Source organism: Flavobacterium agricola (assembly GCF_025919725.1).
Lineage (GTDB): Bacteria > Bacteroidota > Bacteroidia > Flavobacteriales > Flavobacteriaceae > Flavobacterium > Flavobacterium agricola.
Map to the genome: position 1 here is coordinate 1784027 of NZ_CP081495.1, position 57671 is coordinate 1841697.

Annotated in this window: 52 protein-coding genes, 4 tRNA genes and 6 pseudogenes (2 of these 62 running past the window's edge); 23 read left to right on the plus strand and 39 right to left on the minus strand. The window is 33.6% G+C overall.

Features of this window, described 5'->3' with window-relative positions; all coding sequences use genetic code 11:
- The 12 genes and pseudogenes from ftsA to mraZ all read right to left on the minus strand — a co-directional run.
- Positions 1-1374: pseudogene (ftsA, locus tag K5I29_RS08915) on the minus strand (cell division protein FtsA) (it extends 34 nt beyond the left edge of the window).
- A 9-nt stretch (positions 1375-1383) separates the two neighbouring features.
- Positions 1384-2109 (minus strand): cell division protein FtsQ/DivIB, encoded by a 726-nt coding sequence (locus tag K5I29_RS08920; RefSeq protein WP_264432624.1) that lies wholly within the window; start codon positions 2107-2109, stop codon positions 1384-1386.
- Positions 2093-3445: a UDP-N-acetylmuramate--L-alanine ligase gene (gene murC / locus K5I29_RS08925; protein ID WP_264432625.1), complete on the minus strand. Its 1353-nt coding sequence runs from the start codon at positions 3443-3445 to the stop codon at positions 2093-2095. The genes K5I29_RS08920 and murC overlap by 17 nt, the downstream gene beginning before the upstream one ends.
- A gap of 17 nt (positions 3446-3462) precedes the next feature.
- Complete coding sequence (murG, locus tag K5I29_RS08930) at positions 3463-4557, minus strand: undecaprenyldiphospho-muramoylpentapeptide beta-N-acetylglucosaminyltransferase (protein ID WP_264432627.1); 1095 nt, start codon at positions 4555-4557, stop codon at positions 3463-3465.
- 4 nt (positions 4558-4561) lie between these two features.
- A complete protein-coding gene (locus K5I29_RS08935; RefSeq protein ID WP_264432628.1) occupies positions 4562-5656 on the minus strand; it encodes an FtsW/RodA/SpoVE family cell cycle protein in 1095 nt (364 codons plus the stop codon).
- A 178-nt stretch (positions 5657-5834) separates the two neighbouring features.
- Entirely contained in the window at positions 5835-7169 is a 1335-nt protein-coding gene (murD, locus tag K5I29_RS08940; protein ID WP_264432630.1) for a UDP-N-acetylmuramoyl-L-alanine--D-glutamate ligase, read from the minus strand.
- 6 nt (positions 7170-7175) lie between these two features.
- Positions 7176-8426, minus strand: coding sequence for a phospho-N-acetylmuramoyl-pentapeptide-transferase (gene mraY / locus K5I29_RS08945; protein WP_264432632.1), 1251 nt, complete (start codon positions 8424-8426; stop codon positions 7176-7178).
- A gap of 4 nt (positions 8427-8430) precedes the next feature.
- On the minus strand, positions 8431-9891 hold the full coding sequence (locus K5I29_RS08950; RefSeq protein WP_264432634.1) for a UDP-N-acetylmuramoyl-L-alanyl-D-glutamate--2,6-diaminopimelate ligase: 1461 nt from the start codon (positions 9889-9891) through the stop codon (positions 8431-8433).
- Positions 9888-11894, minus strand: coding sequence for a penicillin-binding protein (locus K5I29_RS08955; RefSeq protein WP_264432635.1), 2007 nt, complete (start codon positions 11892-11894; stop codon positions 9888-9890). The genes K5I29_RS08950 and K5I29_RS08955 overlap by 4 nt, the downstream gene beginning before the upstream one ends.
- Positions 11885-12232, minus strand: coding sequence for an FtsL-like putative cell division protein (locus tag K5I29_RS08960; protein ID WP_264432637.1), 348 nt, complete (start codon positions 12230-12232; stop codon positions 11885-11887). The genes K5I29_RS08955 and K5I29_RS08960 overlap by 10 nt, the downstream gene beginning before the upstream one ends.
- 3 nt (positions 12233-12235) lie before the next feature.
- A pseudogene (gene rsmH / locus K5I29_RS08965) lies at positions 12236-13142 on the minus strand (16S rRNA (cytosine(1402)-N(4))-methyltransferase RsmH).
- Positions 13117-13587, minus strand: coding sequence for a division/cell wall cluster transcriptional repressor MraZ (mraZ, locus tag K5I29_RS08970; RefSeq protein WP_264432639.1), 471 nt, complete (start codon positions 13585-13587; stop codon positions 13117-13119). Before mraZ ends, rsmH begins: the two are co-directional and overlap by 26 nt.
- Before the next feature lie 361 nt (positions 13588-13948).
- Between mraZ and K5I29_RS08975 the strand changes: the two genes are divergently transcribed.
- Entirely contained in the window at positions 13949-14716 is a 768-nt protein-coding gene (locus K5I29_RS08975; protein ID WP_264432640.1) for an alpha/beta fold hydrolase, read from the plus strand.
- 41 nt (positions 14717-14757) lie between these two features.
- Positions 14758-15381 (plus strand): ribosome biogenesis GTP-binding protein YihA/YsxC, encoded by a 624-nt coding sequence (yihA, locus tag K5I29_RS08980; protein ID WP_264432642.1) that lies wholly within the window; start codon positions 14758-14760, stop codon positions 15379-15381.
- A 30-nt stretch (positions 15382-15411) separates the two neighbouring features.
- Here the strand turns inward: yihA and gldC are convergent, their stop codons facing one another.
- Both gldC and gldB read right to left on the minus strand, forming a co-directional pair.
- Entirely contained in the window at positions 15412-15750 is a 339-nt protein-coding gene (gene gldC / locus K5I29_RS08985; protein ID WP_264432644.1) for a gliding motility protein GldC, read from the minus strand.
- Positions 15750-16724, minus strand: a complete 975-nt coding sequence (gene gldB / locus K5I29_RS08990) for a gliding motility lipoprotein GldB (protein WP_264432647.1) — start codon at positions 16722-16724, stop codon at positions 15750-15752. Before gldB ends, gldC begins: the two co-directional genes overlap by 1 nt.
- Before the next feature lie 92 nt (positions 16725-16816).
- On the opposite strand from gldB, the gene nadE reads away from it, so the two are divergent.
- Both nadE and K5I29_RS09000 read left to right on the plus strand, forming a co-directional pair.
- Positions 16817-17617, plus strand: a complete 801-nt coding sequence (gene nadE / locus K5I29_RS08995) for an NAD(+) synthase (protein ID WP_264432649.1) — start codon at positions 16817-16819, stop codon at positions 17615-17617.
- A gap of 80 nt (positions 17618-17697) precedes the next feature.
- Positions 17698-18330, plus strand: a complete 633-nt coding sequence (locus tag K5I29_RS09000) for a response regulator transcription factor (protein WP_264432651.1) — start codon at positions 17698-17700, stop codon at positions 18328-18330.
- Here K5I29_RS09000 and dnaG read toward each other — a convergent pair.
- The 6 genes from dnaG to rlmN form a co-directional block, all read right to left on the minus strand.
- Complete coding sequence (dnaG, locus tag K5I29_RS09005; protein ID WP_264432653.1) at positions 18327-20336, minus strand: DNA primase; 2010 nt, start codon at positions 20334-20336, stop codon at positions 18327-18329. The two genes, K5I29_RS09000 and dnaG, sit on opposite strands and share 4 nt — an antisense overlap.
- Before the next feature lie 88 nt (positions 20337-20424).
- On the minus strand, positions 20425-21516 hold the full coding sequence (locus tag K5I29_RS09010; protein ID WP_264432654.1) for a hypothetical protein: 1092 nt from the start codon (positions 21514-21516) through the stop codon (positions 20425-20427).
- A gap of 27 nt (positions 21517-21543) precedes the next feature.
- Positions 21544-22179, minus strand: a complete 636-nt coding sequence (locus K5I29_RS09015) for a hypothetical protein (RefSeq protein WP_264432656.1) — start codon at positions 22177-22179, stop codon at positions 21544-21546.
- Positions 22163-22726 (minus strand): RNA polymerase sigma factor, encoded by a 564-nt coding sequence (locus K5I29_RS09020; protein WP_264432658.1) that lies wholly within the window; start codon positions 22724-22726, stop codon positions 22163-22165. The genes K5I29_RS09015 and K5I29_RS09020 overlap by 17 nt, the downstream gene beginning before the upstream one ends.
- Before the next feature lie 113 nt (positions 22727-22839).
- Complete coding sequence (locus tag K5I29_RS09025) at positions 22840-23820, minus strand: polyprenyl synthetase family protein (protein WP_264432659.1); 981 nt, start codon at positions 23818-23820, stop codon at positions 22840-22842.
- A 34-nt stretch (positions 23821-23854) separates the two neighbouring features.
- Positions 23855-24904 (minus strand): 23S rRNA (adenine(2503)-C(2))-methyltransferase RlmN, encoded by a 1050-nt coding sequence (gene rlmN, locus K5I29_RS09030; protein WP_264432662.1) that lies wholly within the window; start codon positions 24902-24904, stop codon positions 23855-23857.
- Positions 24905-25140: 236 nt separating this feature from the next.
- Here rlmN and K5I29_RS09035 point away from each other — a divergent pair, with 236 nt between their 5' ends.
- Positions 25141-25782: an O-methyltransferase gene (locus K5I29_RS09035; RefSeq protein WP_264435185.1), complete on the plus strand. Its 642-nt coding sequence runs from the start codon at positions 25141-25143 to the stop codon at positions 25780-25782.
- A 64-nt stretch (positions 25783-25846) separates the two neighbouring features.
- On the opposite strand, the gene K5I29_RS09040 is transcribed toward K5I29_RS09035, so the two are convergent.
- The 4 genes from K5I29_RS09040 to K5I29_RS09055 form a co-directional block, all read right to left on the minus strand.
- Complete coding sequence (locus K5I29_RS09040) at positions 25847-26425, minus strand: phosphatase PAP2 family protein (protein ID WP_264432665.1); 579 nt, start codon at positions 26423-26425, stop codon at positions 25847-25849.
- Entirely contained in the window at positions 26425-26781 is a 357-nt protein-coding gene (locus K5I29_RS09045; RefSeq protein ID WP_264432668.1) for a Sec-independent protein translocase subunit TatA/TatB, read from the minus strand. The genes K5I29_RS09040 and K5I29_RS09045 overlap by 1 nt, the downstream gene beginning before the upstream one ends.
- 161 nt (positions 26782-26942) lie before the next feature.
- Complete coding sequence (locus K5I29_RS09050) at positions 26943-27752, minus strand: hypothetical protein (protein ID WP_264432669.1); 810 nt, start codon at positions 27750-27752, stop codon at positions 26943-26945.
- A 95-nt stretch (positions 27753-27847) separates the two neighbouring features.
- Positions 27848-28555, minus strand: coding sequence for a hypothetical protein (locus K5I29_RS09055; RefSeq protein WP_264432671.1), 708 nt, complete (start codon positions 28553-28555; stop codon positions 27848-27850).
- Between the two features lie 102 nt (positions 28556-28657).
- On the opposite strand from K5I29_RS09055, the gene pepE reads away from it, so the two are divergent.
- Positions 28658-29365, plus strand: a complete 708-nt coding sequence (pepE, locus tag K5I29_RS09060; protein WP_264432672.1) for a dipeptidase PepE — start codon at positions 28658-28660, stop codon at positions 29363-29365.
- A gap of 39 nt (positions 29366-29404) precedes the next feature.
- Positions 29405-29836, plus strand: a complete 432-nt coding sequence (locus K5I29_RS09065; RefSeq protein ID WP_264432673.1) for a hypothetical protein — start codon at positions 29405-29407, stop codon at positions 29834-29836.
- A gap of 35 nt (positions 29837-29871) precedes the next feature.
- Here K5I29_RS09065 and K5I29_RS09070 read toward each other — a convergent pair.
- The 4 genes from K5I29_RS09070 to K5I29_RS09085 form a co-directional block, all read right to left on the minus strand.
- Positions 29872-29944, minus strand: a tRNA-Gly gene (locus K5I29_RS09070).
- Between the two features lie 34 nt (positions 29945-29978).
- Positions 29979-30054, minus strand: a tRNA-Gly gene (locus K5I29_RS09075).
- A 34-nt stretch (positions 30055-30088) separates the two neighbouring features.
- A tRNA-Gly gene (locus K5I29_RS09080) sits at positions 30089-30164 on the minus strand.
- Between the two features lie 34 nt (positions 30165-30198).
- A tRNA-Gly gene (locus K5I29_RS09085) sits at positions 30199-30274 on the minus strand.
- Positions 30275-30466: 192 nt separating this feature from the next.
- Between K5I29_RS09085 and K5I29_RS09090 the strand changes: the two genes are divergently transcribed.
- The gene (locus K5I29_RS09090) at positions 30467-32053 is read left to right on the plus strand and encodes a L,D-transpeptidase family protein (protein WP_264432675.1); all 1587 of its coding nucleotides are present in this window, start codon (positions 30467-30469) and stop codon (positions 32051-32053) included.
- On the opposite strand, the gene K5I29_RS09095 is transcribed toward K5I29_RS09090, so the two are convergent.
- Positions 32018-32824: a murein L,D-transpeptidase catalytic domain family protein gene (locus K5I29_RS09095; RefSeq protein ID WP_264432676.1), complete on the minus strand. Its 807-nt coding sequence runs from the start codon at positions 32822-32824 to the stop codon at positions 32018-32020. The two genes, K5I29_RS09090 and K5I29_RS09095, sit on opposite strands and share 36 nt — an antisense overlap.
- 176 nt (positions 32825-33000) lie before the next feature.
- Between K5I29_RS09095 and gpmI the strand changes: the two genes are divergently transcribed.
- Both gpmI and K5I29_RS09105 read left to right on the plus strand, forming a co-directional pair.
- A complete protein-coding gene (gene gpmI, locus K5I29_RS09100) occupies positions 33001-34524 on the plus strand; it encodes a 2,3-bisphosphoglycerate-independent phosphoglycerate mutase (protein ID WP_264432677.1) in 1524 nt (507 codons plus the stop codon).
- 3 nt (positions 34525-34527) lie between these two features.
- A complete protein-coding gene (locus K5I29_RS09105) occupies positions 34528-34866 on the plus strand; it encodes a hypothetical protein (RefSeq protein ID WP_264432679.1) in 339 nt (112 codons plus the stop codon).
- A gap of 13 nt (positions 34867-34879) precedes the next feature.
- Here the strand turns inward: K5I29_RS09105 and galE are convergent, their stop codons facing one another.
- Together galE and K5I29_RS09115 are read right to left on the minus strand one after the other, a co-directional pair.
- Positions 34880-35896: a UDP-glucose 4-epimerase GalE gene (gene galE / locus K5I29_RS09110; RefSeq protein WP_264432682.1), complete on the minus strand. Its 1017-nt coding sequence runs from the start codon at positions 35894-35896 to the stop codon at positions 34880-34882.
- An 83-nt stretch (positions 35897-35979) separates the two neighbouring features.
- Entirely contained in the window at positions 35980-37110 is a 1131-nt protein-coding gene (locus tag K5I29_RS09115; RefSeq protein ID WP_264432685.1) for a DegT/DnrJ/EryC1/StrS family aminotransferase, read from the minus strand.
- A gap of 101 nt (positions 37111-37211) precedes the next feature.
- On the opposite strand from K5I29_RS09115, the pseudogene K5I29_RS09120 reads away from it, so the two are divergent.
- Positions 37212-38443 (plus strand): annotated as a pseudogene (locus tag K5I29_RS09120) (3-deoxy-D-manno-octulosonic acid transferase).
- Positions 38444-38446: 3 nt separating this feature from the next.
- Positions 38447-38902 (plus strand): GNAT family N-acetyltransferase, encoded by a 456-nt coding sequence (locus K5I29_RS09125; RefSeq protein WP_264432687.1) that lies wholly within the window; start codon positions 38447-38449, stop codon positions 38900-38902.
- A 1-nt stretch (position 38903) separates the two neighbouring features.
- Here K5I29_RS09125 and K5I29_RS09130 read toward each other — a convergent pair whose 3' ends face one another.
- Positions 38904-39203, minus strand: coding sequence for a ribosomal maturation YjgA family protein (locus K5I29_RS09130; protein WP_264432689.1), 300 nt, complete (start codon positions 39201-39203; stop codon positions 38904-38906).
- Between the two features lie 165 nt (positions 39204-39368).
- Here K5I29_RS09130 and K5I29_RS09135 point away from each other — a divergent pair, with 165 nt between their 5' ends.
- The 3 genes from K5I29_RS09135 (at position 39369) to K5I29_RS09145 (ending at position 42399) form a co-directional block, all read left to right on the plus strand.
- Positions 39369-39791, plus strand: a complete 423-nt coding sequence (locus tag K5I29_RS09135; protein WP_264432691.1) for an SRPBCC family protein — start codon at positions 39369-39371, stop codon at positions 39789-39791.
- A gap of 78 nt (positions 39792-39869) precedes the next feature.
- Positions 39870-42011: a S46 family peptidase gene (locus K5I29_RS09140; protein ID WP_264432693.1), complete on the plus strand. Its 2142-nt coding sequence runs from the start codon at positions 39870-39872 to the stop codon at positions 42009-42011.
- A 193-nt stretch (positions 42012-42204) separates the two neighbouring features.
- Entirely contained in the window at positions 42205-42399 is a 195-nt protein-coding gene (locus K5I29_RS09145; protein WP_264432694.1) for a hypothetical protein, read from the plus strand.
- A gap of 85 nt (positions 42400-42484) precedes the next feature.
- Here K5I29_RS09145 and K5I29_RS09150 read toward each other — a convergent pair whose 3' ends face one another.
- Entirely contained in the window at positions 42485-43996 is a 1512-nt protein-coding gene (locus K5I29_RS09150) for a GH3 auxin-responsive promoter family protein (RefSeq protein WP_264432696.1), read from the minus strand.
- Between the two features lie 117 nt (positions 43997-44113).
- On the opposite strand from K5I29_RS09150, the gene K5I29_RS09155 reads away from it, so the two are divergent.
- The gene (locus K5I29_RS09155) at positions 44114-44908 is read left to right on the plus strand and encodes a DUF2797 domain-containing protein (protein WP_264432698.1); all 795 of its coding nucleotides are present in this window, start codon (positions 44114-44116) and stop codon (positions 44906-44908) included.
- Between the two features lie 33 nt (positions 44909-44941).
- Here K5I29_RS09155 and K5I29_RS09160 read toward each other — a convergent pair whose 3' ends face one another.
- Both K5I29_RS09160 and sppA read right to left on the minus strand, forming a co-directional pair.
- Positions 44942-47599, minus strand: coding sequence for an AsmA family protein (locus tag K5I29_RS09160; RefSeq protein ID WP_264432699.1), 2658 nt, complete (start codon positions 47597-47599; stop codon positions 44942-44944).
- Positions 47600-47701: 102 nt separating this feature from the next.
- The gene (gene sppA / locus K5I29_RS09165; RefSeq protein WP_264432701.1) at positions 47702-49471 is read right to left on the minus strand and encodes a signal peptide peptidase SppA; all 1770 of its coding nucleotides are present in this window, start codon (positions 49469-49471) and stop codon (positions 47702-47704) included.
- A 129-nt stretch (positions 49472-49600) separates the two neighbouring features.
- Here sppA and folK point away from each other — a divergent pair, with 129 nt between their 5' ends.
- A complete protein-coding gene (gene folK, locus K5I29_RS09170; protein WP_264432704.1) occupies positions 49601-50746 on the plus strand; it encodes a 2-amino-4-hydroxy-6-hydroxymethyldihydropteridine diphosphokinase in 1146 nt (381 codons plus the stop codon).
- Positions 50747-50757: 11 nt separating this feature from the next.
- Here folK and K5I29_RS09175 read toward each other — a convergent pair whose 3' ends face one another.
- From K5I29_RS09175 to K5I29_RS09185, 3 genes are all read right to left on the minus strand, one after another.
- A complete protein-coding gene (locus K5I29_RS09175) occupies positions 50758-51303 on the minus strand; it encodes an RNA methyltransferase (protein ID WP_264432707.1) in 546 nt (181 codons plus the stop codon).
- A 64-nt stretch (positions 51304-51367) separates the two neighbouring features.
- The gene (locus tag K5I29_RS09180; RefSeq protein ID WP_264432709.1) at positions 51368-51703 is read right to left on the minus strand and encodes an Lrp/AsnC family transcriptional regulator; all 336 of its coding nucleotides are present in this window, start codon (positions 51701-51703) and stop codon (positions 51368-51370) included.
- A complete protein-coding gene (locus tag K5I29_RS09185) occupies positions 51669-51824 on the minus strand; it encodes an AsnC family transcriptional regulator (protein WP_264432710.1) in 156 nt (51 codons plus the stop codon). The genes K5I29_RS09180 and K5I29_RS09185 overlap by 35 nt, the downstream gene beginning before the upstream one ends.
- A 104-nt stretch (positions 51825-51928) precedes the next feature.
- On the opposite strand from K5I29_RS09185, the gene K5I29_RS09190 reads away from it, so the two are divergent.
- The 3 genes and pseudogenes from K5I29_RS09190 to K5I29_RS09200 all read left to right on the plus strand — a co-directional run bounded on the left by K5I29_RS09190 (position 51929) and on the right by K5I29_RS09200 (position 54054).
- The gene (locus K5I29_RS09190) at positions 51929-52378 is read left to right on the plus strand and encodes a carboxymuconolactone decarboxylase family protein (RefSeq protein ID WP_264432712.1); all 450 of its coding nucleotides are present in this window, start codon (positions 51929-51931) and stop codon (positions 52376-52378) included.
- A 91-nt stretch (positions 52379-52469) separates the two neighbouring features.
- Positions 52470-53289, plus strand: a pseudogene (gene map, locus K5I29_RS09195) (type I methionyl aminopeptidase).
- Positions 53289-54054 (plus strand): annotated as a pseudogene (locus K5I29_RS09200) (class I SAM-dependent methyltransferase). The pseudogenes map and K5I29_RS09200 overlap by 1 nt, the downstream one beginning before the upstream one ends.
- A gap of 23 nt (positions 54055-54077) precedes the next feature.
- On the opposite strand, the gene K5I29_RS09205 reads toward K5I29_RS09200, so the two are convergent.
- Entirely contained in the window at positions 54078-55313 is a 1236-nt protein-coding gene (locus K5I29_RS09205; RefSeq protein WP_264432714.1) for a DUF4331 domain-containing protein, read from the minus strand.
- Positions 55314-55534: 221 nt separating this feature from the next.
- Between K5I29_RS09205 and K5I29_RS09210 the strand changes: the two are divergent.
- The 3 genes and pseudogenes from K5I29_RS09210 to pruA all read left to right on the plus strand — a co-directional run.
- Positions 55535-56786, plus strand: a pseudogene (locus tag K5I29_RS09210) (type IX secretion system plug protein).
- A 78-nt stretch (positions 56787-56864) separates the two neighbouring features.
- Entirely contained in the window at positions 56865-57251 is a 387-nt protein-coding gene (gene apaG / locus K5I29_RS09215) for a Co2+/Mg2+ efflux protein ApaG (protein ID WP_264432716.1), read from the plus strand.
- Positions 57252-57335: 84 nt separating this feature from the next.
- Positions 57336-57671, plus strand: partial view of an L-glutamate gamma-semialdehyde dehydrogenase gene (gene pruA, locus K5I29_RS09220; protein ID WP_264432718.1) — the beginning only. Its footprint extends 1290 nt past the window's final position; 336 of the gene's 1626 nt are visible here — the first part of the coding sequence; its start codon is at positions 57336-57338; the stop codon falls past the right edge of the window.

The following is a 57671-nucleotide window of genomic DNA, read 5'->3' on the forward strand; positions in this document are numbered from 1 at the left end:
TCTACCAAGTTTTTATAAAACGGACGTTTTGTTTTTTCAACTTTAATTTCTTCTTTTTGGTCTGGTTTGCTTGTTTCTACAATTTCGATTTCTTCGGTTTCTTCTAACGAATCTTCGGTAGATAAAACTGTTTTTTCGAGTTGATTTTGTAGAGTAGCTTTATTTTTTTTATTTTCTAGCTCTTGTTCTTTACGTAAGGTAATATCGTTGTTTTCGATTCCACGCATTAATAAACCTATTGCTGTTGCGTAAGTTGGCCCAGATGAACCTTTTATTAAATCTGGTGCTTCGTCGGTTAAATGTTCTTGCGGATGACCGATACGGGTATCTAATCCGGTAATATATTCAACCAATTCTTTTATGTGCTTTAGCTCGGCACCGCCTCCTGTTAAAACAATACCAGCAATTAATTTTTTGCGTTGTTCGTCGTAACCGTATGCTTTAATTTCATCAAAAACATACTCTAAAATTTCAGCAGCACGTGCGTGAATTATACGAGAAAGGTTTTTTAATGATATTTCTTTAGGATCTTGTCCTCTGAAACTTGGTATTGCAACAATTTCGTTATCGCGATTGTAATCAGGCCAAGCAGATCCGAATTTTATTTTTAAGGCTTCAGCTTGTTTTTCTATAATAGAACATCCTTCTTTAATATCGTCTGTTATGGCGTTACCTCCAAAAGGAATTACTGCGGTGTGACGGATAATACCATCTTTAAAAATGGCTAAATCTGTAGTTCCACCTCCTATATCAATTAAAGCTACACCCGCTTCTTTTTCATCATTACTTAATACAGCATCTGCAGATGCAAGCGGTTCTAAGGTTAAAACCTCAAGGTTTAATCCCGCTTCTTTAATACAACGGCCCACGTTACGAATTGATGAAGCCTGTCCAACAACTACGTGAAACTTAGCTTCTAAACGTAAACCTGCCATACCGATTGGTTCTTTAGATTCTGAAGTTCCGTCTATTAAAAATTCTTGTGGAAGAATATGTAAAATTTCTTCACCAGCTAATAAGGTTAACTTACGAACTTGATTTATTAAGCTGTTTATATCGCTTTCTTCAATTACATCTTCAAGATTATTTCTAACAATATAATCGGTGTGTTGAATACTACGTATGTGCTGCCGCAATACCAGCAACAACGTTGCTAATTTGCATTCCAGCTGCCTCCTCGGCCATTGTAATAGCTTGTTGTATGGATGAGATGGTTTGCGTAATGTTGTTTACAACACCACGTGATACACCTAAACTTTTTGTTTTGCCAAAACCAAGTACTTCTATTTTATCGTACTCGTTTTTACGGCCAATAATGGCAACAATTTTTGTTGTTCCAATATCTAATCCTACAGCTATATTTTCCTTACTCATATTCATTTTTTATTTACTGCAAACTACTTGTTGGGTAAATTTTAAATTCACTTCTTTGTAGTTGTTTACAATTGAATCTTGCAATGTATGTTGTATAAAAGCTTTGTAATTATTAAATTTTTTATCTACTTCGGTTACATTTCCGAAAATAATTTGAAAATCGAAGTTTCTGTCTGTTAAGATAACACTTCGTGAAGGAAAAATCTTAACTCCAATTATACTTTTTTTCAAAAAATCATCAGAATGTATCTTTTGTAACAAAAAATTAACATCTTTAAGGGTTGTTTCGTTAATTTCCCCAGTTACAATGGGCACTCGAGCTGCATAATTACTTGTTGTGTTCATGGTGTTTCCATTTCTATCCAAGTAAAACGAATCTCCGTTGGCAAACACCCTACCTACGGGTTCTTTCTGCAATATTTGGGCAACTAAAATACCTTCTATGGTTTTATAAACATGAACCGTTTCTATTTTATCGTTGTTTTGCAACACATTTTCTAGTTCATGTAATGCCTTGTAATTTTTATCTAAATTGCTTTTAAATGATAAATTTTCATGAATGATTTTGTTTACTTCAGATTCGGTAATGTACACGTTATCTTCGCCTACAAAATCAATACGTGTTTGTAATTCTCTGCGACTGGCATTTTTATCAGCCGAAAAAGAATATAAAAAATAAATTACTCCGAATAATAAAATTAACCTAACGTCAATCCATTTAATTTTTTTTAGCATCTAAAGCTTTTTTAATATCATGAATCATTTCACCAATATCACCCGCACCAATGGTTACCAGCACATCAAAATCAGCCTTTACAATTGCATCAATCAATTCGTTTTTAGCAACTAATTTTTTATTTGTGTTATCAACTTTATCTAATAACCATTGCCCGGTAACGCCCTCAATAGGTAATTCGCGAGCGGGATAAATATCTAACAAAAACAAATGATCGAATTTGGCAAGCGATTCGGCAAAGCCATCAATAAAATCGCGTGTGCGCGAATACAAATGCGGCTGAAATACAGCTAACACTTTTTTACCTGGGTACAATTCGCGAACTGCTTGGTGCACCGCATTAATTTCGGTTGGATGATGTGCATAATCATCAATAAACACAAATTTTTCAGAACGTATTTGGTATGAAAATCTGCGACGAACCCCTTTAAACGTAGCTAATGCAGCAACAATTTTTTCTGAATCAATTCCGTACGTGTACGCCATAGCAAAAGCAATTAAAGCATTGGTTAAGTTATGATGCCCAGGTAAGGCAAACTTTACATTGTTTATTTGCTGAGTTGGTGTTACAATGGTAAATACATACCAACCATTTTCTATTCTAACATTTGTTGCTTTAAAATTAGAATCGTCATTAATTCCAATAGTTATGGCTTGCAACGGAACGCCTTGATTAATAAACAAATGATTTGCGTCTACTTTGTTTGCAAATTCGTTAAACGAATCAATTACATGTTGCTCATCACCATAAATATCTAAATGATCGGCATCCATAGATGTAACGCAAGCTAAATTAGGATGCAGTTGTAAAAACGATCGATCAAATTCATCGGCTTCAACCACGGTAACCGTTTTTCCGTTACCAATTAAATTGGTTTGGTAGTTTTCAGCAATTCCGCCTAAAAAAGCAGTAACATCAGCGCCACAAGCATATAAAATATGACCTAAAATACTTGATGTTGTAGTTTTACCGTGCGTACCTGCCACAGCAAAACAAAACGTATCTTTAGTAATAATTCCTAAAACTTCGGCACGTTTTTTAACCTCGAAACCGTGATCTAAAAAATAATTTAATTCACTATGATTTTTTGGTACAGCCGGCGTATAAACAACCAATGTATTGGCTTGATTTTTATATTGGGGTGCAATTAAATCGCAATTATCAGTAAAATGAATTTCAATTCCTTCAGCAATTAATTCTTGTGTTAATTGCGTTGGTGTTTTATCGTAACCCGCAACATTTTTACCAATATTTTTAAAATATCGGGCAATAGCGCTCATTCCGATTCCGCCAATTCCTACAAAATATACATTTTCAATATTAGCTAACTTCATTTTGAAATTCTAAGAACTTAAATTAATTCTATTATATTTTTTACAATTTCTTTGGTTGCATTGGGCTTGGCTAAGCTTTTAAACTTACTGCTCATGCTTTGTTGCAACTCGGTATTTTGAATTAGATTCTGAAAAATAGGTTTAAAACTATTTTCTAAATCTTTTTCTTTTATTAAAAGTGCAGCTTGCTGATCAACAATTGCTTGAGCATTTTTAGTTTGATGATCTTCGGCAACGTTTGGTGACGGAATAAAAATAGTAGGTTTTGCTACTAAAGCTAATTCTGAAACCGATGATGCGCCCGAACGTGAAATAATAAAATCTGCAGCAGCATAAACTAAATCCATTCTTTCAATAAAATCGAGTACTTGAATGCCGTTTGCCGGATCGTTGTACTTTTTATATTCGTTAAAATAAAATTTACCACATTGCCAAAGCACTTGTAAATTTTGATTTTTAAAAAATTCTAAATTATTTGCTACCAAAACATTTATAGCACGTGCACCTAAACTTCCGCCTAAAACAACAAGTGTTTTTTTATTAGGTTCAAGCTGAAAGTTTTGAAGCGCTTGTTGCTTTACCGATTGGCTTGTCGCAATATCTGAACGTACCGGATTACCTGTTATACGAATCAGCTGTTTCGGAAAAAAGCGCTCTAAATCTGGATACGCAACACAAATAGCTTTTGCTTTTTTAGCTAAAAGTTTATTTGTAATGCCCGGATATGAGTTTTGCTCTTGAATTACCGTTGGAATATGCATCCAGTTTGCAACCTGCATTACAGCTCCGCTAGCAAAACCACCCGTACCAACAACTACATCGGGTTTAAATTGACGTAGGATACCATACGATTTCCATAAGCTTGAAATTAACTTGAAAGGAAACATAAGGTTGCTTAGCGTTAACTTGCGTTGAATTCCACTAATCCAAAGGCCTTTAATTGCATAGCCCGCTTGCGGTACTTTTTGCATTTCCATTTTATCTTTTGCTCCAACAAAAAGCAAATCGGCGTCAGGAAACTGACTTTTTATTTCGTTAGCAATGGCAATTGCCGGATAAATATGTCCGCCTGTACCACCACCGCTTATTAATATTTTATATTTTTTACTCATTTAGTTACGCATTTTTTTCTACCACGCTAAAAGCTTCTGCAACTTGTTCGTCGGTTGGATTAAATTCTGCTTCATTTTTCTCTGGTTTCTTAATTGTTTTTTCAACTTCTTTCTTAGGGCTTAATTGAGCAGTTACACTTAATATAACACCGATTGAAGCACAAGTAATCCAGATTGACGTACCACCGCTACTAATTAAAGGTAATGGTTGCCCCGTTGTAGGAAACAATTGCACGGCTACCCCCATATTTACAAAAGCTTGAATGATGATTGGAAAACCTAATCCGTAAATTAATAACCTACCAAAGGAATCGGTTACTTTTATGGAATTGATTATAAACCTGAAAAACAAGCTGAGATAAACAAAAATTAATAGAAATGCGCCAAATAAGCCATATTCTTCAACAATAATTGCAAAAATAAAATCGGATGAAGATTGCGGTAAAAAGTTTCGTTGAACGCTTTTACCCGGTCCTAAACCAAAAACTTTACCGGTTGCAATAGCAATGTTTGCATTTTCAGTTTGATAATTATCTACTTGCTTCTCATCATCTGCCGTAAAGCGTTCTATACGCGCTTTCCATGTAGAAAAACGAGAGGGCAATTTGTCTGGAAAAATAGTTGCTAATGCCACTAATAAAATCACTAAAACAGCTGTAATTCCGGCAACATTAAGCAAATATTTAATCGGATATCCTCCTAAAAAAATCAACAAAATATTGGTTGCTAACAACAAAACTCCTGTAGATAAATTTGCAGGAATAATTACTGCAACAAAAGCTGCAATAGGTAACCACAATAACAACAAAGAACGTTTAAAATCGAACGGCGTTTTACTATCTGCCTTTTTGGCTAAATAATGCGCGATATACATATTTAGAATAACAAAGGCCATTGCAGAAGGCTGAAAGGTTACGTTTATAAACGGTACCTTAATCCAACGGCTGGCATTTGCACCGGCAATTACATTATTTCCAAGAGCAGTAACAACCAGTAATATAAAAACACAAGGCAACAAAAAATAGATAATATAAGTTAGCTTTTGGTACTTTACTTTACTAGCCAAGTAAACAAAAAACAACCCAATACTTACGTGCAACGCGTGTTTAAAAAAATGCGAATAAACAGTTCCGTTTTTTAATTACCAACGATAAGTTTGCACTTGCACTAAATACCGGCATGAAAGAAAACAGTGCAAGCAAGGTTACTAAAACCCAAATGGTTTTGTCACCACGTAAGCCAGCAACTATTCTTTTAAACAAACTTATCATTATTGATTATAAATTTTGAACGGCGTTTTTAAATTTTCTTCCACGATCTTCATACGATTCGAACAAATCAAAACTTGCACAAGCTGGTGATAATAAAACGGTATCTCCGGGCTCTGCCAATGCATGTGCAGTTTTTACACATTCATCCATGGAATCGGTTTCAACAATTGTATCTATTACATCTTTAAAGGTTTCAATAATTTTTTTATTATCTACCCCCAAACAAACAATAGCTTTTACTTTTTCACGTACTAAAGGCATCAATTCTAAATAATCGTTTCCTTTATCTACCCCACCAACAATCCAAACGGTTGGCGTTGTCATGCTATCTAAAGCAAAAAAAACGGCATTTACATTAGTTGCTTTAGAATCGTTAATATATTGTACGTTTTGAATTTTAAGTACTTTTTCTAATCGGTGTTCAGCGCCGTTAAAATTTGCTAAACTTGAACGTAACGATTCGTCTTGAATGTCAAGAATTTTAGCTACCGTTGCAGCTGCCATAGCATTTTTTAAATTGTGTTTGCCTTTTACCGATAAATTATCTGTACTCATAGTAAAACGTTTTTGGTTAATAACCACAACCATTTGGTTGTTTTCTAAAAAAGCGCCTTCATTAAATTTTTGAGTTAATGAAAACGGTAATTTTTTAGCTTGAGTTTGATGCGTTTTAAACCAGCGTTGAATTTCTACATCATCTGCATCGTAAATAAAAAAATCGGATGCGGTTTGATTTTCAGTAATTCTAAATTTAGCAGCGATATATTCGTCATAATTGTAATGATATCGATCTAAATGATCTGGACTTAAATTGGCTAACACAGCAATATTGGGAGCGAAATTTACTATTCCGTCTAACTGAAAACTACTTAACTCGAGCACATAAATGGCTTTATCATTTTCAGCAACTTGTTGTGCATAACTCATTCCAATATTTCCGGCTAAACCTGCATCTATTCCGGCTTGTTCCATAATAAAATGGGTTAACAACGTGGTGGTTGTTTTACCATTGCTTCCGGTTATTCCAATTACTTGCGCTTTGGAATGTTGAGAAGCAATTTCTATTTCTGAAACAATTTGTATTTGATTTGCAATCAATTTTTGAACAATGGGCGCTTTGTCAGGAATTCCTGGACTTTTCATTACCAAATCAGCAGCTAAAATAACCGATTCAGAATGTTGCTTTTCTTCCCACGCAATATGATGCACATCAAGTTCTTTTTTATATTTATCTAAAATAGTTCCGAAATCAGACACAAAAACTTGATAGCCTAATTTTTGACCTAAAATAGCCGTTCCAACTCCGCTTTCGCCACCGCCTAAAACAACCAACTTTTTCATACGTAATTAGCGCAGCTTAAGAGAAACTAATGAAAAAATTGCTAAGAAAATTGCTACAATCCAAAAGCGTGAAACAATTTTACTTTCATGCAATCCTTTTTTCTGAAAATGGTGATGTAACGGTGCCATTAAAAAAATGCGTCGCCCTTCGCCATATTTCTTTTTCGTAAATTTAAAATAGGTTACTTGCATTACTACTGACAAGTTTTCTACTAAAAATATTCCACATAAAATTGGTATTAAAAGTTCTTTACGAACAGCAATTGCTAAAACTGCAATAATACCACCAATGGTTAAACTTCCGGTATCTCCCATAAAAACCTGAGCTGGATAGGTGTTGTACCATAAAAAACCAACTAAGGCACCTACAAAGGCGGCGATAAAAATACTGAGTTCACCAATGTTAGGGATGTACATAATGTTAAGGTAATTTGAAAAAACAATGTTACCAGAAACAAAGGCAAAAACACCTAATGCTAAAACCGATATGGCCGATGTTCCGGCTGCTAAGCCATCAATCCCATCGGTTAAATTGGCACCGTTAGAAACGGCTGTAATGATAAAAATTACAACTGGAATAAAAATGATCCAAGCATAATTTTCATACCCATCTCCTAACCAAACTAATAAATCAGCATAATCAAATTCATTATTTTTAAAGAACGGAATGGTTGTTGCAGTTGATTTTTCGGCGTACATTTTTACAGGGCCAGAAATACTTGCGTCTGTAATTACATTTGATGTTTGAGTTAAAACCGTTGTTGGTTTTGCTGTATCCATTCTAACTGTTACGGCAGGATGGAAATACAAAATAAACCCAACAATTAAACCTAAACCTATTTGACCAATTACTTTAAATCGGCCTTTTAATCCTTCTTTATCTTTTTTAAATACTTTAATATAATCGTCTAAAAAACCAATGATTCCCATCCAAACGGTGGTAATAATCATTAAAATAATATAAACGTTATTTAGCTTAGCTAATAATAAAACCGGAACTAAGGTTGCTAAAATAATGATTAGCCCACCCATTGTAGGGGTTCCTGCTTTTTCTGTTTGTCCTTGTAAACCTAATTCGCGAACGGTTTCGCCAATTTGCAACTTGCGCAAATAGTTAATAATTGTTTTACCAAAAATGGTAGAAATTAATAAGGATAAAATGATGGCTAAACCCGAACGAAAGGTTATGTATCTAAAAACCCCAGTTCCTGGTAAATCGGTCACTTTATGTAAATAATCAAATAAATAATAAAGCATTAGCTTATTGGTTTACAAATAAAAATTCAGTTACAATTTTAAAATCATCAAAATCATGGCGCACGCCATTAATTTCTTGATACGTTTCATGCCCTTTGCCGGCAATTAAAATAATATCTTTTGCATTTGCCATTTGACACGCGGCTTTAATAGCTTGTTTTCGGTCTAAAATGCTCAAGGTTTTATTAAAATATTCGGCCGGTACTCCTTTTTCCATTTCATCTAAAATGGTTTGTGGATTTTCGGTACGCGGATTATCTGACGTAAAAATTACCTTATTGCTATATTGTGCAGCAATTTTTGCCATTTCCGGTCTTTTAGTTTTGTCACGGTCGCCACCGCAACCAACCACCGTAATTATATTTTCGTTCTTTGTTCTAATTTCTTTAATTGTTTTTAACACATTTTCTAGCGCATCTGGCGTATGTGCATAATCTACAATTGCTGTGATTTGATTTGGCGAAACAACATATTGAAAACGCCCTGTAACGCTATTTAATTCGCTTATTAATCGCAAGACTTCGGCTTGAGGTAAACCTAAATTTATCGCCGTAGCATAAATAGCTAATAAATTATATGCATTAAAATTACCTACCAGTTTAGACCAAACTTCGTGATTGTCGATTCGTAACAACAAACCTGAAAAATGATTTTCTAAAATTTTTGCTTGATAATTTGCATACGTTTTAATGGCGTAATTAAATTTTTTAGCTGCTGTGTTTTGTAACATTAACGCACCATTTTTATCATCTGCATTGGTAATTGCAAAAGCATTTTTAGATAACTGATCAAAAAATGCTTTTTTAGCATCGCGGTACGCCGCAAACGAATGGTGATAATCTAAATGATCGTGCGAAAGATTGGTGAAAATTCCGCCAGCAAAATCTAAAGCTGTTGTACGATGCTGATCAATTCCGATCGAGCTTACTTCCATAAAACAAAATTCGCAGCCCTGAGTTACCATTTCGTTTAAATAATAATTTATTAAAACGCTATCGGGCGTGGTATGATTGGTTTTATATTCGGTAGTATGAACCAATATTTTTACAGTAGAAATAAGACCGACTTTATACCCCGCATTGGTAAACAATTGATACAACAAAGTTGCTACCGTTGTTTTGCCGTTGGTACCCGTTACGCCAACTAATTTTAATTTGCTTGACGGCTCGTTGTAATAATTTGCGCTCATATAAGCCAAAGCTTCGCTTGCATTTTGTACCACAACATATGTTATTTGTTGTTGTAACTGCTCCGGAAGCTGCTCACATATTATGGCTTTTGCACCTAAAGCAATTGCTTTATCAATATAAAGATGCCCGTCGGTTAATGTTCCTTTAATAGCAACAAACACATCATGCGCATTCACGTTTCTAGAATCGAAAACAATTTTATTGATTTCGATATGTGTTGATCCATGCACTGCCTGAATGGCAACTTTATATAATATGTCTTTTAATACTTTCACGCAAATTCTAATATTATTGTTGTGTTTGGAACAATTTTAGATCCAGGAGCTAAAGATTGCTTTTTAACTTTACCGGTTGGGTTACCAGACAGTTTAACTTTAAAACCTAAATTTTCTAAAATTGCAATTGCATCCATACCTGCTACGCCTTTTAAATTAGGCACCGTTTTAGCATTGGCTTGCAATTGGGTGTATTTATCGTATTCTAACTTTTGTTTATCTACTACCTCATTAATCTTCACAATTTCATTGGTAGAAGGTACATCAGTAAATATTTTTTGAGCAATTCGTTTAAAAACCGGGCCTGCTACATCACCACCATAATAACCACGTTTTGGATTTGGTTTATGAATAACCACCACGCACGAATATTTTGGGTTTTCTGCCGGAAAAAACCCAGCAAAAGATGAGGCGTAGTACATTTGATTATCTCCTTTATGGTAATCAACCTGAGCGGTTCCGGTTTTACCTGCCATTGAAAAATTAGGCGAATACAAACTTTTACCGGTTCCGTGTTCTACAGCTCGTTTTAACAAATCTTTCAACTGAGCCAAAGTTTCGTCTGAACAAACTTTGGGATGAATGATTTCTTTATCAAACTTTTTAATGCTTTTGTTCCACTTTTTAATTTCTTTCACAAACAAAGGTTTAATCATTTCTCCATCGTTTGCAACGGCATTGTAAAAAGTTAACATTTGCAAAGGCGTTAAATTAATTCCGTATCCGTATGCCATCCATGGTAAAGAAATGCTTGACCAAGTTTTATCTGTTGGCTGTGGAATAAGCGGTTTACCTTCTCCCACAATCGGAATTCCTAACGGTTTATTTAGCCCCATATCATTCATTCGGTTTACAAATTGACTCGGATTATCCTTGTACGCATCATAAACGGCTTGAACTATTACGGTATTTGACGATTTTTCGAATCCTTTACCTAATGATATTTTACCATATCCGCGGCGGTTGGAATCTCGAACCGAATAACCGTGTATTTTATACGTTCCATCAAAACTATCAAAGACCTGAGCGGTATCAACCTTTTTATCATCTAACAAAGCCATCATAGAAAATAGCTTAAAGGTTGAACCTGGATCCTGAATTTCGCCCACGGCGTAATTCATTCTTTCATAATATTGTCCTAAAGATCCGCGGCCTAAATTGGCAATAGCTTTTACTTCGCCCGTTTTGGTTTCCATAACCACCACCGAGCCGTGATCTGCATCATACTTAACTAATTGCTTTAAAAGCGCATGATGAGCAATATCTTGTATGTAAACATCAATGGTTGAAACAATATCGTAACCATCTACCGGTTCTTTATAGTTAAAATCACTGATGGGTTTCCATTGTGAACGTGCAAATTTTTGCATCAATTGAAAACCATTTTCACCACTTAATTCTTTATTAAAAGAACCTTCAATCCCGATTGGATTAATGGTTCCGTCTGCATTTGTTCGGTAATCACCAATTGTCCTTTCGGCAATTTTACCCATTGGATGCTCGCGAATGGTTTTAGTTTCTACAATTATTCCGCCTTTATTGGCGCCAAGATTAAAAAGCGGAAACTTTTTAATGCGGGAATAATCAGTAAAACTTAAATTACGTGTTATAAAATAGTACCTTTTACCAGCGCTACGTGCTTTACGTAATTTTTCTAACCAATCTAATCGGTGCCCACCTAACATTACCGACAACGAATCTGCCAAACCTGCCGAGTACTTTGTAAAATTTTCGGTACTTGGTGCTACAGCATCAAAGCTTATGGTATATTTTGGGACCGATGTTGCTAATAAGCTTCCGTCGGCAGAATAAACATTTCCACGATTTGCAGGAACTTCTATTTCGCGAATGGTTCGGCTTCGAGCAATTTCACGATAATCTTCACCTTCGGGTCCAACAATTAAAAACAATCTGTATAATACGCCCAAAGCAATTATTAAAATAAATGCAACAACTAGTACTAAACGTCCGGTACTAAAAGAGCTTTTTTTATTTACTCCCATAACCTTTCAAAAAAATTACTAGTATTATCTTTTACTTTAATTTTAACCGGAGCTACCTCAGATGGATAAATACCTTTGCGTTCCATTTTTCTAGAAATGCTGGATTCCATTTTCATTTCCATCAATTCAGAACGTTTGTCTACAAATTCTGATCGTAGTTCCTTAACTTGTTCTGTTAGTTGAATGATTTGAATGGCTTTGCTTTCGTACCAATGCGAATTGGCAATCATTATAATACCTAACAGCAAAAGAAATAATATAAACTTCCAGCGGGCAAATGCATCTTTACCAGAAAGCTGCTTCGCTTTTAGAAAATCATATATAACTTCTTTATTCATTTTTTACTTTTTTTCTGCAATCCTTAATTTTGCACTACGTGCCCTATTGTTACGTTCAATTTCTTCTTCAGTCGGAACAATTAGTTTACCTATGCTTTTAAAAGGCACTTCAAAACGGCCAAACATATCACGTTCAGGTTCGCCCTCAAACATGCCATTTTTAATAAAGCGCTTTACCAATCGGTCTTCTAATGAATGGTACGAAATAACGCTTAATCTGCCTTCTGGCTTTAAAATTTCTAGTGATTGAACTAAAAATTCTTTTAAAACTTCTATTTCTTGATTTACTTCGATACGAATACCTTGGTAAATTTGAGCTAAAATTTTATTACTGCGGTGCGGGTAAAAAACGAGCTAAAACAGCTTTTAACTGCTCTGAGTTTTTTATCGGTTCTTTTTCGCGTGCTTCAACAATGGTACGAGCAATAGCACGCGCATTGGTTAGTTCAGCATATTCAGCAAAAATATTTTTAAGTTCCACTTCGTCGTACTCGTTAACAACATTGTACGCAGAAATATCACCGTTTTGATTCATACGCATATCTAACTCAGCTTCAAAACGTGTAGAAAACCCACGTTCGGCAACATCAAATTGATGCGATGAAACACCTAAATCTCCTAAAATACCATCAACTTCACGAACGTTATGAAAACGTAAAAAACGTTTGATGTATCTGAAGTTTTCATTAATTAAAACAAATCTAGGATCGTCAAGCGCGTTAGCTAAAGCATCTAAATCCTGATCAAAAGCAAATAATTTACCGTTTGGACCTAAACGCGAAAGAATTTCACGCGAGTGCCCCCCACCACCAAAGGTTACATCTACATACACACCATCGGGCTTAATATTTAAGCCATCGACAGTTTCTTTCAACAATACGGGGTTATGATATTCTAAATTCATCTCCATTAAAATCTCCCATTACCTGCTCGGCTAAATCAGAAAAATCTTCGTCGGTCATGGCAATGGCTTGTTCATATAAATTTTTGTCCCAAATTTCGATATGATTTAAATTGGCTGTTAAAACAATATCTTTAGAAATTTGGCTGTACTCAATTAAATCTTTTGCTAATAAAAAACGGCCTGCATCATCAATTTCAATCACCTTCATTCCTGCCTGGTACATTCTGGCAAATTGTTGGTTCTTTTTAGTGAACTGATTTAGCTGGCCTAACTTAGCGGCAATCTTTTCCCACTCCTGCATTGGATACAATTCGATACATTTTTCGAATATAGATCGCTTTACTACAAAACCTGCTTCTAGGTTTGGTAGCTGCTTTTTTAGGGCAGAAGGTATTGAAACCCTGCCCTTTGCGTCGATCTTACATTCATATGTACCAATAAATCCTATCATCCTGCAGAATTTAGATTAGGTTATATACAAAAATATATTTTTTTTTCCACTTTTTACCACATTTTCCCACAATGTTAGAAAAAATTATCAACAAAAACGCAAAACCCCATTCAAACACCTAATTACACTGATTGTTAGCGATTTAAAAAAAACAGAAAAAGTAAAAACAAAATCGAATGAAGTAAGAAACAGACTATTAAAATAACGTTTTTTTTTCAAAAAAGGAAGTGAATAATATGGCAAAAAATAGTTAAATCGCCTAAAACTCATTTTTTATAAAAAAACACATTATTTACAGTTTTATACAAACATCACACAAAAAAAGACTTATATTTGCAAATCGCAAATGCTTATAATTTTAATGAAACAAGCTTTAAAAAAAGAAGGTAAATACAGCTATCTGGAAGTGGGTGAAGGAACTACACCAATAATCATTTTACATGGATTAATGGGTGGGTTAAGTAACTTTGATGGTGTAATTGACTACTTTTCTAAAAAAAATTATAAAATTGTTTTCCCCGAATTACCGCTTTACAACAGTAACATTTTAAAAACCAATGTAAAAGCTTTTGCAAAATATGTAAAAGACTTTATTGATTTTAAGGGATTTGACAAGGTAATTTTGTTAGGAAACTCATTAGGCGGGCACATAGCCCTTTATCATGCTAAAATTAACCCAGAAAAAATGGCTGGTTTAATTTTAACCGGTAGCTCGGGCTTATACGAAAGCGCTATGGGTGATAGCTACCCACGACGTGGAGATTACGAGTTTATTAAGAAAAAGGCGCAAGATGTATTTTACGATCCTGCCGTAGCAACTAAAGAAATTGTTGATGATGTTTATGCCACGGTTAACGACCGAATGAAGTTGGTAAAAACCTTAACCATTGCTAAAAGTGCTATTCGCCACAATATGGCTAAAGATTTACCCGAAATGCAAGTTCCAACTTGTTTAATTTGGGGTAAAAATGATAATGTAACCCCACCAGAGGTTGCAGAAGAATTTAACGAGCTGTTACCCAACTCAACCTTATATTGGATTGATAAATGCGGACACGCAGCCATGATGGAACACCCAGATGAATTTAACGAGATTATGTTCACCTGGTTAAAACAAAATAATTTATAAAAGTTACAGCTTGCTGTAACTTTTTTATTAAGAATATCTTTATGAAAGTAAATAAAGCAGAATTTATCATCAGTAATTCTGATGTTAAAAAATGTCCCGCTGAAATATTGCCCGAATATGCTTTTATTGGTCGATCAAACGTTGGTAAATCATCCTTAATAAATATGTTAACCGGCCGCAAAGCTTTAGCTAAAGTTTCGGGGAAACCGGGTAAAACACAGCTTATTAATCATTTTAAAATAAATGACAATTGGTTTTTAGTAGATTTACCTGGATACGGCTACGCCAAAGTTTCTAAATCTACCAAAGGTATTTTTCAGAAATTCATTACTGAATATTTTGAGAAAAGAGAACAATTGGTTTGTGGTTTTGTACTAATTGATGTACGCTTAGAACCGCAGAAAATTGATGTGGAATTTATGAGTTATTTAGGTAATGCAGGCGTTCCGTTCTGTATTATTTTCACCAAAGCCGATAAGTTAACCAAAAGTAAAGCCATGCAAAACATCGCAGCTTACAAAAAAGTACTTTTAGCTGGCGATTGGGAAGAATTTCCTACTTACTTTTTAACTTCATCAGCATCGGGCGAGGGGCAAGACGAAGTTTTACAGTTTATTAACGATGTAAACACCGATTTCTTTAAAAGTCAAGAAAGTTTTATATAAATAAAAAGCAACCCAATATGGGTTGCTTTTTTACTTTTTAAGTAGTTCTAATTTTTCTGCAAAGTAATCACAAAAATCTTTCATGGTTGCAGACATTTTTTCATCATCAGTTGCGCGTAAAAACGTATCTGACATGGCTACCAAAGTTTGGTGAAAAAATATTTTCATTTCATCAACTGGCATATCTTTTGTCCATAAATCAATACGTAAGGTTTCCTTTGCTTTACTATCCCAAACCGACATTAATAGTGCTTTGGTATTTTCGTTTTCTACCCCACCATCTTTTGCAGACCAAGTTAAGGTTTCTGGTACTCTATTTTCGTCAAGTTCAACTTTTACTTTTATTTCAGATTTAAATGTTTTTGCCATTATTTTTTAGGTTTGTATTTAGAATTTTCAAAAATATCTTTAGGTTCTGTTGTTAACATGGTTTGTAAACTTACATCGTTATGCTGCATGTACGATTTAACAATTTGCCAGCCCAACCAAACACCGGTTCTGCCCGGAGATTCTTGATCTATTTCTAGGTAAAATTTAGAAAAAGGTGCTTTACGAACAAAGCGCGCATCTAAACGGCTGTCTGAATCAAAAAGCAATTTTTTATCAACCAAATAACTCCAAATTTCAGATTCGTTTTCTTGGCACCAAACAATTTGCTCGGGCGTATAATTCATTTTTTCAGCATCGGTTGTGTAAGACAGCAATGCATCTTTTAAATATAAAATTTTACCTTGCTGAATCATGTTTGCCAACAAACTTTTATCACTTGTTGGAGCAATTACGGTATAAGCAAACTTTGTTGCCATATCTTGCGCCATTTGATCAGCATTGTATTCTGAACGCAAATATTGAGGAAAATCGGTATAATATTTATGATCTTGCCCTAAATAAGTTTCTAAGGTTATTATGGCTAAAGAATCGGTGTAAATAGCACCAAAATCTTTTTCCATATCACCCACAACTGTTATAAGCTGGTTGGGAACCTGTTTTTCAGGAAAATGGAATTTAATGGCTTTAAACAAAAACGCAACATCATTAAACTTATCGTTTGTAGGAAAGTTGGTTTGTACTTCCTGATAAACTTCTTGCCATAAAGAATCGTTACGTTTGCCTAAAAATTCAGCCGGATCCATTTCTCCAGGAAAGAAAAACGGATATTTAGCCATCATTTGATCTAAATCGTTTATATCGAATTCAAAATATTCTTTATCAAAACGGGAAATAGCAGTTTCGTGATCAATAGCCGAAATTTTGTCGTAATCTGCATCTACAACTTTTGGTTTATCTTTACAGGCAACAAAAAACAAAGAAAGCAGAAAACTTGTAAATAATATTTTTCTCATTTAAATAAAAAATTTATTTGCGTAAATTTATGCACGCGGTGTTGTGCAAATATACAATTACCAAACTATTAAAATTACTAATTAAAAGATAAATGGAGCAAGCAAAAAAATTTAATGCCCAAGCTGTAAACCAACACATTGTAAATTGGTTAAAAAATTATGCAACTAAAGCTAGGGTTAACGGATTTGTTGTTGGTATTTCTGGCGGAATTGATTCGGCCCTAACCTCAACCTTATGTGCACAAACAGAATTGCCAACTTTGTGCGTAGAAATGCCCATTCATCAGGCAGCGAGCCAAGTTTTACGTGGTGAAGAACATATTCAGTTTTTACTGAATAAATTCCCGAACGTTTCGCGTGCAAAAGCCGATTTAACACAAAGCTACGACGTTTTAGCCCAAAGCTTGCCTACAACAGCTAATGTAGAAAAACTTAACTTAACTTTGGCCAACACGCGCGCACGTTTGCGCATGACAACTTTATATTATTATGCCGGTATTCATGGCTATTTGGTGGTTGGCACCGGTAATAAGATAGAAGATTTTGGTGTCGGATTTTTTACAAAATACGGCGATGGCGGTGTAGATATTTCTCCAATTGCTGATTTAATGAAATCGGAAGTTAGATTACTTTCTGAATATTTAGGCGTAACTGCAAACATTATAACAGCTAAACCAACTGATGGATTATTTGGTGATGACCGAAGTGATGAAGATCAATTAGGTGCTAATTATGATGAATTAGAAGAAGCCATGCTTGCACATGAAATGGGCAAAACAGCAGCCGATTTTGAAGGCCGAAAACAAGTAGTTTTTAAAATTTACGAACGTTTAAATCGCATCAACCAACATAAAATGACTCCTATTCCGATATGCGAGTTAAAAACATTATAAAGTAATTTGCTACAATATTATAAATAATATCGCGTTAATCATTTTGAAAGCTGAATAAAAATAACCAAAATTATTACAAAATGATAAAACTTTGTATTGCAGATAACCAACCTGTAACTCATTTTGGGTTAGAGGCCTACTTTAAAAAAAATGAAAAGATTGTGATTACGCAAAACGTTTCTAACTTAGAACAGTTAGACGAAACGTTACGTAAAAAATCAATAGATGTATGTGTGATAGATTTAGAGTTAGAAGGTTTAACTTCGATAAATTACATCAAGGCCATATCATCAGAAAATCCTTCTATCAAATTTTTAGTTTTTTCTAACTTAGCTGAGCAAATTTATGCTTTTAACGCCTACAAAAGCGGAGTTAAAGGTTATGTATTAAAAAAGGAAAAACTACAAGTTTTAGAAGATGCGATTTATAAAGTAAACGACGATAAAATTGTTTTTAGCGATTTAATTAAAAAACAAATTGAATTAAATAGCCGTGGTAAAAAGGCTGACCGTTTACACCGCAAATTATCTTCAAGAGAAATTGAAGTTTTACGCTATTTAAGCGAAGGCAAAAAAAACAAAGAAATTGCTGAACTTTTAGAGCTTAACGAAAAAACAATTAGTACGTATAAATTACGCTTATTAACTAAATTACATGTTACCAGCTTAGTAGATTTAATTGATAAAGCGCGTAACTTAGAAATTGTAAACTAATTGTTGTACACCACATACACGCGATTTAGTTTTCTAGAAAGCGTGGTTTTTAGTAAGTTGAAATCTTGAATTTGATGTTTTACATCGTCCGTAATTTCAGTTTCCTTATCTGTTATGGATTGAAATAAATCAGTAACCATTTTGGCCATCCAAACCCAATTTAACGTTAACATAGTTTCGGTTACATATTGGTTAATGGTCATTTCTTTAGTTTTTACATCAATCATCTTTTTATTCCAATCGTGCAAAATATTGGCATGATTTTCAAAAGAAATATTACTAACGATTTGAGCAATTTCGGGTTCTTGCGTTAATAAAAAGGTTGCCACATCAAACGTGGTTGCCCCATTATTTTCAAGAGTTCTAAAATGCTCAATCAGTCGGTAATATATGGTTTTGTAGGTTGGATTGGTAAATTCAATCACATCCTTATCGTATTCAAAATACAAATTAACTTTGTTGTAAACTTTTCTTTTTACTTTTACAACCGCTTCTTCATAATCGCCGTTTTCTAAAAGCACATAATTTTCTTCGGTAAATACCTCATCGGTAAATCCGTGGTTAATTAATATATCTAAGATGCGGTATTCTAAATCTTGAATAATTTCTTGGTTTTGCAGACCTTTTACCGTATCGGTATTTTTTACAACTTCAAACGTTTTTTGGCGCTCTTCTTCAATTAACTTTTTATTGGCTTTGCTAATATCAACCGCCACAATTTGCGCTAACGAGTTGTAAATAACTTGTTCCGAAACATCCATAATTTTAGCACATTCCTGCACATAAACTTCTCGCTTAATAGCGTTCGGAATTTTAGAAATGCTCACAATCATATCGTTTATTAAATTGGCCTTTTTAATAGGATCGTTTTGCGATTCTTCCATTAAAAGCTTTGCCTTAAACTGAATAAAATCGGTGCTATTGGTTTCTAAATAATGCTTTAGTTCTTCGTTTGATGTTTTTTTGGCAAAGCTGTCAGGATCTTCTCCTTCCGGAAAAGTACAAACGCGCACATTCATGCCTTGCTCTAAAATTAAATCAATACCGCGAATAGATGCACGCAAACCAGCCGCATCACCATCGTACAAAACGGTAACGTTATCGGTTAATCTGTTTATTAATCGAATTTGATCTGGAGTTAAAGCGGTACCTGATGAGGCAACAACGTTCTCAATTCCCGATTGGTTAAACTGAATTACATCGGTATATCCTTCTACCAAATAACAATTTTGAAGTTTAGAAATGGCTTGTTTTGCCTGATAAATACCGTATAGAATTTTACTTTTATGATAAATATCTGATTCGGGCGAATTTAAATATTTAGCTGCTTTTTTATCAGAAGTTAAAATACGCCCACCAAAACCTAAAACACGGCCCGAAAAGGAATGAATAGGGAACATTACTCGGCCTTTAAATCGATCGAATTTTTTATCGTCTTTAACAATGGTTAACCCCGATTTATCCAGATATTCTAAAGAATATCCGTTAGCAAGCGCCTGATTGGTAAATGCATCCCATGAATCGGGCGAATAACCCAAATCGAATTTTTTAATGGTTTCGTCAGTAAAACCACGTTCTTTAAAGTACGACAAACCAATTGCTTTACCTTCTTCGGTGTTTTGCAAAACATCGTGAAAATAGGTTTTCGCATATTCCGAAACCAAATACAAACTTTCGCGTTCGTTTGCTTTTTCGGTTTCTTCGTTGGTTTGCTTAATTTCTTCTATTTCTATATTGTATTTTTTTGCCAAGTAACGTAAAGCTTCTGGGTACGTAAAATGTTCGTGCTCCATGATAAACGAAATGGCATTTCCGCCCTTGCCCGAACTAAAATCTTTCCAGATTTGTTTTACGGGCGAAACCATAAACGACGGAGATTTTTCATTAGAAAAAGGGCTTAATCCTTTTAGATTACTTCCTGACTTTTTTAAATGAACAAAATCGCCGATAACTTCTTCAACTCGCGTTGCATCAAAAATTTTATCTATGGTAGTTTGTGAAATCATTTTATACAATAGTTTGTCCCTAACAAAAATACGCATTGTTAGCCAATAAAGATAAAAAAACGAATCTTAAAAAAGATTTGTTTACTTTTTAATTGAAATCAAAACGCAGTCCGGCAGAAATTAAATTTACATCGGTTGGTTGTTTTTTAAACAATGGATTTAAATTGTATTTAACGTAAAAGCTGGTTTGTTTATAGCCCACATAAGCACTTAAGCCGTATATAAACTTTTCAACATTATAACTTGACGAGAATTTTTCTTTATAGCTTTTACCATCTTCTCGGTATTTAAACTTTTGTAACGTTTGTAAATGAGTACCAAAAAAACCTCCAATTCCGAATCGGAACGCTTGATGCGAAGCAAATACATTTTTTTGTAATTTTTCAGAAAAACGTTTTTTAGTAAAATCAAACTCCAAATGCAACGGAACAACTAAAGTTGTATTTCTAAACATATTTTTTTTGTAGTTGATTCCTGTTGGTTCTAAACTAAAAATACCATTATCATCGCGCACAAAAACATAATTATTACGCGGGCTTAATTTATCAAACATAAAACTAAACCCATATTTAAAATGCAATAAGGGCGAATTTTTACTTAAGCGCGTATTGTACGTATATCCCAGCTCGTAAAACATAGATCGTAAAGGCGTAAAATCGCCGTTTTTTAAATCACCATTTTCTAGCAAGCTATTTACCCCAAAAGCAAAAACCAATTGTGAGGTTGTACGTTTTTCAGAACGATCTTTTTTATTGTGTTTGCTTGAGCTGTAAACAAATTTGGGCGAATGCTCGGCCAAACGATCCATAAAATCAGGCTCTTCTTCTACAACAACAATTTCTACCGGCTGTTGGTTGTTAATAAGCTCGGTTACACGGCGCTTAATTTCGTTATCAATTAAATGTTGACTGCTAGCTACAGAAACTTTTATTTGGTGCGAATAATGCTGCGCTAACGAATCTTTTTTATACTGCGCTTGTTGCGGCGTTATTTGCTTTGCATCTTCTAAAGCCCAAATGGCATCTACCCCATTTTTTAAAGAATCTTTGTATTGTACAACTTGCAATTCTATAAGCTGAAGTTGTTGTTGTACCGAACTTTGTAAAGGTGAATTTTGTGCAAATGCTTTACCAAGCATTACAAGCACAAGGCCAGTGGCCCATAAAATAATTTTAAACATAACTATTTGTTTTTTGATTGATGATTTTTATTCGTAATTGCGATTGCTAATTGCCATTCTAATTTTCTGGAACTTGCCTTCTTTCTTACTTAATTCAGTATTTGCTTTTTCAAAATTAAGTTCACGTTCGGTTTGTTTTAACAACATTTTAGGCGAAACATCAACTTCAAAATTCTGTTTATTTTCCCATTCTATTTGTAACGTTCCGGTAGCATAATGCGTTTCTGACTTTATAACCGAATCGGGAATTACATAATTTTCTGTTTCTGCAACAATTATATTTTTATCCGCGTTACTATTTTTTGGACTGGCAATTTGAGTTGCTGGTAAAAGGTTTATGTTCACATCCTGATCTAATTCATCAGGTAAAAACGGTTGCGCAACTGAATCAACTTCAACTAAAACAACAGGCTTATTTTCAGATTCGTTCTCAGATTTATTAGAATCTAATAAGTAAAGCGCGAACCCAAAACCTAAAGCAAAAACAGCAGCTAAAGACAAATACCTTTTCCATACAATATTTTTGGTTGCTTGATTAACTAGCTCAGGTTCGCTAGGCAAAGCTTTATCTAACATGCTCGCTAAATGTTGCCAAGATTGAGCACTAGGTTCAATTCGTTGCTCGTTGGCAAGTTCTTTTATTTTTTTATCTAGCGGTTCCATGTTCATTTGTTTTTAATTGTTGTAAAGCTTTTTGAATGTATGTTTTAGCGTAAGCTAATTGCGATTTCGAGGTTCCTTCGGAAATTTGCAAGCGCGTAGCAATTTCATGATGTTTGTAACCTTCTATCACAAAAAGATTAAAAATCATTTTACAACCTTCGGGCAAATCGTTAACAAGCAATAATATTTGTTCGGCATCATGGGTTAACTCGGTTTCCTCAGTTATAAAATCGTGTTCGGCAATTGTTACAAATTCTAATTGTTTAATTTGTTTACGATGCGCATCAATACATTCATGAACCACGATGCGCCGAATCCAGCCTTCAAAACTTCCTTGGTCATTATATTGCGTTATGTTTACAAAAACTTTTAAAAAAGCTTGAAGCAAAACATCTTCTGCCAAAAAAACATCTTTAAAATACCTACGGCAAATAGCCAGCATTTTAGGAGCATATTTGTTGTAAATAGCTTGCTGAGCCAACCTATTATTAGCTTTTGCCTGAACAATTAGTTCTTGTTCTTTAGGATGTAAAACAACAATTTTCATAAATAGTAGGTTGGTTTATTAGGATAGACGAAAATTACGATAAAAAGGTTGGAAAGTTTTTTAAAAATATTGATATAAATAAAAAAGCAACTGATAATCAGTTGCTTTTTTATTTATTTTTTACGTTCAATAACATAATTAACCATGAGTACCAAGGCATCTTTATACGGAGAAGTTGGAAAAACTTCTAACAAGGTTAGTGCTTGTTGCTGAAAGTCGACCATAACCTTTTCTGCATAAGTTAGTCCGCCATTTTGTTTTACAAATTCAATAACCTGGTTTACGCGTTTTTTATTTTTATTGTGGTTTTTAACCGAATTTATTAACCATTTTTTATCTGCTTCACTGCAATTGTTTAAGGTATAAATTAACGGCAGCGTCATTTTTTGTTCTTTAATATCTATTCCGGTTGGTTTACCAATAGGTCCGTCGGTATAATCAAACAAATCATCTTTAATCTGAAAAGCCATTCCGATAAGTTCGCCAAACTTACGCATGCGCTCAACCATTTCAGTATCTTCGGGTTTAACAGCACACGCACCTAAAGCACAACAAGCTGCAATTAAAGTTGCTGTTTTTTGACGAATAATTTCGTAATAAACATCTTCTGTAATATCTAAACGACGTGCTTTTTCAATCTGCAACAATTCGCCTTCAGACATTTCTCGTACCGCTACCGAAATAATTTTAAGCAAATCAAAATCGTCGTTGTTTATAGAAAGTAACAATCCTTTAGAAAGTAAAAAATCGCCAACTAAAACTGCAATTTTATTTTTCCATAAAGCGTTGATTGAAAAAAATCCGCGGCGTTTGTTTGAATCATCCACCACATCATCATGCACCAAAGTTGCTGTATGAATCAGCTCAATAACCGATGCACCACGATAAGTACGTTCGTTTACTTCGCCATTGGCAACCATTTTAGCAGTTAAAAACAAAAACATAGGGCGCATTTGCTTGCCCTTGCTGTTTACTAAATAATGGGTAATTCGGTTTAAAAGGGCAACTTGTGATGTCATAGCATCTTGAAACTTTTTTTCAAAAAGTTTCATTTCTAATTCAATCGGCTGCTTAATTTGCTCGGTAATTTTCATAACTTATAACGTAACGTACTAATGTAATAAAAAATTACGCAACTCCTTCTTTATTTGCCAATTGTCCACAAGCTGCATCAATATCTTTACCACGGCTATGACGTACCTTTGCTACAATATCTGCCTTACTTAATTCCTGAATATATTGTTCAATTACTTTTGGATCGGCTTGCTGAAATTCGCCATCATCAATCGGGTTGTATTCAATAATATTTACCTTACATGGCACATGCTTACAAAACTTAACCAAGGCTTTAATAGCAGCTTCGTCATCATTAATTCCTTTCCAAACTACATATTCGTAGGTAACTTTACTTTTGGTTTTATGGTACCAATAAACTATGGCATCTCGCAATTCTGGCAACGGAAAATTTTTTGTAAACGGCATAATTTTATTACGCGTTTCCTCGATAGCCGAATGCAAAGAAACGGCCAATTTAAACTTAACGCCATCGTCTGCCATTTTACGAATCATTTTAGAAACGCCCGAGGTAGAAACCGTGATGCGTTTTGCGCTCATGCCCAAACCTTCATCGCTTGTAATCATATCAATCGCTTTCATTACGTTGTTATAATTCATAAGCGGTTCGCCCATGCCCATAAAAACAATATTACTAAGCGGACGGTTATGGTACATACGGCTTTCTTGATCAATTGCAACAACTTGATCAAAAATTTCGTCAGGAGCTAAATTACGCATGCGTTTTAATCGTGCGGTAGCACAAAAATTACAATCTAAACTACATCCAACTTGGCTAGAAACACAAGCCGTTGTACGCGTTTCGGTAGGAATTAAAACCGATTCTACAATTAACCCATCGTGCAAACGAACGGCGTTTTTAATAGTTCCGTCGTTGCTGTGTTGCATTTTATCAACCTTAATGTGGTTAATCACAAAATTATTTTCTAAAAGCTGACGCGTTTCTTTAGACAAATTGGTCATGTCTTCAAAATGGTGCGCACCTTTATTCCACAACCATTCGTAAACTTGGTTGCCCCGAAAAGCTTTGTCGTTGTTTTCAACAAAAAACGCACGCAAATCATCTTTCGATAAACTTCTAATATCTTTTTTATTCTGTTGCATAGCTGCAAAATTACATAAAATTGTGCATAAAATGGTGTTAATTTATAAATATACGGGCGTTGCTCACCAGCATGAAAAAGCTGGTGAGCCGCACCATTCGTCCTCGCTGTTATTTCACTGCGTTGCATAACGAGCTCAAACAAGGCTGCTGTTGCTAACGCGCGCTGCAAACCAAAAATGCAAAGGCGCACATTTAAAAAATGTTTGTACTTTTGCAACTTAAAGAATTAGTTACCATGCATTTTATTTCAGCAGAATTAGAAGAATATGTAGAACATAATTCGGCAGCAGAACCCGAATTGTTAGCTCGTTTAAACCGCGAAACGTATCAAAAAATATTACAACCGCGCATGTTAAGCGGTCATTTTCAGGGGCGCGTACTTAGCATGTTAGCTAAAATTATTCGTCCAAAAGTTATTTTAGAAATTGGTACGTATACCGGTTATGCAACCATTTCTTTGTCCGAAGGTTTACCAGCAGATGGCGTAATTCATACCATTGATATTAAAGAAGAACTTCAGGATTTTCAGCGTAAATATTTTGATTTAACCGGATATGGCGAAAAATTTCATCAGCATTTAGGTAAAGCGCTCGAAATTATTCCAACCTTAAACACCAAATTTGATTTGGTATTTATTGATGCCGATAAAGACAATTACTTAAATTATTACGAATTAATTGTACCACTAATGAATCCGGGCGGAATTATTTTAAGTGATAATGTTTTATGGTCAGGAAAAGTTGTTGAACCGTTAGATGATAAAGATCGTACAACTAAATTATTGTTAGATTACAACCAACGTTTAGTTAATGATCCGCGTGTAGAAACGGTTTTACTACCCATTCGTGATGGTTTAACCGTAACCCGAGTTTTATAAAAGCAAAAAAGCGCAACCCAAAAACAGGTTGCGCTTTTTATATGAGAAATTAAATTTGAACGCGTTACAAATGGTTTGCAGCCGGAAAATATTTGTTGTTTAAAAATTGATACAATTTGTAAAAAACAAATCCAGTACAAGCTCCGAAAGCATAACCAACCAAAATATCTAAAGGATAATGTAAGCCTAAATAAACACGTGAATACGCAAATAATAAAGGAAACAAAAACAATAAAAATAAATATTTAGTATAATAGTTACGCAGCAATAAGTAAATAAACAACGTAGTTGCCATAGAGTTGGATGCGTGCCCAGAAAAGAAACTAAACGATTGGCGGGTTATAATACTGCGTAAAAATTCTTTCACTCCAGGTTCATTACACGGACGCAAACGTTCTACCGATTTTTTTACCAAATTGGTTGACTGATCGGTAAACAAAATAAGCAAAGCCATAACCAAAACCACCAAACCAAAATTTTTCCAGCCAATTTTTTTTATCATTAAATAAAAAACATAGCCAAAAACAGGGATTAAATACCACCATTGGGTAATAATTAAAAAAAACGTATCTAATGTTGGGGTACCTAAATTGTTTAAGTAGATAAGTAGTTGTTGGTCAAGGTTAATAAATTTATCTAACATTAGCGCTGTCTTTTAATTGGGCCTGTCATTTGTTCAATATCTTCTTTTGCCTGATCTATTTCTTTCTGAACATCACTGGTTAAATCAATATCGTTTAATGGGTTTAAACTTTCTTTAATATCATTTATTGGGTTAATATCTTTTAAATCGTTTAACGGATTCATTTCTTTCAAATCTCCCAAACCGTTTTCTTCAGCACTTTTGGTAATTTCATTTTTTATTTCGTTAGTTGCGTGGCGCAACTGCGCAAAACCTTTACCTAAAGTTCGGGCAATATCGGGAATGTTTTTAGAGCCAAATAACATTAAAGCTATAATAATAATAAAAAATATTTCTGATCCACCTATTCCAAACATTGTAATCTTTTTTAAAATTCAATTAAGTAACAAAAATACAAACTTTGTAGCATTATATCATAAAATATAAATTAAAAAACCATTATAATTCAAAAACACAAGTTAAAAATGTGAATGATTTTTTTAAAAAAAGCTCGTAACTAGGGTTACGAGCTTTATGTTTATTTTATTTCTTCTTGTAAGTACGCGTAATAACCAGAACGGTTGCTTACCAAAACTTCTAACAAGCTTAAAGCATCAAGTTTTTGTGTGCTATGTTTATCTAATTTATTATTAGCAATTAAATAATCTAAATAATAATTTACTTCGGTCGTTGACATATTTAACTGATCGGCTAAATTATTTTTGCCATAAACCACATAAACTTGCTCCTGAATTTTTTGTCGTTCTGACGGTTTTTGTGATTTTTTAAACAATTTACCAACCGCATTACTTATGGCTACGAAGTTTACTGCATATGGATCTGATTTAATAGTTCCCGGCATGCCTTCATGCAATCTATCAACTAAAACGCGTGAATTTTGTTGTTCTGAATCTAAATCTAATCCGGTAACTTTTTCACGTATTTCACCTTCTAAATCACGATAAAAGGTTGGTAAACTACGTCCGTCTAAACCAAGTTGTCCGGTTAGGTTATGGCGGTAAATTACAATTTCATCTAACAGGGTTGATTTTGGATAAACATTTACCTGCAATTCTACATTAAAATCTACCGGATCAACCACATATTGCATGGTTATTATATTAGGCGAATCAAAATACAACGTATCTTTTGGATTGGCTTTTATAGTAAACGTACCATCGGCACTGGTTTTAGTTTCAAGTTTTGAGGTACGATTTAACACCGTAACATTTTTTACATTTAAAGAATCAGAAAGTAATTGTCCGTAAATGGGTTTTTGTTGCACTATGTTTTGAGCAAAAGCAAATGCTGATAAACATAGCAATAAAATTGAAATTTTAGTTTTCATTATGTGTGATTTATAGGCTATAAATGTAAGTAATTTAGTTTCATTTAAAATATAAAATAATTTTACTTGCTAGTAATAACTTACAAAATTTAAATTTATTTTACGTTAAAATCGTTTTTATAGGCGCGCGCAATATCAATCAAAATAAATCGAAGTACATTCTTATCGTTACTTTTTACAGCATCTAAAACATTATTGTACCGGCAAGCAAATTGCGAAAAACTTTCTAAATACATTTCGGGCAAATTAAAATCGGTTATTAATTCGCTTCGTCCATATAAAGTAAGTAATTTATTTTCTACGCTTGCTTGCTTTTCTAACCCAATCAAGGTTTTGTACATTTTACGTTCGCCGTTTAATGAATTTGCTAAAAAATCTACCGGGCCATTGCTTGCCGATTTTAGGCGACGTTCGGCCACCGTGTATTGTTTGGCCGGTTGGGCAAGCACACCAAATTCAACCGGATCTAAAGCTTTATAAATTTGCACTTCTTTTAACATGTTCGCGAACTTTATCATCCGAATCTGTAGCAAATCAGTTTCAAAATCTTGATCAGAAACCACGTGCACATAATCGTACAAAAATTCTGACTTAAAAATTAAGCTATCATTCAAATCAACCTTTAATGAAAAATACCCCCCAGGAGATGTAACTTTTTCATATTTTTGAGTTTTATTAAAAATAGTGATGTTGCTTAAATCGTCTTGTTCGGCAGTAACTTTACCCATTAATTGCAATTGTTTTTGGGCAAAAGTAGTTGCAAGGCAAAAAAAGAATATAAATAGCGAAAAATAAAATTTCATTGTTTTGTTTTAATCTATCTAAAATAGACAATAAAAAAACGCATAAAACAAGCAGCATCATAATATTTAGTTAAATAACTAGCATTAATTTAATTTTGAATTATGAAAAAAATGATCATTGCGAGCACCTCAACTTTATACAACGGCTCGTATTTAGAATATTTATTACCTACGCTTTCTGAGTTTTTTAAAGATGTAAAAACCATAACTTTTGTTCCGTACGCGCAACCTGACGGCATTTCTTTAGATGCATATACAGCAAAAGCGGCGCAAGCCTTTGAAAAGATTGGTAAAAAAGTTATCGGCGTACATACATTTGATAATCCTGCAGATGGAATTGAACAAGCTGAAGCTATTTTTACTGGTGGCGGAAATACCTTTTTATTGGTTAGTAAACTTTATCAATATAAATTAATGCAAGCCATAGAAAAGGTGGTAAAAAGCGGAACTCCATATTTAGGAACCTCAGCCGGAAGTAATATTTGTGGGCTAACTATGGGCACAACTAATGATATGCCAATTATTTACCCACCTAGTTTTCAAACCTTAGCTTTAGTACCTTTTAACCTAAATCCGCATTATTTAGATCCTATTGCTGATTCAACGCATATGGGTGAAACTCGCGAAACTAGAATTCAGGAATTTCATACTATAAATCCTCAACCGGTTGTAGGTTTACGAGAAGGCAGCTGGTTAGAAGTTGTTGACGAAACTATTACATTAAAAGGAGAATTAACTGCACGTATTTTTAGAAAAAATACGACTCCAGAAGAATGGCCTACAAATGCTGATTTATCATTTTTAAAATAAACAAGCAAACAAACAGTTAATCTAATAAACGAGAATATTATGGAAGGAAAAATACATTTTAAGATTAACGAAAAAGAAAACAATGGCATTTTTTTTGATGTTTTTGTTGATGAACAAAACATTACAACGCTTTCTTTTAACCACAATAGCTTTGTTTACAAAGCAACAGGTTTAAAAAACTATTCGGTAGTGATAAAAAATGATTCGGTTGAAAAGAATGCTATTGTAAACTTGAGCAATAACGAACCCGAAAAAACCGTTGAAATAACTACAACTCGTGCAAATAAAATTTACAACCTATATATGGTGTTTGTGCTAGTATTTATTGCTGTTATTTTAACTTGCTATTTTGTTTTTGCAGTAGATATTTATTATTTACTAATTTTTATGGTTATAGCCCTACCGCTAGTAATTGCAAAATTCATGCAAAACAATTCTAAAAATGATGCCTTTACAATACATATAAAATAAAAAAACTCCTTAGTTAAACTAAGGAGTTTTTTTTGAGCAGAAGACGAGGCTCGAACTCGCGACAACCTGCTTGGAAGGCAGGAGCTCTACCAACTGAGCTACTTCTGCAAAATAATAGTCTTTGAAAACTTCTATCAAGTTTTGGAGCAGAAGACGAGGCTCGAACTCGCGACAACCTGCTTGGAAGGCAGGAGCTCTACCAACTGAGCTACTTCTGCAAAATAATAGTCTTTGAAAACTTCTATCAAGTTTTGGAGCAGAAGACGAGGCTCGAACTCGCGACAACCTGCTTGGAAGGCAGGAGCTCTACCAACTGAGCTACTTCTGCAAAATAATAGTCTTTGAAAACTTCTATCAAGTTTTGGAGCAGAAGACGAGGCTCGAACTCGCGACAACCTGCTTGGAAGGCAGGAGCTCTACCAACTGAGCTACTTCTGCTAATGTGAGTGCAAATATATAGCTACTTCACCCATAAAAGCAAATTTTAAAATGATTTTTTTTAGTAAAAAGTAAATATTAAAAGTACTGAGTTAAAAATCAATAAATTACCAAATAAAAATTTTTATTTCTACTAAAAACATACTAATTTAAGGTAACAAAGGTTTGTATATTAAGGAAAATGTAATGAATATGAAGAAAAGTTTTATAGCCTTACTTGTACTTTTAGGTTTTGTTTCGTGTAAAAAGGAAATAAAAAGCCCAATCGAGCTAATTACAGAAATTTTTAAGACAGAAAGTCCAGTTGCACTTGATTCTACGCAACTAAAAACAAAATACCCAACGGTTTTCGATTTTTATAAAAACAACAACTTTAAAACGGTTTGGTTTGAAAAAAACAATCGTAAAGCTTTTATTGACTTTGTAAAACAATTGGACGAAGATGGTTTAAACCCGATAGATTATAATTTAGAAATAATTCAGTCTGTTCAAAAACCTTTTGATTCTTTAAGCGAAGCTGAATTAATGGATTTAGATGCCCAATTAACTGCTGGCTTTATAAAAGCTGCCAATCATTTACATAATGGCAAAATAAACCCAAATACGTTTTATAGCGATTGGGAAATAAAACAGACCAATACCCAAGCAGATAAATTGCTAAATCAGGCATTAAAAAAACAAAAAATTGCTTTTGTTTTAGATAGCTTACGCCCTAAAAACAGAATTTATGCTCGTTTACGCGAAAGTCTAAAAGCGTACAAAAACCAGAATACAGATACAACAAAAGCCATAAATCAAAAAATTGTAGCAGATAAAAAAATCGTATTAGAAGATTCTACCTCAGCAATTTTGGCTATTAAAAACAGATTGGCTTATTTAAATTTTTATCAAAACTCAGATTCCTTATCAGCTGTTTATACAACTGATTTAGAAGATGCAGTTAAAGCTTTTCAAAAAACACATAATCTTACACCAGACGGCATTATTGGTAGCAGTACCATAAAAGCACTAAATCACAATAAAGATTATCGCAAAAAGCAAATTATTGCCAATTTAGAACGTTTTAGATGGTACCCAGATAGCTTAGGCACCAATTACGTTATGGTAAATATACCAGAATTTAGATTGTGGTTTGTTCAAGACGGAGATACCGTTGTTACCAAAAAAATTATTGTAGGAAAAGAAGCGAGAAAAACAGCTATTTTATCATCAAAATTCAGTGATATTGTTTTTAATCCAACTTGGACAGTACCACCAACAATTTTAAAGAAAGATTTAACCCCAGCTGCAAGTAAAGATTTAAGTTATTTTAGTCGAAATAAGATTAAAATTTATAAAGATGGTGCTGTAGTTGATCCGGAAGATTGGAATCCAAAACATGCTTCGCAGTACCGTTATGTACAAGATCCGGGCAGTCACAATTCTTTAGGATTAATTAAATTTAACTTTCCTAATAACCATGCCGTTTATTTACACGATACAAATCATAAAAGTGGATTTGGACGCGATGGCAGAGATTTAAGTTCAGGATGTATTCGTGTTAATGAACCTTTTGATTTAGCAACAATAATTTTTGAAGTTGATGGTAACAAAAACATGACCAAAGCAAAAATGGACGAACTCATTGCTGAAGGAAAAACAAAAAGTATTCGAGTTAAAAACCCGATATATGTGCATCAATTTTATTGGACGGTTTCTTTAAACGAAAATAACGAAATACAATTTAACGAAGATATTTACAATTTAGATATAGCCCTTTACCAAGCCTTGCAAATTTAATGTATTTAAATGCTGTGCAGCAGTAAGCGTTTCTAACGAATTGTGGTAAATAAAAAATACCGACTGACTCTGAATTTTTTTAATTAATTCTAAATTAATTTCAGTTTCTACAGCTGGGCAACCTTGGCTTCGCCCTAACCTACCATTATTTGCAATAAAGTTGGGCGAAACATAATCGGCACCATGTACAACAATACCACGCTGACGCGCTAAACCATTCAACTTAGGGTTTAAGCCATCTAAACGCATAGAAGTTCCGTTTTTACCCTCATAAATTTCGCCCGTTAAAAATGCGCCTAAACTGCTCTGAAAAGAATTGGTTTTGTTAGAAAATTTGGTAGCAAATTCATCGCCGCTATTCATTCCGTGCGAAACCAACAAGTGCATAACAACCTCAAAAATTTCCATATCAATCACCCACATTCTTTTTTGGTTAGATGATAAAGATAAATCGACAATGGTTAAAATAGGATTAGCTACTGCATCTTTTTGCACTAACTTTTTATAGGCAGTAAACGCCTTGTTAAAGCACAATAAGCTGGGTTTATTATCGGGTTCAAAAGCAATGCTGTCATAAGCATTTTCTGAAGCGTAATCTACAATTGATATTGGCGCATCGGCTACAAAAGTTTGTGGTTTAGCTATAGCTTCTGCTTTTTTACTTGTAGCAAATGTTGCATCGATTGCGTTCGAAAAGTAATTTGATGTAAAGCTAAAGCAAATCAATAAAACAAATAAAAACAAAGGGAAAACGGGGAATGGCTTTTTCATTATAACATCAAAAATCGAACAATTACTAACAAATATTTAAATAAAACGGTGATAAATCTACAAAAAAACAATTCAATCAGAATTTACAACGTGCTATTTATGAAAATATTACACGAATATAAAAATTAATTTGATTAAATTAATGTAATTTTGTGTTAACAATACAACAGATTATCATGAATAAAAAAGTACTATTAATGATTTTAGATGGCTGGGGAAAATCGCCAGATCCAAAAGTTTCGGCGGTTGATCAAGCTAAAACCCCTTTCATCGATCATTTATACACAAAATATCCAAACGCACAACTTAGAACCGATGGTTTACATGTAGGTTTACCCGAAGGACAAATGGGAAATTCTGAAGTTGGACATATGAATTTAGGTGCTGGTAGAATTGTTTACCAAGATTTAGCCAAAATAAACATTGCGGTTGCAAACGGAACATTGGCTAACGAACCCGAAATTCAAAAAGCATTTAACTACGCCAAAGCTAATAACAAAGCGGTTCATATTTTAGGTTTAGTTTCAGACGGCGGCGTACATTCGCACATCAATCACTTATACGGATTATTAGATGCTGCAAAAGCAAGTGAATTAAACAATGTTTTTATTCATGCTTTTACAGACGGACGTGATGTTGATCCAAAATCGGGCGCACAACACATAGAGAACTTAATTAATTACACCCAAAAATCAACCGGAAAATTAGCTACCGTTACCGGACGTTATTACGCTATGGACCGTGACAAACGTTGGGAACGTGTTAAAAAAGCATACGATGCCTTAGTAAACAGCATAGGTAATTTTAGCACCGATGCGGTTAAAAGCATTAAAGACAGCTACGAACAAAATATTACGGATGAATTTATTGAACCTATTATTTTAACCGACGAACAGCTTGTTCCGATTGCTACAATAAAAGAAGATGATGTAGTTTTATTTTTTAACTTCAGAACCGATCGCGGCAGACAATTAACCGAGGTTTTAACGCAAGATGATAAGCCTGAATTTGGCATGCACACCATTCCGCTTTATTTTGTTACCTTAACCAATTACGACGAAAATTATAATAACATAAAAGTTGTTTATAACAAAGATAATATTACCAAAACCTTAGGTGAGGTAATCGCAGATGCGGGTAAAAAACAGATTCGAATTGCCGAAACAGAAAAATACCCGCACGTAACCTTTTTCTTTTCTGGCGGACAAGAAGAAGCTTTTGAAGGAGAAAGCCGCATTTTATGCCCGTCTCCCAAAGTTGCGACGTACGATTTAAAACCTGAAATGAGCGCGTACGATTTAACAGAAGCTTTAGTTACAGAATTAGAAAAAGAATCGGCCGATTTTATTTGTTTAAATTTTGCCAACGGCGATATGGTTGGCCATACCGGAAGCATGGAAGCTGCAATTAAAGCATGTGAAGTTGTTGATAAATGTGTAGAAAAAGTAATTACAACCGCTTTAGCACATAATTACAGTACTTTAGTAATTGCAGATCATGGCAATTGCGAAACCATGATAAACCCAGATGGAACTCCAAATACAGCACATACTACCAATCCGGTACCTTTTATTTTGGTAGACGATGCGCAAATTGCTATTAAAAACGGTGTTCTTGGAAATATTGCACCAACCATTTTAGATTTAATGGGAATTAAACAGCCCGAAGAAATGACACAGAAATCGTTACTAATAAAATAAGGTATGAAAAAAGCATTTTGGGCTGGTACTTTTTTACTTGTTGCAATGAGCGCATGTAAAAAAGAAACAAAGCCAGCAATTACAACAGATAAAAATCAGTTTGAATCTGAATTTTACGGGGGTTGCATGCAAGCCATTCAAAATTCAGGCGGCGATTTATACAACGAAGATTTAGCGGCGAATTACTGCAGCTGCGTAATTAGAACCGTTTTACCAGCATTAACTGATGAAGAAAAAGCTCAAATCTCATCGCCAAACAATTTGGAGGTACAAACAAAGGTAAATGCTTTAGTACAACCTTGTTTAGATGATTATTTAACCGCATTAGAAAGCCTAGAATAAATCTAGGCTTTTTTTATTTTGATCGAATTTTTTGTTCCCACAACCAAGCACTTTCCATCGCTTGTTTTAACGTGCTTTCTGCTTTCCATCCTAAAACAGAATGTACTTTATCTGTATTTGCATAAGCTTCGGTTACATCGCCTTCACGGCGTTCAACAATTTTATAGTTTAGCTTTTTACCAGAAACCTCTTCAAAAGCCGAAATAACTTCTAAAACCGAAGATCCGGTTCCGGTTCCTACATTAAAAATCTCCACTTTTTCTGTATTTTTTTTATGAACCAAACGCTCTAAAGCAACAACATGCGCTTTAGCTAAATCTACTACATGAATATAATCGCGAATACAAGTTCCATCTGCGGTATCGTAATCATCACCGTAAACAGAAAGTTGCTCACGCAATCCGATAGCCGTTTGCGTAATAAACGGTACTAAATTTTGTGGCACACCGTTTGGCAATTCACCAATTTGAACCGAAGGATGTGAACCTATTGGATTAAAATAACGCAATAAAATTGCATGAATGTTGGTTACATTGGCTGTATCAGTAATAATTTCTTCTCCTATTTGTTTGGTATTTCCGTACGGGGATAATGCAGGTTGAATAGGTGCATTTTCAGTAATTGGCATTTGTGCCGCTTGCCCGTAAACGGTACAAGAAGAACTAAAAATAAAATTGGCACGAGCCTTATCTTGCAAATTTTGCAACAAGTAAACCAAGCTGTTTAAATTATTTTCATAATACAACAACGGATTCTTAACACTTTCGCCAACCGCCTTAGAAGCTGCAAAATGAATAACCCCCTCAATATCTGGATTTTGATTAAAAAAGTCAAAAACTAAATCTTTGTCGCGTAAATCAATATTGTAAAATTCAGGCTTTTTGCCTGTTATGGCAGTAATTCCGTCTAAAACATGAATAGATGCGTTGGAAAGGTTATCAATAACTACAACATCGAAGCCTTTGTTCTGAAGTTCAACAACCGTATGCGAGCCAATAAAACCTAACCCACCGGTAACTAATATTTGCATAAAAATGGTTTATTACTAAAACCCTAAAGTAAGCACAATATTATAGGTAACAAACAAAAAAGTCAGCAAATGCTGACTTTTTATTATTTTAAAAATTCTAAAATTGTAGAAGTTATATAAGCTATTTGATCGTCTTCTAACTCCGTATGCATTGGTAAAGCAATAACTTCTTTCACCAATTGATTGGTAACCGGAAAATCAGCTTCATTATAACGCGCATCAGCATAAGCTTTTTGCGAGTGCAAAGGAATTGGATAATAAATAGCACAAGGAATTTGTAAACCTTGTAAATGTGCTAAAAGCTCGTTGCGTTTTCCGTTTGTAATTCGAATTACATATTGGTGAAAAACGTGGTCGTCACCAGCTTCATCAAAACTTGGTGTAATAATATGTTCGCAACCTGCAAATGCATCGTTGTACTTTTTAGCTGCTAAGCGACGTGCTGCATTGTAATCATTCAACAACGGTAATTTTGCATTTAAAACCGCAGCTTGAATTGAATCTAAACGCGAATTTACCCCAATTACATCGTGGTGATAACGCTCGTACATACCGTGATTTACAATTCCACGAATAATATGCGCTAGCTTGTCATCATTTGTAAAAATTGCTCCACCATCACCATAACAACCTAAGTTTTTAGAAGGGAAGAAAGATGTTGCACCAACATGCCCAATGGTACCAACTTTATGTTTTGTACCGTCTGCTTGGGTGTAATTTGCTCCAATTGCTTGTGCATTATCTTCAATTACATACAAATTATGTTTTTTAGCCAAAGCCATAATTGCATCCATATTAGCTGCACGGCCAAATAAATGTACCGGAACAATAGCTTTTGTTTTTGGCGTAATTGCTTTTTCTATAGCTTCGATATTAATATTCATCGTATCAGGATAAACATCAACCAAAACTGGAGTAAGTTGTAATAAACCAATTACCTCAACCGTTGCAGCAAAAGTAAAATCGGCAGTAATTACTTCATCACCGGGTTGTAAACCTAATCCCATCATAGCAATTTGTAACGCATCGGTTCCGTTTGCACAAGGAATTACGTGTTTCGCACCTAAATAGGTTTCTAATTCTTTTTGAAATTGATGTACTTGCGGACCGTTTATATAAGCCGTTGTATCTAAAATTTCTTGAATAGATTGATTAACCGTATCTTTTATTTGATCATATTGACTCTTTAAGTCAACCATTTGTAGTTTTTTCATTTGCTAAAAAATTAACGGTGCTAAATTACAAATAAATCAAATGGAAACTCTTAAAAATAACGAAAGAAAATTATGTAATTTTGTAATTTAAAAAATATTTTATGCCGGTTATTTACAATTTTCTCATTTATACAGCGAGCTTGTTTATTAAATTAACACCTTTTTTTTCTAAAAAGATGCAATTGTTTGTAAACGGACGTAAACAAACTTTGGCCGTTTTAAAACAAAACATTGCACCTACCGATAAAACTATTTGGTTTCATGCAGCATCATTAGGAGAATATGAACAAGGAATTCCGGTGATTGAGACTGTAAAAACAGAATATCCAACGCATAAAATTGTAGTTAGCTTTTTTTCGCCTTCTGGCTACGAAATAAAAAAGAATAATACGTTAGCTGATGCTACGGTTTATTTACCTTTAGATACCAAAAGCAACGTAAAAGCTTTTTTAAAAGCAGTTCATCCGGATTTTGTCGTTTTTGTAAAATACGAGTTTTGGCCCAATTATTTAAATCAGTTACGCAAGCAACAAATTCCAACCTATTTAATATCTGGTATTTTTAGACCCGAACAGATTTTTTTAAATGGTACGGTGGTTTTTACCGCAAAGCTTTACAGGCTTTTCGATATTTTTTTGTTCAGAATGAAGCGTCCGAAAAACTTTTACAAAGCATTGGTTTTACAAATGTAACCGTTACTGGAGATACACGATTTGACCGCGTATTGCAAATATTAGAACGTGATAATAACTTGCCTTTTATGGCATCTTTTAAACAAAACAATCCTTTGGTTGTTATTGGTAGTTCATGGCCAGTTGATGAAGATTATTTAGCAAACTTTATAAATAAATATACGGGTGATGCAAAATTTTTGTTTGCGCCTCATAATATAAAACCCGAACAAATTGCCAACTTAAGCAATAAGCTAACCCAACCTACGGTTTTATACAGCGAAAGAAACGGAAAAGATTTATCAGATTATAAAGTAATGCTTGTTGATGCAGTAGGAATTTTAACCAAAATTTACAGCTATGCAGATATTGCTTATGTTGGAGGCGGATTTGAAAAAGGCATTCATAACATTTTAGAACCTGCAACCTTTGGCATTCCGGTTATTATTGGTCCTAAATTTAAAAAGTTTGACGAAGCCATTGCGCTTACTCAAATAAAAGGTTGTTTGGTTGCCAATAACGAAGATGAATTGCACATTATTTTAAACCAATTAATAAACGATGTTAATTTTAGACAGCAAACCGGAAAAATAGCCGGTAACTTTGTAGCAAGTAATAAAGATGCAACTGCTAAAATTATACAATATCTTAAACACAATTAATGTATGAAAACCGAATTTAAAGCAATTGAAACCAAAGACATTTCTACCTTAGTAAAGTTTATGACAGATTTTTATGCCATTGATGGCTATCCGATAAACAATAAGGTTACAGAAAATAATTTTAAAACTTTTATTTCTAACCCCAACTTAGGGCAATGCTTTTTAATACTACACAATAACCAACCTGCCGGTTACGTGCTGTTAAATTATTTATTTAGCTTTGAATTTGGTGGATTAATTGCTTTTTTAGACGAGCTTTATATTGATGCTAACTTTCAGGGCAAAGGTTTAGGTAAATTAGCCGTAACCTTTGCGCAAGAATTTGCTCAGAAAAAAGATTTTAAAATTTTATATTTAGAAGTTGAATTGCACAATGAACGTGCTATTGAATTGTATAAAAAATTAGATTTTAAAACGCATCACAGAAACTTAATGATCTGGAAAAACCCAAACGCTTAATTTATTTATAGCGTTGCGGTATTACATATCTAATTAGTAAATAACCCAAAACATAACAAAGTAAATCAGCCCAAGAAAAAGAATTTCCTATTAAAATTCGTAACCATTTAATATGTTGTATTTGTAAAAGCTGTACAATATTAAAATATTGGGCAAGCTCAATCATAAAACCAACAGCCAAAGCAGCAAATGCTAATTTATTACTTGCTATGTTTAAAAAACTGCGTAATAAATAATACACAAAAACAATAGCAATAACATCGCCTCCATAAGGCCTTAACCATTTGTCTTGAACAAACAACGCTATAAAGAGCTCGACAAGCAAGAGCAAAAAAGCAAACGAAAAGTATTTTAAACGAAAAGTAATCATTTATAAATTATACTAAATTTAATCTTTCAATAATTGTAATTCATTTTCAAAGTAATACATTTATTGCTATATTAGACCAAATAAAACAATAAAAATATGTTAGCAGATCCAATAAAAATTGAAGACACAATTAATGCATCTATCGAAAAAGTTTGGAGCGCTCTTACAAACCCTGACGAAATGGCTCAATGGTATTTTGACGTACCTAAATTTGATGCCGAAGAAGGGTTTCAAATTCACTTTACTAGCTGTGATTACCTGCATCGTTGGGTAGTTACAAAAGTAGTGCCGCATCATTTAATTGAATATAAATGGTTGTACCCTGATTATCCAGGAGAATCGTTTTTAACAATTGAACTACTTTATATTAACGAGTATTCTACAAAAGTAGTTTTAACACACTCGGGGGTAGAAAGTTTTCCGCAGGACAAGCCCGATTTTACAAGAGAAAGCTTTGAAAAAGGATGGACAGAAATATTTAAAAATTTACACGAATATGTTGACGAAACAGTAGGCTAAAACCTACTGTTTTTTTTATGTTGCAACTTATCTATATAAAATTGTAAATTGGCAACCCTAAACAAGAATTTAACTACTATGAAATTTCTAAGATTACTAGTACTGCTTTTTGCTTTGCCTTTATTTGCACAGCAAGGAGGCATGTGGGTTCCTTCTTTACTTAAAGGAATGAACGAAAAAGAAATGAAAAGATTAGGTATGAAAATATCTGCAGATGATATTTACAACCTAAATCATTCAAGCATGAAAGATGCCGTTCCTCATTTTAACGGCGGTTGTACCTCAGAAGTAATTTCTGATCAAGGTTTATTGTTAACCAATCACCACTGTGGTTACGGTCAAATCCAATCGCATTCAACGCTTGCAAACGATTATTTGCAAGATGGTTTTTGGGCGTATTCTAAAGATCAGGAATTAGCAAACCCAAACTTAAATGTTACGTTTGTTGTTAAAATTGAAGATGTAACCAATCAAGTTTTAAACGGTGTTGCAGCTTTAAAAACAGAAGCACAAAAACAAGCTAAAATTCAAGAAAACATTGCATCAATCGAAAAAACATTCAGTAAAGAAGATTGGCAAGAAAATAGAATTCGCACGTTTTTTGACGGCAATCAATATTTATTATTTGTAACCGAAACTTTTAACGATGTACGTTTAGTTGGTGCACCACCATCATCAATCGGAAAATTCGGATCGGATACGGATAACTGGGTTTGGCCACGTCATACAGGAGATTTTGCTTTGTTCCGTATCTATGCAGACAAAAACAATCGTCCAGCAGCATATTCTAAAGATAACGTTCCGTACAAACCAAAACATTATTTTCCAATTAATATTAATGGAGTAAAACCTAACGATTTTTCAATGGTTGTGGGTTACCCAGGCAGAACGCAAGAATATTTACCATCGTTTGCGGTAGAACAAATTGTTGAAGTTTTAAATCCTGCAAAAATCGAAATTCGTGACGCAGCTTTAAAAGTTACCGATTCGTACATGCGTAAAGATCAACAAATCAAAATTCAGTACGCATCTAAATTTGCATCCATTGCAAACTACTGGAAAAAATGGATTGGCGAATCACAAGGTTTAAAAAAATCTAACGCAGTTGGAGCTAAACAAAACTTTGAAAAAAACTTTACTGATAAAGTTAACAAAGCTGGTAAGCAAGCTGAATATGGCGATATTTTAAATGAGTTTGAGGTAACTTATAAAGAAATTGAGCCGTATGCTTTAGCAAAAGATGTACATTCAGAAATATTTTTACGTAATGTTGAAGCTTTAACTTTAGCATACCGATTACAACAATTAGAAAATGCGTACTTAACAAATGGTGAGCAAGCATTTACGGATAGAAAAAATAATTTACTAGCAAGTTCTGATAACTTTTACAAAAACTTTAATGCTGAAGTTGACGAAAAGGTTTTTGAACAATTAATAGCTATTTTTTCAGAAAAATATCCGGAGCAATTTTTACCAACATCTTTAAAAAATGTTGATGCAGCTGCTTTAACGAAAGAATTATATGGTACAACTGCATTAACAAACCAAAAACAACTTACCGAGTTATTAAATGGTGATGCACAAACCGTAATTAAGCGTTTAAACAACGATAAATTATATAGCTTAGCAAAACAAGTAAATACAGATTTTGCAACTAATGTTGCTCCTAAATACAACGAGCTAAACCTTAAAAACACAGGTTTACAACGCGAGTACATGAAAGGTATTTTAGAATTTTCTACACCAGAAGATCGTATTTTTCCTGATGCAAACTCAACGTTACGCGTAACATATGGTAAAGTAAATGGGTACAAACCTAAAGATGCTGTAACTTACGATCACGTTACATATTTAGACGGAATGATGGAAAAATATGTACCAGGGGATTATGAATTTGATGTACCTGAAAAATTAATCGAATTGTACAACAATAAAGATTTTGGTGCTTACGCAGATAAAAACGGAAAGTTACCAGTAAACTACATTGCTACCAACCATACAACGGGCGGAAATTCAGGAAGCCCAGCTTTTGATAAATATGGTAATTTAGTAGGTTTAAACTTTGACCGCGTGTGGGAAGGAACCATGAGTGATATTTATTATGACCCTGCAATTTGTAGAAATATTATGGTAGATATTCGCTTTGTTTTATTTGTTGTAGACAAGTACGCAGGCGCTCAAAATATTATTGACGAATTAAAAATTGTAAATAAAAAATAGTTCGCGATTTTTTTTAGAGCACAAAGCAAATCAAACAATAAAAAATAAGCGAAACAAGGACATTAAACACCATTTAATGTCCTTATTTTTAAATAGTTACTAATTATAAAAAAAAAAGTTCATTTTTGTTTTACGAAACAAAAAATTTATATCTTTGTTATGAATTAATAATTAACCTTTATAATTTAGTAAGATGAAAAAAGTTGTATTAAGCTTAGCTTTCGTTGCTACTTTAGCTGTTGTTTCTTGTAAAGATGCTAACGCTGAAGCGCAAGTTGAAGAAACTCCAGTAGAAGTTGTAGAAGAAGTAGTTGCTGAAGAAGTAGCTGTTGACACTGCTGCTGTAGCTGTTGATTCAGTTGAAGTTACTGAAGTTGTAGCTGAATAATTGAAGAAAGAATAACTTCAAGTTATTAAGAAATAAAAGTTCCATGATGTGGAACTTTTTTTTGTTTAAAATTAAAGGCTTTAGTTTAAACTAATGCCTTTAATTGTTCTAAATATTCACGTTGGTTAGATAAACGTGGTATTTTATTTTGTCCGCCTAATTTATCTTGTTGTTTTAACCAATCATAAAATAAGTTTTGACGGGCTACATTTATAATTAACGGATTTAATGTCATGTTATTAAAACGCTTAGCTTCGTAATCCGAATTTAAGGTTTGTAAAGTTTCGTCTAAAACACGCTGAAAATGTTCTATATCTTCCGGATATTTTCTAAACTCAATCATCCATTCGTGCGCACCTTTCGATTTACAATCCATAAAAACTGGCGCTACGGTATATTCAATCACCTCAGCATTACAAATTTCACAACATTTAGCAATGGCCGTATCGGTGTTTTCAATCATTAATTCTTCACCAAAAACATTAATATGATGTTTGGTACGTCCGGTAACTTTAATTCGATATGGATTTATTGATGTAAATCGTACCGTATCACCAACCATATAACGCCATAAGCCGGAATTTGTGGTAATTATAATGGCGTAGTTTTTATATAGCTCAACCTCAGCCAATGGTATGACGCGTTGTTCTAAAGTTCCGAATGTATCCATCGGAATAAATTCGTAAAAAATTCCATAATCCAACATCAGTAACAATTCGTTAGAATAGTTTTGATCTTGCAAAGCAAAAAATCCTTCAGAAGCATTATAAATTTCGTAATATTTAAAATCGGCAGAAGGAATTAGTTTTTTGTATTGTTCACGGTACGGATCAAAAGCAACACCACCGTGCATGTACAATTCTAAATTAGGCCAAATTTCTAACAAGTTATTTTTACCCGTAGTTTCTAACAAATTGTTTAGTAAAACCAACATCCACGAAGGTACACCGGCAAAGCTGGTAACATTTTCGTTTCGGGTTTCTTCAATAATAGCTTTAATTTTAGAATCCCATTCGGACATTAAAGAAACTTTATTGCTTGGGGTAGAACTAAACTCGGCCCAAAAAGGCAAGTTATCAATCAAAATTGCTGACAAATCTCCAAAATACGTATTGTTATCTTCGTACAATTGTTTACTACCGCCTAAACGTAAGCTTTTACCCGTAAAAAGCTGCGAATCTTCGTTATTATTTAAGTACAAACACAACATATCTTTTCCGGCCTTGTAATGATTATCTTCTAAAGCTTCACTACTTACAGGAATAAATTTACTTTTAGCATTGGTTGTACCGCTAGATTTAGCAAAATATTTAATGGTTGAATTCCAAAAAACGTTTTGTTCACCGTGGCGCGTTCGGGTAATTAACGGTTCTAATTCCTCGTAAGTAGAAACAGGAACGCGTTCGGAAAAAGTTTTGTAGTTGGTAATTGATTTGAAGTCGTATTTTCGGCCAACAACCGTATCTTGCGCGCTGCGAATAAGTTGCATCAATAATTCCGATTGTACTTCATTTGGATATTTAAGAAATAATTCAATTTGATGAATGCGCTTTTTTAATACCCACGAAACAATTGAATTTATTATTGATATAGCCATTATGAATTTATATTATTGAATATTATAACGATGTTAAGATACAAAATTGTATTTTTACTTTCATCAAATTTAATAAATTCAGCTTATTAATTTGCTGTTAAATATTTTTAAGATAAAATGGTTTACGAAGGAGTTTTAGAGAAGATGCCAACCGAATTCGCGGCAGAAATTCAATATTATTTGCCCTTACAAAATGGGTTTATACATTTAAATCAGATTTTGAATAAAGAAATTCAGATACAACATACCGGTTTCGAATGTTTATCATGCCACGCCAACAAAAAAATTTTTAGACAAGGTTTTTGTTACGATTGCTTTTACAAAAACCCAGAAGCTGGTGATTGGATTATGAAACCCGAATTATCTAAAGCGCATTTAGGCGTTGCAGATCGTGATTTGGCTTACGAGCAAAAAGTGCAATTACAACCGCACATTGTTTACTTAGCAACTTCTAGCGATATTAAAGTTGGAGTTACCCGTAAAACACAAATGCCCACCCGCTGGATTGATCAGGGAGCAACCGGAGCTATTCCGTTAATTGAGGTACCAAATCGTTACTTAGCCGGAATTACCGAAGTTGCTTTAAAAGATTTTTATACCGATAAAACATCGTGGCAAAAAATGTTAAAAAATGATGTAGGAACTTTTGATTTGCTAAGCGAACGCGAAAAAGCTTTTACCCATTTACCAGACGAGGTAAAACCTTATTTTGAAACTACAGCTGCCGATTTGTTTACGTTTAATTATCCGGTTTTACAATATCCTAAAAAAGTAAGTTCACTAAACTTAGATAAAGCGCCTTTATACACCGGCGTTTTAATGGGTATAAAAGGCCAATATTTAATTTTTGAAGACGGAACAGTTTTTAATATCCGATCAAACGAAGGTTACAAGGTTAGAATTACATTATAAAAAAATCCCGAACATGGTTCGGGATTTTCTGTTTTATTCTTTTTCTTTTTTCTTAAACAAATCTTTAATGCTATTGGCTGCTTTTTTAATATCATCAGCTTTTTTGGCATCTGCTGCTGCTTTAGCTGAATCAGCAGGCGTTGCCGCTGCATCATCTTTTTTACCGCCCAACAAATCGGTTAACTTATCGGTTAAAACTTCTTTACCTTTTTCAACCGCTTTTTCTTTTTGTTGTTCTACAATTTGATTGGTTAAGTTTTTAACTGCAGAACCCATATCGGTTGTAACTTTAGGTGCATTAAATGTACCAGTAACCACCGCTTTAATTGGCACATCTTGTATTTTTGCTTGTTCTGAAGTGCTTAACTTACTTAATAATCCTTCAACATCTTTACCAAAATATTTAGCAGGTACGTTAAAGTTTAAATCGTAATTCATTTGCTGATCAAAACCATGTTGCCCACCAACTGTAACATTAATATCCTGATATTTAATGGTAAAAGGTTTAATATTAACTTTTCCGTCAGCAAAAGACAAATGTGCTTTTATATCTTTTAAATTAATTTTATCCGGATCAATAAATTTCACATCACTACTTAGTGCAGTTAATAATTTAGAATTTTTAGTATTGATTGATCCGCCTTGAATTTGACCAATTAAATCACCCGTTAACGAATTAACTTCTGGCGTTAAGCTTTGCGGATTTAATTTACCAGATAAAGAAACTTCTGAATTTAAAAAACCAGAAATTACTTTGGCAATAGGTGCAACTTTACTTAAAAATTCTAATTGCGTAAAAGCTTCGGGCACATCTAAATGGTTTAATCCTAAATTTACATCAAACGTTGGAATAGCAGATTTGGTAGAAACCGTTCCGTTCATCGAAATTAATCCACTAAAAATATCTGTTTTTACGTTTTTTAATGAAACTGCTTCATCTTTAATCACTAAAGTTCCTTGTACGTTTTTCAGGTTTAAATTATCATAAACCACCGTGTTTGCTTTAGCATTTAATGTACAATCTAAAAACGATGGTACTTTTAATGCTTCGTTTTCGGTTGCAGGTTTAGCTGTTTCCGCTTTTTCTGTTGTTGTTTCTGGTTTTGCATCGGCTGGTGAACTTGTCATAAAATCGCCAACAGCTAAATAATTAGAAACTACATTAAAGTTTCCTTTTAAAGTTTCTTTTTTAAACAAAAAGCCATAAAAATTATCTAACGCTCCGGTAACATTTAAATCGGATTTTCCGGTTTTAAAATCGAACGTATTTAAAGTAATATTTTTGGTATTAAATGTAAAAGCTGCTTTGTTAATTAACACCGGGTTGGCCATTTCTGAACCCGTATATTTAAAGTTAGTTAACGATAACGATCCGGAATTGTATACGTTTTGATATTGTTCTTTTTCTATCGAATTCATATCAAACTTTACCGCAACGTTAGCCGATAACAATCCAGAAAGCGGAAAATCTAACTTAACCGGATAAGCTTGGGTTAAGTTGGCTAAATTAATATTACCGTTTAATTTTGCATCAATTAACGGATTTTCTAGCATGTTTTTAATACTTGCAGCTGCATCAAACTTATCTTGATCAATTTGAAAAGAAAACTTGTTTACATCTACATACGTATCGTTTAACAATCCGGTTTTGTTTACCACATCAACATCAATAAAAATATTACGTACTGCTTTAGGTAAATCTGGATATTGAAAAGATGCGTTGTTTGATTTCATAGCGATATCAAACGTCGGAATGGTTTTATCGGTTAAATCACCTTTTACAAATCCGGCAACGCTAAAATCGCCGTCGGTTTTAACATCGGCAATTAAACCTGAATATGCTTCTGGAATTAAGCCCAAAAAGTTTTTAAAGGTTGATTCTGGCGTTTTAAACGACAAATCGTAGGTTTGTCCGGCATCGGTTAGCTGAATAAATCCATCAAATTCTAATGGCAATTGGTTTACTAAAGCTTTGTTTTCTTTAAACGAATATTTTTGCTTATTTAAATCAACACCAATAATAGCATCTAAGTTTAATTTTACATGGTTTAGGTATTTTACGCTATCCATTTCAAAAAACATAGAAGTTGTAGTTTTGGTATCTAAATCAGCAACCTGATCTTTAAAAGATCCGGATCCGGTATGCATAATGCTGTCTAAAACCAATTTCATTTTAGATGCTTGATCTAGATAGGTAAAACGTAAATTATCTATTTTATAGCTATCAATTGCTAATGATATTGGTGAAGCTTCATCTACTGTTTCTGGCGTTTCGGGTTCATCGCTAGCTAAAGCAATATCAAAATTACCTACCCCGTCTTGATTAAAAATAATATTAGCAATGGCATTTTTTGCATAAATACCTTCTATTTCCATAGCCGATCCGTCGCTTTTAAAAAGCTCCATTACCGACATTTTTAAATTTAATTGGTTGGCAAAAAATAACGTATCGCCCTCAAAAGGTGCTTTGTTAAGTAAAGCCAAATCGGTAATTTGAACGGTTGCTTTTGGAAAGTTTGCTAATAAACTTATGTCAACCTTTTCTATAGCCAAAGTTGCATCTAAATTGTTGTTAACTACGTTAACAATTACATCTTTTATTTTGTCTTTAAACAAAAAAGGAATGGTTACTAACGCGATAAAAAATATGAGCACCACTACCCCAACAATTTTTAAAATCTTTTTTCCCATATTGAGTAAAACTTATTCTTGGTAAGTTACTAAAAAAACGAAAAACCTTCCCAAATATTATAACATACTTGAGAAGGTTTGGAAATGAATAACTCAAAAAAATTATTTAATATCTAAGCGATACGGCAAAATTGCTTGTACGCCTTCCATTTTTTGTAATATTTTTTGTTGTTCTAAAGCTTGGTATGCTTGCTCGCCAACATATTCTTTAACCAACGTTTCTTTAGATTGTAAAAAGCTAAAAGCAAAAAGCTTGCTTAAGATGCCTTCAAAATCGGTTTCGTACATTGGAAAGTCAGAAACTTTATAATTTTCTACCTCAGCCATTTTTGCTGCTTCTGCAATGGCATCATCTAAACTACCTAATTCATCAACTAAACCAATTTTAACCGCTTCTGCTCCGGTCCAAACGCGACCTTGTGCAATTTCGTTTACTTGTTCTTTAGTCATATTACGGCCTTTAGCTACGCGTCCAATAAATGTATCGTAAACTTTTTCAATACTTTTTGTAACATCGGCTCTAAAATCAGTTGTCATCGGTTCAAAAACGCTATATCCAATAGCTTGTTTGTGCGTTTGTACTTGCGAAGCGTGAATACCAATGTTGTTTGATAACGTGGCAATATTTGGTACTACGCCAAAAACACCAATTGAACCAGTAATAGTTGCAGGATCGGCATAAATTTTATCTGCATTACAAGAAATGTAATATCCGCCAGATGCAGCCAAGTTACCCATAGAAACAATTACGGGTTTTACATTTTTAGTTAACTCAATTTCTCGCCAAATTAAATCTGAAGTTAAAGCACTTCCACCCGGGCTATCTACACGTAAAACAATAGCTTTTACTGTTTTGTTGTTACGTGCTTCTTGAATAGAACGACGAATAGAACCTTCGCCAATGTAACTTACATCACCTTCGCCCGAAAGAATGGTTCCTTGTGCAAAAATAACAGCTACTTTATCTACCTTTTCATAGCTTTTTACTGTGTTTGCAACATCAAAAGCATAATCTTTAATTTTTACCTTATTGTATGCATCGTTTTTTGCAACGCCCAATGCATGTTTAATTCCGTTATGGTATTCGTCTTCATAAACTACTTTATCTACCATGTTTAATGCTAAAGCATCTTCTGGGAATTGAGCAGCAAGATTATTAGCAATGCTGTTTAACGAATCAACAGTAATATTTCTTGATTTAGAAATTGCAGCGCTGATTGAATTCCAAATTGAGTTTAATAAAACTAAATTTTGTTCGCGATTGGCTTCACTAATCGTATTTTCCAAATACGGTTCAACCGCACTTTTGTATTTACCGTGGCGAATAACTTCCATTTTAATTCCGGTTTTTTCCTGAAAATCTTTATAAAATAAAATTTCAGAACCTAAACCTCTAAAATCTAAAGCTCCAACTGGATTTACATAAACCGTATCTGCAATTGTATTTAAGTAATAATGTTTTTGACTGTAAATATCGCCGTAGGCAACAACAAACTTTCCGGTTTGTTTAAACTCATCTAATTTTTGGCGCAATTCGCTAAGTTGTGCTAATCCTAAATTATTGGTTCCGTTAATAATAGAAATTCCTTTAATTTTCGTATCTGTTTTTGCTGCTTCTAAAGCACGCAAAACATCAACAAATCCGTCATTATTAACTTGCTTGTAATCAAAATCTTTAATGTAATATTGACCACCATAATCGCTAGAAATTTTTGCTAAATCCAGTTCAATTACAGAGTTTTCTTTCACGCTTACTTTGCTCGAATTGCTTCCGCCTAAAAGTGCGCCTAAAAATATCAGTCCAAAAATTAAAATCATTACGAATAAGAATAATCCGATGATTGTAGAAAGTATGTTACTTAAAAATCTCATATCATTTATTGTTTCTACTAGATTAGTATATTATTTATTTAAAATGTTACAGTTATTTAGAATTATTTTTAAAAAGCAGGAAATTGTTATTTGTGTTTGATGTAAAATAGTTTTAACTAATTTTGCCGCATGGAATCATACAATAAAGTCATTTTATCGATTGGAAGTAATCAAGGCGATCGTTTAAAGCATTTAACGCGTTGTATTGAGTTAATTAACAACCAAATAGGAACCGTAATTCAGGTTTCTAAGGCCTATCAATCGCCAGCTTGGGGTTTTGTTAGTGAACCGTTTTATAACGCAGCTTTGTTGGTGCACACGCCCTTTACCGCAAATCAGGTTTTACAACAAATTGTTGCTATTGAACAACAATTAGGGCGCGTGCGTGGCCAAAATAGTGGTTATGAGGCACGTACCATTGATGTTGATATTATAACTTTTAATGATGATATTGTAGCTACCGAAAGTTTACAAATTCCGCATCCACAAATGCAAAATCGTCTTTTTGTTTTGGTGCCGATGCAGGATTTAAAAACCGATTGGCAACATCCGGCTTTAAATCAATCAATTAATCAATTAATTGCTGCTTGTGCAGATGATAGCCAATTAGAAGTTGTTGCTACAATGCCAAATCCTAATCAGGCTATTGAATTGCATTTATGCAATTACATTGCTATTGAAGGAAATATTGGGGCTGGAAAAACAACTTTATCTACCCGCATTTCGGAAGATTTTAATGCCAAGCTTATTTTAGAGCGTTTTGCCGACAATCCGTTTTTACCTAAATTTTACAACGATCCGGCACGTTATGCGTTTCCGCTTGAAGTTTCGTTTTTAACCGATCGTTACAAACAACTTTCTGACGATTTATCGCAATTTGATTTGTTTAAAGATTTTGTGGTTAGCGATTATCATATTTTTAAATCGCTAATTTTTGCTAAGGTTACCTTACCAGAAGATGAATATATGTTGTACAAAAATATGTTTGACATTATGTACAAAGAAATGCCCAAACCTGATTTATATGTTTATTTGTACCAAAACCCCGAACGATTGCTTACCAACATTAAGTTACGTGGGCGCAGTTACGAACAAGATATTAAGGGCGAATATTTAGACCGCATTAATCAAGGTTATTTAGATTTTATTAAAACGCATACCGAATTAAATTCGTTAATTATAGATGTTTCTGCGTTTGATTTTGTAAACAACCAACAAGATTATATTTCGATTTTAAACCTGATACAAAATAAATTAAAAGAGCGAACCAATTAGTTCGCTCTTTTTTATTTTGAATCTTGTAATGCATTTAATTTCTGAAAAAAATCCCAAATAACAATTCCGGCAGAAACCGAAACGTTTAAGGAATGCTTGGTACCCAATTGCGGAATTTCGATTACGCCGTCGCTGGCATTAACCACCGCTTGTTGTACGCCTTTTACTTCGTTACCAAAAACCAAGGCATATTTGGTTTGCGCATGTACCTCAAATTGATTTAACATAACTGAATTTTCAACTTGTTCTACCGCATAAACCTGAACCGATTCAGCTTTTAATTGCTGCACCACATCCATAACATTTTCTGCATAAACCCAATCAACCGATTCAGTTGCACCTAAAGCTGTTTTATGAATTTCTTTGTTTGGTGGCGTAGCAGTAATTCCACATAAATAAATTTTTTCAATCAAAAACGCATCCGACGTTCTAAAAACAGAACCAATATTATGTAAACTTCTAATATCGTCTAAAACAACAACAATTGGGGTTTTGGTTGCGCTTTTAAATTCGTCCACATTAATGCGGTTTAAATCGTCTAAAATTAATTTTTTCATGGGTTTTTACTTTAAAAGGCAAAAATAAAATAAGTTTTATTGTAAACCTAAGCTTGCCTTTAAATTACTTAAAGTTGGGGTGGTGGAAAAGTTTAGGAACAGGAATTTCTGAAAGCTGAACGGAAGTTGTAGGAATGCCGAAAGGCAAAATTCGATCTATTAAATTTTCTAAATGCGCGCTATTTTTTAAAACACATTCGGTAATTAAACAATATTCGCCCGTAATGCGTTTGCAAGATATAATTTCGGGGAAGTTGGGTAATTGAGCAATAAACTTTTTAAAATCGTCATTTTTAAACTTGATTTGTACAAGCACCTGCAAACCATAACCTAACTTTTCGTAATCAACAGCTATTTGAAAAGCTTTAATTAATCCTTCGTCGTACAAACGTTGCACCACGCTCTTTAGTTGCCGATTGCGACAACCCAATTTGACGGCCTAATTCGGCATAACTTGCTCGCGCATTTTGATTTAAAAGCTGTAAAAGCTGGGCATCTTGCGCATCTAAAACTATTTTCATTGTAAATAATCTATTTTTCAGTTGTTTTAACTAAAATAAAAATCTTTCACAAATAAATCAATTGCATCAACTTAAAAAAACAATCGATTTTTACATAAAAAATTATGACAAACCTTGAATTATCTGAAAACGGAAACACAGCTTTTGAAAAAATTTTAGGTCATAATCCTGAAATTTTAAAACGATGGGATGCTTTAGAGCAAACGTTATGGCAAAACTCAATTTTACCTGCAGATTTATTAGAACAAGTTCGCCGAACAACTGCTTTTAAAAACGGTTGCGAATATTGTATGGTTAAGGCCGGAAAACCAAATTTTACGGCAGAACAACAAAATATTAGTTTAGCGGCTGGTTTTGCTGAGCTTTTTGCTATAAGCCCAAAAGATATTACTGCTGCGCATTTTTCTGTTTTAAAACAAAATTTTACAACACAACAAATTGCTGCGCTTTGTGCTTTTGTAGCTTTTGTTGATGCTTCTCAAAAACTAGGAAGATTATTTAATTTAACGGCAGATTTGCAACAAAATGCCCAAGTTACGTTAAGTGAATTATAAAATTATGAAAGATGCAAGCAGGTAAAACCAAAAGCTTTAGAAAAAAACTTTTAAATTGTTTACTTTTGTATTTTAAAAACAAGTACATAACATGATTATTCCAAAAACACGTGAAGAGATTGAACTAATGCGCGAAGCTGCTTTAATGGTTTCTAAAACATTAGGAATGTTAGCAACAGAAATAAAGCCGGGCATTACTACGCTGCAATTAGATAAATTAGCCGAAACTTATATTAGAGATCACGGAGCACTTCCAGGATTTTTAGGTTTGTACGATTGCCCTGCAACCTTACTTACATCGGTTAACGAGCAAATTGTTCATGGTTTACCTACCAATCGTCCGTTAGAAAATGGCGATGTACTTTCTGCAGATTTAGGTGCTATTGTTCATGGTTTTTACGGAGATCATTGTTACACGTTTGAAGTTGGTGATGCGGTGCCAGAAGAAACAAAAAAATTACTTCAGGTTACTAAAGAATCTTTATACGCAGGTATTCGAGAATTTAAAATTGGAAACCGCGTGGAAGATGTGGGTTTTGCCATTCAGAAATATGCTGAAGATAACGGTTACGGCGTAGTACGTGAATTGGTTGGACACGGTTTAGGACGCAAAATGCACGAAGCACCAGAAATGCCAAATTATGGAAAACGCGGACGGGAAACTTTTTGTTGAAGGCATGGTTGTAGCCATTGAACCAATGATTAACATGGGCACACGCAACATTAAACAATTAAAAGATGGTTGGACCATTGTAACACGTGACGGAAAACCTTCGGCGCATTTTGAACATGATGTTGCTTTAGTTGATGGTAAACCAGAATTACTTTCAACCTTTGCTTATATATACCAAGCATTAGGTATTACATCTAACGAGGAAGATGAATTTCGTAAAACACCGTTTGTGCTTTAATGAAAAAGCTTTTTAAATTTATACTAAATACCGTTCCGAGACCGCTATTAATTCAGTTAAGCTACGTAGCTCGACCGGTTTTAGCAATGGCCTTATCGGGTTCACGTTATACCGATCCGATTGATGGTAAAAGTTTTAAACAATTTTTACCTTACGGTTATGGTACGCAACGCAACAATGTGCTTTCGCCAAGCACCTTGTCTTTAGAAAGGCATCGTTTGCTTTGGTTGTATTTAAATCAGAAAACCGATTTTTTTACGCAACCTAAAAAAGTTTTACATTTTGCGCCCGAACAAGCCTTTTATAAACGTTTTAGAAAGCAAAAAAATTTAGATTATACCACAACCGATTTGTATTCGCCTTTGGCCGATGTTAAAGCTGATATTTGTAATTTACCTTTTGCAGCAAATAGCTACGATGTTTATTTTATGCAATCATGTTTTAGAACATATTCCAGATGACACCAAAGCTATGCAAGAACTTTATCGCGTACTAAAACCTGGTGGAATGGCAATTTTACAAATTCCGCAAGATTTAAATCGGGAAGTTACATTTGAAGATGATTCGATTACTGATCCGAAAGAACGTGCTAAAATTTTTGGGCAATACGACCATGTACGTGTTTACGGGCGTGATTATTTTGATAAACTTAGATCTGTAGGTTTTAAAGTTATTGAAGAAGATTACACCAAAAAGTTAACACCCGAAATGGTTGAAAAATATTGTTTAGCTCCCGGAGAAATTATTCCGGTTGTTTATAAATAAAAAAGCCCCAATTTGGGGCTTTTTTATTTATGCATTCTTTTTTTAATACGTAATCCAAATCCTAAAACAAGCAAAATAAATGCACCTATAAAAACGAATGTTTGGTTTTTAAAGGTTTTTGATTTTTTACTTACTATTTTATGTTCGTGTTTATCAAACAATAAATTAACAGGTTCTGCTTGAACTTGCACCGCTCTGTAAATTGCTTGGTTGTAATTTTCACCTAAAGGAACTACGTAAGGAAATTTATCTTGAAAATTATTTAAATTAATCCCAACATTATCATCAATTGGTACCTCAGATCCGACTAGCATTGCTAATGCAACATTAATGGCATCAACCTGAAGCGGACGTCCGTTAATCTGATCAACCGAATAAGTTGCATCGCTTCCTACTTTATACGTTAAAACATCAGGATAAATTTTAGTAAGTAATTTATCAACATATTTTTCAGGTTTGCGCTGTAAACCAGCAACGGTTACGTAGTTTAAAATTATTTCGCAAATTTCATTTTTTATTTTTGCTTCGTCATTGTGTTTCGAATTCAAATAAGTTATCATGGTTTCGTCATCAAAAATATACAATTGAGAAAACAAAACATGCCCAACGCGCCTAATGGTGTACCATTTATCGTTATTTTCAATAGCAGTAGTTGCATAATAATACAACTGATCTGGCAACATATTATTGGGAATTTCGAGCACAATTACAGACGAAATATTTTTAGTTGATAAGTTTGCCTTACTTGTAATATCAAAACTTGTTAAATCGTAAATGCCTTTTTTTGCTCTTTCTCTAAAAATTTCGAAACCAGGAACATTGCCCACAAACATATCATAAACGGTTCCTGTCCAAATTTTTATTCCGTTACTAAATTCTAATTCTTTGCTAATTGGGCCTTCGCCAATAAAAGTGCCAAGTTCATCAATTGCCGGTTCGGCATGATTGGCCATATATAGCTGAATCTGATTGTTTTTAAATGTAAATGTTGGTGATAAACCGTGCGTAAAGTTTGCATCATCCCCAATACAAAAACGATAAATACCTTGTTCTGAATAATTGGAAAGCGCATCAACTTTACTTTCAGGATTAAAATCCATTATAAAAACAGTTTTTCCGGGAGTTGCAGCTTTAAAAACAAAAACATCTGTTAAATCCAATTGTGGATTTTTAATCAGTAAAGAATGAGCATCTTTATCTGTTGCAAAACTTTTGGTAAGCATTAAAAACGAGACAAAAATGAACAACAATTTTTTCATGACAATAAAGTAGAAGATTACTATTCTAAATAAAACGTTAATATTACTACAAAATTACATTTTCAATTTTATCAAGTTAAAATTGGCAAGAAAAGCACTTTTAAAAAATTTATAAAAAAGTTCGAAAATTGCTAAATCAATGCAAAAGCTAAAATATAAAATCAAAAAAAATGTTATATTAAGTAATGTTCTTTAAATTTACATAAACAATGCCAATCTTTATGAAAAATATATTTTGTTGGATTATTTTATTCCTATGTTACGCGCCTACTATTTGGTCTCAAAACGGAACAGAAGTTGCTCCGCCTTACAATATTAAAACCGTTAGCTTTAAAAATGGCGGTCATAATATGGTGCCTATTTTTAAATTGGGCGAAACCTTTACTTTTGAGTTTGATGATTTGTTTGGAAACAATAACGATTATTACTTTACTATTGTGCATTGCGATACCGATTGGAAACCAACCAATATTTTAAAACAAGATTATTTACAAGGTAACGATGGCACTCGAATTTTAAACTACGAAAATTCGTTTAACACTTTACAAATGTATTCGCATTACAGCCTTAAAATTCCAAATGATGACGTAAAGCTTTTAATTAGCGGAAATTACATGTTAAACATATTAAACGATCAGCAAGAAGTTGTTTTTTCTCGCCGTTTTGTTTTGTACGAAGATTTGGTTTCTATTCCGATTCAAGTAAAGCGAGGCAGAAATGTTGAAACTATTAACGAAGTACAAAATTTAGATTTTGCTGTTAAAATGGGCGATTTGCAACTGCAAACGCCGTTTAGAAATATTGATTTAATTATTTTACAAAACGGAGATTGGAATACTAGCCGAAGCCACATAAAACCACAATATACAATAGCCAACGATTTAATATACAAATACGATAAAGAAACGCAGTTTTTAGCGGGCAATCAGTTTTTAAATTTTGACAACAGCAATGTTCGTGTTGCTAGTAATAATATTCAGCGCATTACCTTAACCGATTTGTACAACAGCTTTTTATACACCAACATACCAAGAGCTAACCAAGGTTATACATACAATCCAGATATATATGGGAATTTTTTAGTTCGTAATGTTGATGCAAATGATCCGGAAATTGAGGCAGATTATGTTTGGGTTTATTTTTCATTAGCACAAGATGAACTACCTGGTCAATCCATATACGTTACTGGTATGTTTAATAATTACTTGATGACCGACGAAAATAAAATGGCTTTTAATAAAAAAACAAATAAATACGAAGTTGCGCTTTTAATTAAACAAGGTTTTACTAACTTTCAGTATACCTTAGTTAACGATAAAACAAAACAAATTAATTTACAAAATGCTATTGATGGCAATTATTTTCAGACTCAAAACAATTACATTATTTTAGCGTATTCACAAAGGTAATAACGAACGTTATTACCGAGCAATTGGTATGGGAGAAGCATCTTCTATTGATATTACTAATTAAATATAAAAAAGGTTTAACAATAGTATTTTTGAAAAATTAAATTTAGATAGTACATTTAAAAGTTAAACGTTACGTTATATGGTTTCTCAAATTACAAATGGAATAAAAGTTAGTGTAAAAGCCAACTACATTGGTAGTTCTGTTTTTAACAATTATAAAGTTTACAATTTTACCTACCGTATCACAATAGATAATAACTCGAACGATACGGCCCAATTAGTTACGCGCCATTGGGAAATACTAGATGCGCTTAATCCCGTTAAATATGTTGACGGCGTGGGAGTAATTGGTAAAAAACCTATTATAAAACCTGGCGAAAGTTATAGCTACGAATCTTATTGTTCTTTATTTTCACCCTTTGGTGCTATGTTAGGTTTTTACTCCATGATTAATTTAGCTACAGCTACATTATTTGAAGTTACAATTCCTCGATTTAAACTTTATGCACCATTTGCAATCAATTAAACATTAGGTTGTTTAATTTATAGTTTTCATCATTTTATTTTGTACTTTCGTATTTAAACACTACAATTTTTAAGTAATAATTTTATGTCAAAAGGATTTTTTAATGTTCCTGTTGCTGTTAACGAGCCTGTAAAGGCATACGCACCAGGATCGTCAGAAAGAGAAGAAGTTTTAAAAGCTTTTAAATCATTTTATTCTCAAACTGTAGATATTCCATTATATATTGGTAAAGAAGAAGTTAGAACAGGAAAAACTAAAAATTTATTTCCTCCATTTGATCACCAACATCATTTAGGTGTTTACCACGAAGCAGACGAAACTTTAGTTAAAAAAGCGATTGCTGAAGCTATGGAAGCGCGTAAAAAATGGTCACAAATGGCTTGGGAACACAGAGCAGCAATTTTTTTAAAAGCTGCTGAT

What these genes read in the sequence shown, in the direction of transcription:
- K5I29_RS09090 (WP_264432675.1), top strand. Translation starts at nt 30,467, where the DNA reads ATGAAGAAAAGTTTTATAGCCTTACTTGTACTTTTAGGTTTTGTTTCG.
- folK (WP_264432704.1), top strand. Translation starts at nt 49,601, where the DNA reads ATGGAATCATACAATAAAGTCATTTTATCGATTGGAAGTAATCAAGGC.
- rlmN (WP_264432662.1), bottom strand. Translation starts at nt 24,904, where the DNA reads ATGCAACAGAATAAAAAAGATATTAGAAGTTTATCGAAAGATGATTTG.
- K5I29_RS09140 (WP_264432693.1), top strand. Translation starts at nt 39,870, where the DNA reads ATGAAATTTCTAAGATTACTAGTACTGCTTTTTGCTTTGCCTTTATTT.
- K5I29_RS09055 (WP_264432671.1), bottom strand. Translation starts at nt 28,555, where the DNA reads ATGAAATTTTATTTTTCGCTATTTATATTCTTTTTTTGCCTTGCAACT.
- gldB (WP_264432647.1), bottom strand. Translation starts at nt 16,724, where the DNA reads ATGAGAAAAATATTATTTACAAGTTTTCTGCTTTCTTTGTTTTTTGTT.
- K5I29_RS09135 (WP_264432691.1), top strand. Translation starts at nt 39,369, where the DNA reads ATGTTAGCAGATCCAATAAAAATTGAAGACACAATTAATGCATCTATC.
- K5I29_RS08975 (WP_264432640.1), top strand. Translation starts at nt 13,949, where the DNA reads ATGAAACAAGCTTTAAAAAAAGAAGGTAAATACAGCTATCTGGAAGTG.
- yihA (WP_264432642.1), top strand. Translation starts at nt 14,758, where the DNA reads ATGAAAGTAAATAAAGCAGAATTTATCATCAGTAATTCTGATGTTAAA.
- K5I29_RS09040 (WP_264432665.1), bottom strand. Translation starts at nt 26,425, where the DNA reads ATGTTAGATAAATTTATTAACCTTGACCAACAACTACTTATCTACTTA.
- murG (WP_264432627.1), bottom strand. Translation starts at nt 4,557, where the DNA reads ATGAGTAAAAAATATAAAATATTAATAAGCGGTGGTGGTACAGGCGGA.
- K5I29_RS09160 (WP_264432699.1), bottom strand. Translation starts at nt 47,599, where the DNA reads ATGGGAAAAAAGATTTTAAAAATTGTTGGGGTAGTGGTGCTCATATTT.
- dnaG (WP_264432653.1), bottom strand. Translation starts at nt 20,336, where the DNA reads ATGATTTCACAAACTACCATAGATAAAATTTTTGATGCAACGCGAGTT.
- K5I29_RS09035 (WP_264435185.1), top strand. Translation starts at nt 25,141, where the DNA reads ATGCATTTTATTTCAGCAGAATTAGAAGAATATGTAGAACATAATTCG.
- K5I29_RS09185 (WP_264432710.1), bottom strand. Translation starts at nt 51,824, where the DNA reads ATGAAAATAGTTTTAGATGCGCAAGATGCCCAGCTTTTACAGCTTTTA.
- K5I29_RS09065 (WP_264432673.1), top strand. Translation starts at nt 29,405, where the DNA reads ATGGAAGGAAAAATACATTTTAAGATTAACGAAAAAGAAAACAATGGC.
- pepE (WP_264432672.1), top strand. Translation starts at nt 28,658, where the DNA reads ATGAAAAAAATGATCATTGCGAGCACCTCAACTTTATACAACGGCTCG.
- sppA (WP_264432701.1), bottom strand. Translation starts at nt 49,471, where the DNA reads ATGAGATTTTTAAGTAACATACTTTCTACAATCATCGGATTATTCTTA.
- K5I29_RS08960 (WP_264432637.1), bottom strand. Translation starts at nt 12,232, where the DNA reads ATGAATAAAGAAGTTATATATGATTTTCTAAAAGCGAAGCAGCTTTCT.
- K5I29_RS09010 (WP_264432654.1), bottom strand. Translation starts at nt 21,516, where the DNA reads ATGTTTAAAATTATTTTATGGGCCACTGGCCTTGTGCTTGTAATGCTT.
- K5I29_RS09050 (WP_264432669.1), bottom strand. Translation starts at nt 27,752, where the DNA reads ATGAAAACTAAAATTTCAATTTTATTGCTATGTTTATCAGCATTTGCT.
- K5I29_RS09025 (WP_264432659.1), bottom strand. Translation starts at nt 23,820, where the DNA reads ATGAAAATTACCGAGCAAATTAAGCAGCCGATTGAATTAGAAATGAAA.
- K5I29_RS09190 (WP_264432712.1), top strand. Translation starts at nt 51,929, where the DNA reads ATGACAAACCTTGAATTATCTGAAAACGGAAACACAGCTTTTGAAAAA.
- K5I29_RS09205 (WP_264432714.1), bottom strand. Translation starts at nt 55,313, where the DNA reads ATGAAAAAATTGTTGTTCATTTTTGTCTCGTTTTTAATGCTTACCAAA.
- K5I29_RS09150 (WP_264432696.1), bottom strand. Translation starts at nt 43,996, where the DNA reads ATGGCTATATCAATAATAAATTCAATTGTTTCGTGGGTATTAAAAAAG.
- nadE (WP_264432649.1), top strand. Translation starts at nt 16,817, where the DNA reads ATGGAGCAAGCAAAAAAATTTAATGCCCAAGCTGTAAACCAACACATT.
- K5I29_RS08920 (WP_264432624.1), bottom strand. Translation starts at nt 2,109, where the DNA reads ATGCTAAAAAAAATTAAATGGATTGACGTTAGGTTAATTTTATTATTC.
- K5I29_RS09125 (WP_264432687.1), top strand. Translation starts at nt 38,447, where the DNA reads ATGAAAACCGAATTTAAAGCAATTGAAACCAAAGACATTTCTACCTTA.
- murC (WP_264432625.1), bottom strand. Translation starts at nt 3,445, where the DNA reads ATGAAGTTAGCTAATATTGAAAATGTATATTTTGTAGGAATTGGCGGA.
- gpmI (WP_264432677.1), top strand. Translation starts at nt 33,001, where the DNA reads ATGAATAAAAAAGTACTATTAATGATTTTAGATGGCTGGGGAAAATCG.
- mraZ (WP_264432639.1), bottom strand. Translation starts at nt 13,587, where the DNA reads ATGATAGGATTTATTGGTACATATGAATGTAAGATCGACGCAAAGGGC.
- K5I29_RS09020 (WP_264432658.1), bottom strand. Translation starts at nt 22,726, where the DNA reads ATGAAAATTGTTGTTTTACATCCTAAAGAACAAGAACTAATTGTTCAG.
- K5I29_RS08955 (WP_264432635.1), bottom strand. Translation starts at nt 11,894, where the DNA reads ATGGGAGTAAATAAAAAAAGCTCTTTTAGTACCGGACGTTTAGTACTA.
- apaG (WP_264432716.1), top strand. Translation starts at nt 56,865, where the DNA reads ATGGTTTCTCAAATTACAAATGGAATAAAAGTTAGTGTAAAAGCCAAC.
- K5I29_RS09175 (WP_264432707.1), bottom strand. Translation starts at nt 51,303, where the DNA reads ATGAAAAAATTAATTTTAGACGATTTAAACCGCATTAATGTGGACGAA.
- gldC (WP_264432644.1), bottom strand. Translation starts at nt 15,750, where the DNA reads ATGGCAAAAACATTTAAATCTGAAATAAAAGTAAAAGTTGAACTTGAC.
- K5I29_RS09015 (WP_264432656.1), bottom strand. Translation starts at nt 22,179, where the DNA reads ATGGAACCGCTAGATAAAAAAATAAAAGAACTTGCCAACGAGCAACGA.
- K5I29_RS09045 (WP_264432668.1), bottom strand. Translation starts at nt 26,781, where the DNA reads ATGTTTGGAATAGGTGGATCAGAAATATTTTTTATTATTATTATAGCT.
- K5I29_RS09105 (WP_264432679.1), top strand. Translation starts at nt 34,528, where the DNA reads ATGAAAAAAGCATTTTGGGCTGGTACTTTTTTACTTGTTGCAATGAGC.
- K5I29_RS09000 (WP_264432651.1), top strand. Translation starts at nt 17,698, where the DNA reads ATGATAAAACTTTGTATTGCAGATAACCAACCTGTAACTCATTTTGGG.
- mraY (WP_264432632.1), bottom strand. Translation starts at nt 8,426, where the DNA reads ATGCTTTATTATTTATTTGATTATTTACATAAAGTGACCGATTTACCA.
- K5I29_RS09155 (WP_264432698.1), top strand. Translation starts at nt 44,114, where the DNA reads ATGGTTTACGAAGGAGTTTTAGAGAAGATGCCAACCGAATTCGCGGCA.
- K5I29_RS09145 (WP_264432694.1), top strand. Translation starts at nt 42,205, where the DNA reads ATGAAAAAAGTTGTATTAAGCTTAGCTTTCGTTGCTACTTTAGCTGTT.
- K5I29_RS09115 (WP_264432685.1), bottom strand. Translation starts at nt 37,110, where the DNA reads ATGAAAAAACTACAAATGGTTGACTTAAAGAGTCAATATGATCAAATA.
- murD (WP_264432630.1), bottom strand. Translation starts at nt 7,169, where the DNA reads ATGAAAAAGTTGGTTGTTTTAGGCGGTGGCGAAAGCGGAGTTGGAACG.
- galE (WP_264432682.1), bottom strand. Translation starts at nt 35,896, where the DNA reads ATGCAAATATTAGTTACCGGTGGGTTAGGTTTTATTGGCTCGCATACG.
- K5I29_RS09095 (WP_264432676.1), bottom strand. Translation starts at nt 32,824, where the DNA reads ATGAAAAAGCCATTCCCCGTTTTCCCTTTGTTTTTATTTGTTTTATTG.